Origin of the sequence: Lentihominibacter sp. (assembly GCF_046951855.1) — a bacterium.
Taxonomy (GTDB): domain Bacteria; phylum Bacillota; class Clostridia; order Peptostreptococcales; family Anaerovoracaceae; genus Lentihominibacter; species Lentihominibacter hominis.
Genome location: NZ_JBKTXS010000006.1, coordinates 1 through 57,671 on the forward strand (window position 1 = coordinate 1; position 57,671 = coordinate 57,671).

Consider the following 57,671-nt stretch of genomic DNA (forward strand, 5'->3'; position numbering starts at 1 on the left):
ACTGACTGCTGTTGTCAACAACGATAACACCTTTGGAAGCTGCTATGGGAGCAAATTTCTCGCTTGTGGAACCGCCTGCTGAAAAGAGAGCAATATCTATAGGCTTATCAAAGGAATGTTCTGTGAGTTCTTCGATTATGTATTCTTTACCTTTGAAGGTCAATTTTTTGCCTGCAGATTTGGCCGATGCCATCATGTAAATGTTTTCGAAAGGAAAATCTCTTTCCTCCAAAACTTTTAAAAATGTGGAACCGACTACTCCTGTAGCACCCACGACTGCAATATTTGGTTTTCTGTTCATAAATAATGACCTCCTAAATTTATTGTTAATTTTATTATATTCATAAACATTTCAGCGGTTAATCTTAAAAACGCTTTGTCATTAATTATACTACCGAAAGTGTGCAGATGTAAAGGGTTAAGACAAGATTTTGTCGCAATTTCTGTGCTGATTAAATAAAAATACATATTATTTGATATACTGTTGTGGTATAATTAACAAGTTGACTAAAATGCCTTACGGCATAATTGAATATACATGAGAAAAGGCAGGGAGGATTAAATCATGACGTACATTCAAGGGATAATTTTGGGACTGGCACAAGGACTTTCTGAGTTTTTGCCTATAAGCAGCTCAGGACATTTAGCACTTTTACAGTATTTCTTTGGAATAAGCTCTGAAAATGTGCTTCCATTTGCAGTATTGCTTCATTTAGGGACGCTTATATCGGTTTTCATCGTGTACTGGAAGGATATTGTAGCTCTTGTAAAAGAACTTGGTGCGGTGATTAAGGATATATTTACAGGAAAAGGCTTGAGAATAAATGCTAATCCTACGAGAAGACTTGGTTTCATGATAATTGTAGCAACGATACCTACAGCTATCATCGGGCTGCTTTTCAATGATCTGTTTAATGCCATGTATCTGTCACTTATTGCCATAGGTATAGGACTTCTTATAACCGGTACGATACTTGTCATAGCGGAGAGAATGGGAAGGAACAGTAAAGGTATTAAAGAGATGAAATTCAGGAATGCCTTTTTTGTAGGTCTTATGCAGGGTGTAGCTATATGTCCGGGGATTTCAAGATCAGGATCGACTCTTTTCGGAGGTTTAATTTCAGGTCTTAACAGGGAATTTGCTGTCAAATTTGCTTTTCTTATTTCTATTCCGTCTATACTTGGATCTGTAATAGTAGAAGCGCCGGATGCTTTTAAAGCAGGAATGGATATGTCGTTTATTGGACCTGTTGTGGTTGGTGTGCTGGTTTCGGCATTATCAGGGCTGTTTGCCATTAAAGCTATGATAAAGCTTGTTTCCAATAAAAATCTTATGGGTTTTTCTGTTTACACATGGGCGCTTGGTATAGCAGTGATAGTTTACGCTTTGATTTTTGTGTAGATGATAGAAGTTTATTTATTAGAGGTAAACAATGAAGGAGAAGAGAAAAAAGTCGGAAAAGCCTTCTGGCAGCAGGAATAGAAACAGCAGTAAAAATTCAGGAAGAAAAATAGCATCATCTTCATCATCCAGAGTGAAAGCTCAGTCTGTAAAACCTGAAGCAAAGAAACTCGACAGCAGTGTAAGGGATGAGATTGTAGCTATAATTTTAATTGCCATAGGTGTTTTTTTTATAATAGCGTTTCAAACTGAGGCTGCCGGAACAATAGGTTTATCTTTATCACATTTTTTTAAAGGAATGTTTGGATTTGCTGCATATATACTGCCGTATTATTTTATAATATACGGCGTTTTGTTGTTTATGAGAAAAACTATACATGTAGGAATAAAATCAGCAGTATTGCTGCTTATAATATTTTTGATGATTTCTCTGATGAATTCAGGAAGATTTATTAATGATACAGTTTTAAATCAGAGGTTTTGGAATATTCCGGTATATTATAACAATGGCATGGCTCTTGATGACGGAGGGGCCTTCGGAATGATGACTGGGAAATTAATCGTTAAACTGATTGGTATTCCGGGACTTTATATATTTTCTGTAGTAGCGGTGGTGATATGTCTTCTTATGCTGATGAATACTCCGGTATCACGTTTTCTGGAAAAAGCAAAAGAAAGAAAAGTAAAGCGTGATGAATTCAGAGAAGAACGTGCTGCGGAAAAACAGCGGCAGAGATCAATACATTCTGATGATATGAAGGAACGGACTCCTGCTCACAGTACTGCTGAGGTTTATGCGGCAGCGGAATCTAAAGGATATGGTGATACGGGGATTACTGCACGGCAGAAGAAAATTCTTGGTTATGTACAGGATGAAGATCTTGCTTCAGGAAAAGCAATGGACGGTCTTGATTTTTCACTGGGAGAGGACAGACAAAAAAGCGGTAAGAAAAATAAGAAAAAGATGAAAATTACGCCTGTGGATACTTTTGATATCACGGATCAGGAGTCATCTTATCGATGTGAAGATGATGACGTAAAATCCGAAGGTTTCGGAAGCCCTATTATAGTGGGGGGATTTTCTCCAAAGATGATGGAAGAAAAATTGACAAAGGCGGAAGCAGAGAAGAGTATGTTGCGTGAGGATGATTTCAATATAACAACATCTTCATCTGAAAGTTATAAATTTCCTTCGATAGATCTTCTGACAAAGGCTAAGAAAAAGGGAACTAATCCGGCTGAGGAAGAGAATATTCTAAGAGCTAAGGCTGTAAAACTGGAAAATACTCTTCATAGCTTTAATATAGATGCTCAGGTGACAAATGTTACTCAGGGACCGGCAGTTACAAGATATGAAGTACATCCCAACAGTGGAGTCAAGGTTAAGGGGATTAAAAATCTGGCTGATGATATAGCTCTCAATATGGAGGCCAAAAGTATAAGGATAGAAGCCCCTATACCGGGAAAACCTGCAGTTGGGATTGAAATAGAAAATGACAGGATCAATATGGTTACCATAAGAGAGATCATAGATTCCGCAGTTTTTAAAAAATCCGAATCAAAAATAACTTTTGCTGTAGGAAAGGATATAGCAGGCAAGGCTATTGTTGCTGATTTGAAATCTATGCCGCATCTTCTGATTGCAGGATCTACAGGGTCGGGAAAAAGTGTCTGTATAAATAGTATAATAACAAGTATTTTGTATAAGGCGAAACCTGAAGAGGTTAAACTTGTTCTTATCGATCCTAAGGTCGTGGAGCTGGCCAATTACAACGGAATACCTCATCTGTTAATTCCTGTAGTGACAGAACCGTCGAAAGCCGCCGCTGCTCTTAATTGGGCTGTAGCTGAAATGGATGACAGATATAAGAAGTTTGCCGAAGAAGGCGTAAGAGAATTGGCAAGTTATAATAACACCATGAGAAATAAAGGCGAGGAAGAAAAAGTGATGGCGCAGGTTGTTATTATCATAGATGAGCTGGCAGATCTTATGATGGCAGCGCCTTCGCAGGTAGAAGAGTCGATTTGCAGATTGGCGCAAAAAGCAAGAGCTGCTGGAATGCATTTGATCGTTGCTACTCAGCGACCTTCTGTAGATGTCATTACAGGTGTGATAAAAGCCAACATACCTTCACGTATAGCTTTTGCAGTGTCTTCTCAGTTTGATTCCAGAACTATATTGGATATGTCAGGGGCTGAAAAATTAGTTGGAAAAGGAGATATGCTATTCAATCCTCTTGGCAGCGGTAAGCCGACAAGGGTACAGGGAACTTTTATTTCTGACGAAGAAGTTCATGATGTGATCGAATTTGTAAAAGGACAGGTGGAGAAAGCTGAGTATTCATCTAATGTAATGGATTCTATAGAGCGAGCCAATACACCTGCTGCCGAAAAGAGTGAGCGGGATCTTGAGGATGAACTTTTGCCGGAAGCCATAGAATTGGTGGTGCAGGCACAGCAGGCATCTGTATCCATGCTGCAAAGAAGGTTTAGGATAGGATATAACAGAGCAGCCAGAATAATAGATATGATGGAAGACCGTCAGATAGTAGGTCCGTCAGACGGAAGCAGACCGAGACAGGTATTGATTTCGGAAGAAGATCTGATGAATATGCGAGATAATACAAAGGATTTGGAACAAGAATGAAGTTATATATAGCAACGATGGGATGCCCTAAGAATTTTAATGACTCTGAAGGGATAGAAGGTATATGGGAGGCTGCAGGCATGGAGCTGGCAGATTCCTTAAAGGAAGCCGATGCAATACTGGTAAATACTTGTGGTTTTATAAATGATGCTAAACAGGAATCTATAGACTGTATATTTGATATGGCACGGTTTATAGATGAAGGGGATGAAAGAGGCAAAAAAATCCTGATTGTTTCAGGCTGTCTTTCCCAGCGTTACGGAAAGGAACTTGCCGATGAACTTCCGGAGGTAGATATTTTCCTGGGAGTCAATGATTATGAGCGCCTTCCACAGATTGTGAAGGGATTTAAAAGGGGCGAAAGGCAGCAGATATTCAGTTGCCAGTCCGATGGCTTTGAAGAATTTTCTGCCAGAAAGATAAAGGAGAATCCGTATTCCATGACTTTGAGGATTGCAGAAGGTTGCAATAATTGCTGTACATACTGTGTTATACCTCAGATAAGGGGAAAATACAGAAGCAGACCTATGGAGAATATAGTGGATGAGGCGGAGATTCTGGCCTTAAAGGGGTGTAAAGAGTTAATTCTGATAGCTCAGGACGTGACAGAGTACGGACGTGATATTTACGGAAAATTGATGCTGCCAGAGCTTTTAAGAAAGCTGTGCCGGGTAGAAGGCATAAGATGGATAAGGCTTATGTACTGTTATGAGGACAAGATAACCGATGAACTTATTGATGTAATGGCTTCAGAAGAAAGAATTTGTAATTATATAGATATTCCGCTGCAGCATATCTCAAATGATGTACTTAATGCGATGAATCGATATTCCACAACAGAAAGTATTAAGGATACAATAGGAAGATTAAGGTCAGCTATTCCTGATATACATATAAGGACTACTTTCATCGTCGGATTTCCCGGAGAAAGTGAGAAAGACTTTGAGGAACTTGTAAATTTTGTTGAAGAAACAAAATTTGAGCGTCTGGGTGTATTTGCTTATTCACGTGAGGAAGGTACGGTTGCAGGGAATATGGATAATCAGATAGAAGAGGATGTGAAGTCTGTTCGAGCCGATACTGTAATGAGAAAGCAGCTTGATATTTCCCGAGAAATAAACCAAGCAAAGGTGGGAAATACTATAGAGGTCATGATTGACGAAATGGATAATGAAGGGGCTTATATTGGAAGAACTGTATATGATGCGCCTGAAATAGACAATACCGTTATTTTTAAATCAAATGATAAGCTTAGTCCCGGAGATATGGTTCGGATACATATAACGGATGCTTTTGATTATGATTTGATAGGAGAAAAGGAGGAATAATATGAATTTGCCTAATAAACTTACTATGGGGAGGATATTTGCCATACCTGTATTCATTGTAGTTTTTCTCATGGGATATAAATATGCTGCAGCTATAATTTTTATATTGGCAGCTTTGACGGATATGCTTGACGGGCATATAGCAAGAAAACATAATTTGGTGACTAATTTCGGAAAACTGATGGATCCCCTTGCCGATAAGCTTCTGGTTATGTCAGCTCTCATATGTCTTGTACAGGTTGAATATGTTCCTGGGTGGATGGTGATTTTAATACTGGGAAGAGAATTTATAATAACAGGCATGAGACAAGTAGCAGCGGCTCAGGGAATAGTAATAGCAGCAGGTACTACAGGAAAGATCAAAACTATAACTCAGATGATAGCAATACCTCTTCTTATATTGGAAAACTGGCCTTTTAGCCTTTTGAACTTTAATTTACCTATGGATACTATATTTCTTTGGATAGCTTTGATAATGACTATTGTTTCAGGTATTGAATACATAGCTAAAAATAAAAAATTATTTTCTATGTAGAAATTAGGAAAATTTTTTAGCAGAAAAGAGGTAGTAAAGATGAAAACGGCTATTTTAAGTGTAGGAACAGAGCTGCTTTTCGGCCAGATAACCAATACTAATACAGTATATCTTTCAAATAAACTTAATATGCTGGGATATGATGTCATGTATCATTATACTGTAGGTGATAATCCGGAAAGAGTATTTGATATGATAAACTTAGCTTTTGAGGATTGTGATTTGGTATTGACCACGGGAGGTCTGGGGCCTACACAGGATGATTTGACTAAAGAGGTGGCCTGTGAAGTAATGGGTGATGAACTGGTCCTTGACGATGATGTAATGGAAGAGCTTGTCTCATACTTTAAGAATCTTGGAAGAGAAATGACGGAAAACAACAAGAAACAGGCGATACTGCCGTCCAGAGCTAAAGTGTTCCATAATGATGCAGGAACGGCTCCCGGTTTCGCTTTAGAAAAAGACGGCAAGTATATAATATGTATGCCCGGGCCTCCGAGAGAGATGACAAGGATGTTTGAAAAAAGTGTTATGCCGTTTTTAGAATCGATGTCTGATGATGTCATTTATTATAGGATGATAAGAGCATTTGGTATAGGAGAGTCTCAGCTGGAAACAGAACTTATGGATCTTATAGACGATCAGACTGATCCGACACTTGCAACATATGCAAAAGAGGGAGAATGCTCTCTTAGGATAGCGTCAAAGAAGAAATCACGTCATGAAGCAAAAGAAGCTGTTGATCGTATGCTTGAAACAGTGATAGAAAGGATCGGAGATTATATTTACAGCTGTGATGATGAAGAGCTGGTTGAGGTAGTATGTCAAAAACTTATGAAAAAAGGACTTACATTGTCATCGGCTGAATCATGTACAGGCGGCATGTTTGCTGCGGCAGTCACAGATATACCGGGGATTTCCAGGGTATTTCAGCGGGGCCTTGTAACTTACAGCAATGAAGCTAAAATGGATGAACTTGGAGTCAGAGCTGAGACTTTAGATGAATTTGGTGCTGTAAGTGAAGAAACTGCTGTTGAAATGGCAGAAGGACTGAAGAGGGTAAGCGGTAGTGACATCTGCATATCTGTTACCGGAATAGCAGGCCCTGACGGAGGAAGCAGGGAAAAACCGGTAGGACTTGTGTATATAGGTTTTATTTATGGAGATAAGAAGCTTTGTAAAAAAGTTCTTATGAGAGATGTCAATAGGAAATGGAACAGGCATTATACACTGCTCAGTATGTTAGACATGATAAATAAGAATATATAATAGGGTATGGCTACGATTTTTTTCGCAGCCATGTCTATAGTAAATATACTTAATATATTGACAAAACGCATAATAAAATGTAAAATTATTCCATAAAAATTCGAGATAATTTTCTTGACCTCATGGTAAAAATAGGGTATTATAATTAAAGAACAAACGTTCTTGATTTGGAGGTAATTATATGGCAGCTAAAAATGAAACTAAAAATATGAAGTCGGCCAGTAAGGAAGACAGAGATAAAGCGTTGAATGAAGCTCTTGCACAGATACAGAAACAATTTGGCAAAGGTGCTGTAATGAAACTCGGTGATGACGGTGCCAGAATGAATATAGAGGCTATATCCACAGGCTCAATGAGTCTTGATTTGGCAACTGGAATAGGTGGAGTTCCGAAGGGAAGGATCATTGAAGTATTTGGTCCTGAATCATCAGGTAAAACTACTCTTACGCTTCATATAATTGCCGAGGCGCAGAAACAGGGCGGAAGAGCGGCTTTTATAGATGCTGAGCACGCGCTTGATCCTGAGTATGCGAAAAATCTGGGGGTGGATGTTGATGAACTTCTCGTCTCTCAACCTGATTACGGAGAACAAGCTTTGGAGATAGCTGAAATGCTTGTTAGGAGCGGAGCTGTTGAAATAGTAGTGGTTGACTCCGTTGCAGCGCTTGTTCCAAAACATGAGATAGACGGAGCTATGGGAGATGCTACAGTGGGTATGCAGGCGCGTCTTATGTCACAGGCCCTGAGAAAGTTGGCAGGAGTTATAAATAAAACTAATACTACTATTATATTTATAAACCAGCTTAGGGAGAAAATAGGAGTGATGTTTGGAAATCCGGAGACAACTACAGGCGGTAGAGCTCTCAAATTCTTTTCTTCTATGCGAATAGATGTGAGAAAAGAAGAAAGTATAAAGTCTGGAGATCAGATATTGGGAAACAAGACGAGAGTTAAGATCGTCAAGAATAAAGTTGCCCCGCCTTTTAAACAGGCAGAATTCGATATCATGTACGGTCAGGGCATTTCAAAATCCGGAGATGTTTTGGATTGTGCCGTAGATGCGAAGATCATAGAAAAAGCCGGTTCATGGTATAGTTTCGAAGGAAATCGGATCGGACAGGGAAGAGAAAATGTGAAAAAATATCTTGAAGATAATCCCGATATTATGGATAAAGTTGAAGGAATTCTTCTTGATAATCTCAGAAATGATAGGGATAAAGACACAGATAATGTTGAACAGGATATCCCGGGAATCGATACAGATGATATAATAATCGATGAAGATGGAGTTATCATAGAATAGTAATTACAATAAAGGAGCTGTTGAATGAATTTTCCAAACAGCTCCTTTATTTATATGGTTTTTTACAGTCAGTCTGATCTAACAGATAGTCTATGCTGACATTATAAATCTTCGACAAACGTATCAATATTTCCGTTGGAATGTCATTTTCTCCTGTCTCGTATTTAGAATATCCTGTTTGTGACATGCCTAAGATTTTAGATAATTCCTTTTGTGTCATATCATGATCAGTTCTTAAATCACGGATCCTTCTGTACATTACGTTGTATATCACCTCCATAAAGTCGACATTTTTATCCAAAATTTTACTTTATGATTTTGATTATAGAACATATGATTGTTTCTATAGCGTTTTTAACCTGAAACAGATTAAAAACGATGCAGAATATGTTTCTTCTTTAAAAAATTTATTTGAATTTTTTGCTATTTTTTGAGGGGGGGGGGGTGATTGACTATTGGGTCAAAATACTGTATAGTAATAAATGAATTAACCTGTTTCAGGTTAAAATTTTTATCAATTGTTAACCTGAAACAGGTTAAAATGAGAGTGGGAAATGATTGAATATACGCCCTTTTGGGAGACCATAAAAAAGAAGAATATAAGTACATATAAACTTATAAAAAAATACAGCGTAAGAAGTTCAACTATACACAGGATTCGTCATAACGAACCCTTGAGTACAGTAACGATTGATTTATTATGTGAAATTTTAGATTGTAATGTTGAAGATATTCTTGTATTTAGAAAATAATAGGCGTTTTGATAGGAAGAAAAAGTGAAAACATTATTTGAAATAATAAAAGAACATATTATGTGGCGCGAGCAGATATTGAAATTGGCTAAGGCTGATATAGTAAAAACCTATTCCGGTGCTGCATTGGGATGGGCATGGGCTATTATAAAGCCGACAGTCATGGTTTTAGTATTGTGGTTCGCGTTTTCAATAGGGCTTAGGGCAAACAGAGATATAAACGGATGCCCGTATATCCTTTGGATATTGGCAGGAATGGTACCGTGGTTTTATATGAGTGAAATGATAAGTCAGGGTACGGGGGCGATATTAAAATACAGATATCTTGTTACAAAGATGAAATTTCCTGTATCTACAATACCTACATTCGTAGGGTTGTCTAAGCTGATGATACATTTTTTCATTATCGGCATTATGCTTATTATTTTCATAATTCTGGGACATTTCCCGGGCAAATACATATTGCAATTGCCCATATATTTGTTGCTTATGGTAATATTTTTTACATTCTGGAGTCTGTTTGCTTCTATGCTTTCTGCCATGAGTAAGGATTTTAAAAATCTGGTTCGTTCTTTTGTAACCCCTATATTTTGGCTTTCGGGGATAATGTACGATGTCAACAGTATAGAAGTGGGCTGGATAAAAATCTTAATGCTGTTTAATCCTGTGAGCTATTTTGCATCCGGATACAGAAACACATTCATATATGAGACTTGGATATGGCAAGAAAGGATACCGTTCATATGTTTTATGATAATGCTGCTCGTCATGATCGTCGCAGCTACATGGGCGTACAACAGAACCGTAAAAGAGATACCAGATATTTTGTGAGGCAGAAAAATAAGATGACTGATAAAAATAATGTTATAGTATTGGATCATGTTACAAAAATATATAAATTATTCAAAAATGACAAGAAAAGATTCTTGGCTACATTTATAAAATCTGTGACATATAGAGAAAAACGAGCAATAAATGATGTATCTTTTTCTGTAAAAAAAGGTGAGTCTGTTGCTTTGTTTGGCCGAAACGGCGCAGGAAAATCCACAATACTTAAAATGATAACAGGAGTCTCTTTCCCAACTTACGGAAAGATACATGTGAAAGGAAGGGTAGGAGCACTTTTAGAGCTGACAGCAGGATTTGACCCTGAGTTTTCAGGAAGAGAGAACATCTATCTCAAAGGGCAGCTTACCGGCATGACCAATAAAGAAATAGAAGAAGTTGAAGAGGATATTGTAGAGTTTGCCGAAATAGGTGAATATATAGATCAGCCGCTTCGAACATATTCCAGCGGGATGAAAGCAAGGCTGGGATTTGCAATAAATGTCTGTATAAGGCCTGATATTTTGATAGTAGATGAAGCATTGAGTGTAGGAGATTCAAAATTTCAGAAGAAATGTGTCGATAGGATCAAGAAAATGATAAAAGATTATGGAACGACACTGCTTCTTGTTACGCATTCTACAGCTACAGCAAAGCAGTTCTGTGACAGGGGTATTGTACTCAGGTCAGGGAGAGTACTTTATGACGGAGATATAAGTGATGCCATATACTTGTATAACGAAAGCCTTAAACGGAAGGAAGCAACTAATCTTACAAGGGTAACAAGCGAGAGTGATAACCGCATCAAGCATCCGGTGGAAATGTCACATAAGCATATGATAATTTTGATAATGATATTGACAGTTGTTGTTGTAGGGATGGGGATTGGATTAAGCTTTATGAGGATGTAATTATTAAGTTAAACTGCTGTACAGACGGAGATATGGATAATGGTTAGAGTTTTAACATATGGAACATTTGATTTACTTCATTATGGGCATATTAATTTGTTGAAACGTGCAAAGGAATTAGGTGACTATTTGATAGTTGCGTTATCAACAGATGATTTTAATGAATTAAAAGGAAAAAGGGCATTTCATGATTATGAAACCAGAAAAATCATGTTGGAAGCTGTGAGGTATGTAGACCTTGTAATTCCGGAAAAAAAATGGGAGCAGAAAATAGATGATATCAATACATATAAAGTTGATATATGTGTAATGGGAAGTGATTGGAAAAACAGTGATAAATTTGATTATTTGAAAGATTACTGTGAATTGAAGTTTTTAGATAGAACAGAGGGTATTTCAACGACTAAGATAAAAGAGGAATTAGGATCTGATTGATTCTATAAATAAAAATGAAAATTATCATTATGAGAATAGCGGTAGCCATATTGAATTTAGTCTATTTAGCATTTAAATCATTTAATCTGAAAAAGAAAATAACTATTTTGAGTAGGCAGTCAAATAAAAAGACTATAGATATACGTCTTCTTGAGGAGGCTTTAAAAGAAAGAGATATAGAAACAGTAGTACTTACTAAAAGATTGACAAAGAGTTTTTCTGGTGGAATAAAATATGGATTTCACATGTTGAGACAGATGTATCATATAGCAACCTCTAAAGTAGTAGTAGTGGACGGATATTGCATACTTATATCCATTATAAAGAAAAAAGAAGGTCAGAGAGTGGTTCAAATATGGCATTCACTTGGTGCTATAAAAAAGTTTGGATATCAAACTGTGGGAAAACCAGGAGGAAATAGAGAAGATATAGTAAAGGTTATGAGGCTTTACAGGAACTATGATTATGTTATAGCGCCTAGCCGGGCAACAGCTACCTTTTATAGTGAGGCTTTTGATATAAAAAGGGAAAAAATAAAGTTGCTTGGCTTGCCGAGGATAGATTACATAAACAATAGCGATAAACGCATACAAATGAAAATACTGGAGGATTATCCGAAGCTAAAGGAAAAGGAAAATGTTCTATATGCTCCGACATTCAGGAAGAACAGTAGTTTAGATATAGAAGGATTTTTAGAAAGATTTGATTTCGAAAACTATAATTTAATTATTAGGAAACATTGGCTTGATAGAACCAATTATGAAAATGTATTAAGCAAAGGAGTTGTGATTGCTAAAAATCACGATATTCTTGATTGGATAAAAATATCGGACAAGGTAATAACGGATTATTCAGCGGCAGCATTTGAAGCCTTGCTGATGGATAAGGAGCTATATTTCTATATTCCTGATGTTTATGAATATGAGGAAAATGTAGGCCTTAATGTGGATTTTGTAAAAGAAAGAATCGGAGAATATGTATTTTGCCGTGAAGAACATCTTTTTAGAGCAATGTCAGAGCCATACTGTAGTGAGAATATGAAGCTCTTTTTCAGAAAATACATATCCATAGACTGCAGTAATGTTACAAATAGACTATCAGATTTTTTGGTTTCATTGACGAATGATTTTAAAGGAGAGCATCGTTAGAAATGGGAGTATATAGGATAATCAGAAAAAAAATAAAAAAATGGCTGATAAATTTATCTAAAAAAAACAGTGTTGTACGTACGTTTTTTAGAAGTCTCAGATACATAAAAAATCGATGCAGATATTTGTTATATCACTTTGCTCATGTAAATGATAAGAAAATTATATTTGAATCGTTTATGGGGAGGAGGTATTCTGATAATCCAAGAGCGGTGTATGAGCACATGCTGCAAAATGAAAAATTTAAAGATTTTGAATTTGTATGGGCATTTAAAAATATAGATAAGCATAAAGAATTTGATGTTTTGTATAATAGCCGCACACAAATAGTAAAGTATGGTTCAAGATCTTATTACAGAGCTTATGGAACAAGCAAATATTGGGTAAGTAATTCGCGTATTCCCGAGGCAATATATAGAAAAGCAAGTCAGGTATATTTGCAGTGTTGGCACGGTACTCCTCTTAAAAAACTGGGATATGATATAAATGTAGAAGGAAAAAATGCACTTAACTCAAACAAGGATATAAGAAAAAAATATAAAGCGGATGCAGAAAGATATTCATATATGACATCGTCATCAAGGTTCTGTACAGAGAAATTTATATCCGCTTTTAATCTTGAAGCTTGGGGAAAACAAAATGTGATTATTGAAGAAGGGTTTCCACGTAATGATGTTTTGTCAAATTACAGGCAGGAAGACATAAGAAAAATAAAAGAAAAGCTCGGAATAGCGGAAGATAAAAAAGTTATTTTATATGCTCCCACATGGAGAGATAATCAGCATGACAGCAGTAAGGGATATGTATATACAAATGAGCTTGATTTTGGCGTAATGCAAAGAGAATTATCTGAATCATATGTCGTGTTGTTTAGGGCGCATTATTTTGTAGCTAATAATTTCGATTTTGAAAAATATTCTGGATTTGTTTACGATGCTTCATATTACGAAGATATAAATGATTTGTATATAGTATCGGACATGCTTGTTACAGATTATTCAAGTGTGTTCTTTGATTATGCAGTACTCAGAAAACCGATAATTTTCTTTATGTATGATCTGGAAGAATATGCTGAACAAATAAGAGGATTTTATTTGTCACTGGATGAACTACCAGGGAATATATGTACAAATGAAGAGCAGCTCTTAGATGAAATTAAAAGTGGAGGGAGTATCCTTCATTCCAGATATGATAATTTTAATAAGGAATATAACTATCTGGATGACGGACAGGCAACAAAGAGAGTTGTGGAGAAAGTGTTTTTGTAAGCTAAGAGAACACAGCTTTAATGATAAATGAATTGGCGTGTAAGACGTTAAAGTTATGAAGGAAGAGGAGAATGCTATGCAAGCAATAATTTTAGCCGCTGGAATGGGGAAACGATTAAAGAATTTAACTCAGAATAATACTAAGTGTATGGTAGAAGTTAATGGAGTTACACTAATTGATCGAATGTTGCATCAAATTGAAAAATGTAATGTTTCGCGTATAGTTATCGTGGTTGGGTATGAACGTAAAAAACTTATTGACTACATAGACACGTTAAATATATCTATTCCCATTATATATGTTAAAAATGAAATATATAATAAAACCAACAACATATATTCATTAGCATTGGCGAAGAAATATTTGTGTGAAGAAGATACTCTATTATTTGAGTCAGATCTTATATTTGAAGACTCAGTATTGGAAAAGCTGTTACAAGACCCGCGAGAATCATTAGCTTTAGTTGATAAATATGAAAGCTGGATGGATGGCACATGTGTAAAGTTAGCAGAGGATGATACTATTGAGGCCTTTGTACCAGGTACAAAGCACAAGTTTGAAGATAGAAATGAATATTATAAAACTGTTAATATATATAAATTTGGAAGAGAATTTTCAAGAAACTATTATGTACCGTTTCTTGATGCCTATTCCAAAGCTTTAGGAAATAATGAGTATTACGAACAAGTTCTCAGGGTCATTACTATGTTAGATGAGCCTGTAATTAAGGCAAAACGGTTAGATGGTGAAGCATGGTATGAGATTGATGATATTCAAGATTTAGATATTGCATCCTCTATTTTTATGCCGGATGCAGAGGAGAAAGTAGGTCTTTTGCAAAGCAGATATGGTGGGTATTGGCGATATCCTAAGCTTATTGATTTTTCATATCTGGTAAATCCATATTTTCCACCACAAAAGATGATGGATGAGTTGAAAGTAAACTTTGAAAAACTATTAACACAATATCCATCAGGAATGCGTGTTAATTCGTTGTTAGCCTCTAAAAATTTTGATGTACCACAGAAAAATATAGTAGTAGGCAATGGAGCAGCTGAACTTATAAAAGCTTTAATGGAAAAATTAGAAGGTGTAACCGGAATAATAAAGCCTACGTTTGAGGAATACCCCAATAGATACAATGAAAACGATACGGTTGTTTTTGAACCTTCCACTGATGACTTTTCATATAGTGCAGATGATATTATAAGTTACTTTGACTCTGCAAAAATTGACAATTTAATTTTAATAAATCCCGATAATCCATCGGGAAATTATATCCCTAAAATGGATGTTGTGAGATTGATAGGATGGGCTAAGAATAAGGGTGTTAAATTTATTTTAGATGAATCCTTTGTTGATTTTACAGACGAAGAAGATAGTTCATTAATAAAAACAGAAATACTTTTGAATAATCCCCATTTATTTATTATGAAAAGTATTTCCAAGTCATATGGCGTGCCTGGACTTAGATTGGGAATACTGGCATCCGGCAACAGTCAATATATAGATGAAATAAAAAAACAGGTTGCTATTTGGAACATAAATTCATTTGCTGAGTTTTATATGCAAATTGAAGAAAAATATAAGAAAGATTATTCTTTGGGACTTATAAAGTTTAAGAAAGAACGTAAACGATTTGAAAAAGAATTAGCTAAAATACCTGATATTAGAATTATACCATCACAAGCTAATTATGTAATGGTAGAGTTTTTAGGTGAATATTCCGCAAAAAAAATTACAGAAGTATTGTTATTTAAATATGGGTTATTCATAAAGGATTTAACTTCAAAATTAGAAAAAAGCGGTAGGGAATTTGTAAGAATAGCAATAAGAAATACTGATGATAATAATAAGATTATAGAATCATTAAAACAAGAAATTCAATAATATGAAAATTGAAGAAGTAATCAAAAAATTAAAAAACGAAATAGACGATATATGTACAAAGAATGAAATAGAGTATTTGCTGCCGGAAGAAGTGGATTTGAAAATTAACAATAGTGCAAATATATTTATGACAGCAATGAATTTGAAAAAATTCATTCAATATTTCAATAAGTCTGAACGAGAAAATAGGATTCTTGAGTGGATGGGAAATAGTGAAAATTTCCCAGGGCTATTTGTAAGATATATAGATACTACAACTGTACTCTATACTCCAGATAGACTTATTTATGAAAAACATTTAGGTATCTGTGTTACTATACAGCTTTTAAGACCTAAAAACATAAAAATTATATATTATAAAACTTTTGAGAATACATATGAGAATATAATAAGAGGCAAAAATACAAGAGGAAAAAAGCTGGAACCGCTTTTAAGAAAAAAGTTTTTGAAGCAAATTGAGACCAGGGGTAAAGCAAAAGCGATTAAAGAGACAGCATATAAGTTGATTGAAAAATATGCAAAGGATGACAAATGTAAAGAATATTGGATTAAAAATGATAGTTTAGCAAATCTTGAAATCACTGAGTTTAGAGAAAACAGTGAATATTATTTCTGTGATACTGCTCTTTCATATAAAGAGTTAAAGCTTGAACGGTATTCTGCATTGTTGGGGCGTATTTCTCAAGACGAGGAAAAATTAAAAAAAAGAATGAAGAAATATAGGGAGAAGAAAAAAGAACTGGTCAATAGTATTTTCCGATTATATTACAGATATTATTTTTGTCTTGAGCTTGATGAAAATTTTGAAAAAATAGAACAGCTGTATGACGAAAATAAATTAGATGAATTAAATAATATTATACAGCCATATATCTTCGCATCTAAAAAATACGGATATATATATATAAGCGAGAGGGTAAATTCGTTGATTCAAAGAATTTATGGAAAAAATCTTGAAAAGAATCGTGGGAATTTTTCCGAAAATGAAAATAATGAAATTGCAATATACAGCTATAAAGGTGACTATATAAAAACATTGGGAGGTCAAAATAATGAATAGCCTCCAGAAAAATTTATTTGAGTTACTCTGTGAGTTTGATAGTATATGCAGAAGAAACGATATTGTGTACTATCTAAGCGGAGGAACACTCCTTGGGGCATTAAGACATGAGGGGTTTATTCCGTGGGACGATGATATAGATATTAATATTACTTACAGTGAATATAAGAAACTGGAAAAAGTTATTGATGGGGAGATTCAAGAAGGAAGAGCTTTGGTTAGTAAAGAGCGATATAAAGAATATTGTTCTCCTATACCAAGATATATGAGGTTGGATGCATCTCTTATAAGAAGAAATCATTTAGGTGACGGAACACCACATGGAGTGTTTTTAGATATCATTATTTTGGATAATATGCCAAAGGATAAGGAGCTTTGGTATATGTGGCGTAAGAAACACTATGTATATTGTGAATTGTTGGAACCGTATTATATTATTGCAGCAAGACACAGTAACTGGAAAGATATAGATATAGATTTATATAGGGAATACCAGAAAAAATGTAAAGAAAAAGGAAAAGGAACAGTATTAAAAGAGCTTGAAGAGGAGCTATTTGAAAACGTTGAAAGTAATGCAGATTATTATTGTATGAGATTTGGAACTGTGTGGCTTGGAATAACACCGACAGAATGGTATGGCAGAGGCAGAACTGCGATATTTGAGGAGAAAAAGTTTCCGATTCCTAAGAAAGCTGAAATGGAGATGTATTCTTTTTATGGACAAGAATGGAAGTATATACCTGATAAGAAAACAGAACATACAACTTTAAAACTTACAGAGATAGAATGTGGCAATTTCGAAAGAGAGTTTTTTAGAAATATATCAAAACAGGAGTTTAATGAGATTTTCTTTAAATACAATGATATGGCAATAGATAAATACTGGTTGAAGATAAATACTTACTTCGATAAGCATCGACCATATATGTCATATATTATTTGTAAGATAAAAAAGCAGATAAACATATATGGTTATGATGATATTTACAACAATCTAAACTTGTGTTTGGAAATATTTGATGAATACATCAAATTACAATTTAGTTGCGAATTTATTTTTAATGAATATTATATAGCTTTAGAAGATGATTTAATGATTTTACTGGCTGAGGCACTGTTAAAGATTGGTAAGGTAGACAATCTAAAAGCTCTTTTGGAGGTTAAGAAAAAAGCAGAAGGTGGACTTTCTCGGGAGCTTGAGAAAAAGCTTGTTGTTGCAGATGAGTTTATTCGTATGTTAAATCTGATTAATTTGAAAGAGTACAGGTCTGCTGAGGAGATAGCTAATAGATATTTTCCTCAGTATGAAGATAATTTGATTTTGATAAAAGCAAAATTAGAAATAGATATCGTTAATGCCCAGATAATGTCACAATATGAAGAGATTTTAAAATATGCACAAAAAGCTCTGAACAAAAATCCTGATGATGGGGAAATTATGAAATATACAGCAGATGCCTATTATGGATATGGTGAAATAGAGAAAGCAAGACAGTTATATGAAAGAGCCAGGGAGAATACCAATAATGGTATGTTGCTTCTTGAATTGTCAAAGATAGAACAGTTAATTAATAAATAATGAAGTTAAAGGAGAGCGTTAGAAGAACTATGTATACCAGTATTGTTGATTACTTAGATAAAACAGCAGATTTATATCCTGAAAAAAGTGCGGTTGTTGATGGGAATGAACGTTATACATTTGCTGAATTGAGAGAACAGGCAAAAAAAGTTGCAGCTGGAATAGTTGACATCGTTAGAGAAATGCGTAATGTTCCTATTGCAGTGTATTTAGACAAATCAAAAGAAACTGTTGTTGCAGATATAGGAATTTCTTACAGCAGTTGTTTTTTTATGAATTTAGATATTAAAACACCTGAGGATAGAATAAAAGCTATTTTGGAGCATATAGAGCCAAAAGCAATAATAGTTGATAAAAATAATAGCAAACAGATAGAAGAAATATTGCGTGATTTAAATTGCAATATTAATATATTGCTTCTGGAGTCTATACAGGAACGAGATGTATATCCTGAAGAAGAAAGAAATATATATAACCGACTTGAGATGCAGATTGATACAGATCCTTCATGCATTATAAATACTTCAGGGTCAACGGGGGTGCCTAAGGGCGTCATTTTAAATCATAAAAGCTTCTTTGATTTTCTGGATTGGTCTACTGAAACTTTCAAACTTGATGAGAAAACTATAATGGGAAGCTTATCGCCAAGTGTTTTTGATATTTTTGTTTATGAATTATGGCTTATGGCAGCAAAAGGAGCAGAAATAGTTGTTCTGAACAGCAATATGGCCATGTTTCCGGCAAAGTTATTGCAACAGATGAAAATGGAAAAAGTGAATTTTATTTTCTGGGTGCCATCGATAATGGTGAATATTGCGAATATGGATTTACTGACAAAGATTCAGTTAACGGACTTAAGGTTAGTATGGTTTGCAGGAGAGGTTTTCCCGACAAAGCAGTTTAATTATTGGAGAAGGAACTTACCAAATACAGAATTTGCAAATCTCTACGGTCCTATAGAGATTACGTTGGATTGTACGTATTATATTGTAAAGCGTAATTTTGATGATAGTGAACCGCTTCCCATAGGATATCCTTGCAAGAATACCGATATTCTGATATTAAATGAAGACGATAAGCTGTGTAGGCAGGGTGAAGAAGGCGAGTTGTGTGTAAGAGGTACCTCACTGGCGATGGGATATTATAAAAACCTGGATAAAACATCGCAGGTATTCGTACAGAATCCATTAAATACAAATTATCCGGAGATTATATATCGTACAGGAGATATGGTTTATATAAATGAGTTGGGGGAAATTGTTTTTAAAGGAAGAAAAGATAGTTTAATAAAGCACATGGGATATCGTATAGAATTAGGAGAAATTGAACATGCAGTAATAAATAAATTAAAGTTAGTTGAGTATTGTTGTGTTGTATATAACAAAAAGAAGAAAGAAATTACAATGTTTTATGAATCACCTGAAAAAATAGAACCAGGTGAATTCAGAAGAAAACTTATTGCATTGTTCCCTAAATACATGATACCCGTTATTTATATACAGAAGGAACTTTTGCCCCGTAATACAAATGGGAAAATAGACCGCCAAAGACTTAGTGAAGAAGTAAATAATTAAAATATTTAAAATGCAGATTATGAGGAGGATAGAATATGGAACAGATTAAGAAAATGCTCAATGAGCTTAGACCAGAGTTTAACTTTGATGAGAGCAAGGATTTTATAGGAGACGGCTATTTGGATTCTTTTGATGTTGTGTCATTAATTACAATGATTGAGGAAAGTTTTAAGATTTCTATAGATGGTCTCGATATAGTTCCTGAAAATTTTATGAGCTACGATGCTATATATGGATTAGTTAAAAGAAATGGAGCCAAAATATGAAAACTGTATTTAAAGGAAAAAAAATATCTTCCATTGTAGGCATTTTACCTGAAACTATTTCATATTTCGATGATGAAGTGAGTAATTATACCTTTCCTGTTAAGCAGACTATGAGATTAAAAAAGATAATGGGTTTTGAATCTCACAGACTTGCAAAAAAAGATAGCTTTGCATCGGATTTCTGTATATATGGAATAAGGCATTTGCTTGAAAAGGGTGTTATAAAACGAGAAGAAATAGGTGCAATAATTGTTGTAACGCTGTCTCCGGATTATTTTGTGCCGCAGATAAGCAATATTGTACAAGGTGAATTGGATTTTGGTGAAGATGTGATTTGTCTTGATATTGCACAGGGCTGTTGTGGATTTTTAATAGGTTTAATGCAGTCGTTTATGCTACTTGATAAAATACAAGGCAAGAAAGTAGTTCTTTGTAATGTAGATGTATTGAGTAAAAAAGTTTCGCATAAAGACAGAAACGATTTCCCTTTGTCAGGGGATGGTGCGGCAGTAACAATCGTGGAAAACAGCAAAGACTTTTCAAATATTTATTATTCGATGTATATGGATGGTAAACGTAGAAATGCCCTGCAAATACCTGCAGGTGGTTTTAGAATGCCTAATAATGCTGATACAGCAGAATTGAAAGATGTAGGAGACGGGAATCTTAGAGCTTTGGATCATATACATATGAATGGAAGTGATGTTTTTTCTTTTGTTCAAAAAGAGGTTCCGCCGTGTATAGAAGAAATTTTAAATTATTCTATGGTTCAAAAGGAGGATGTTGATTATTTTTTATTCCATCAACCCAATAAATTTATGCTACAGAAATTACGGGAGAAGATTGATGTTCCTAAAGAAAAATTACCGGATGATTTGGTAGTAAAATACGGTAATCCAAGTGGGGTATCTATCCCGATGGTTATTTGTGATAATATAGCGGAACAGTTAAAAGAACATAAATATCAAGTATGTTTATCAGCTTTTGGTTCAGGATTATCATGGGGTGCAATTATTATGGAGCTGGGATTGTTAGATTACTGTGAATTGATAGAATCTAATTTGTAGCATTTAAGGAGCAGCGTATGCAGGATAAAAAAAGATACATATTAGATAAGATTACCGAAATTAGAAAAAACAAAGCTGATTTTTATATGTCGAATGTGTTTAAGGTACCGGATAGCATTGTTGATTTTTACGAAGATGAAAACGGGATTGCGTTTTTGATTAATGATAAAGATGTTTACAGAGCTTACTTTGCATGTAACAAAGCATCTTCTTTACAAAAGCTATTATCTAAAATGCCGACAAATACCGGTGTGGAAATAATAGGCAAATCACTTGATTCTATCACAAAGGAAGCTTTGGAAAAATCTGGATATAGTAATTTTACTACATATTTACGCGCATGTAATACTAATCTAAAGGAGACTTTTGATAAAAATATACCCGATAAATTCAAAAATGTTGATTATAGGGCATATGTACAAAATGCAACATTAAAAGAAATGGAGCAGATATATGAACTTTTATATGGAACTTTCACTCCATTGACGAGTCATTTACAAAATGAAGAGGAATTGAAAGAAGATATAAAAAACAATAAAGTGCGGATTTCAATTGAAGATACCAAGGTAATTGCAATATTAACATATGACCAGAAAGGGAAAAAACTGTATATGGAACACGCAATAAATCAGGGACGAAGCATATTGATGCATTCATTGTATTTTTCTGTTCTTGAAGATGCGGTTATTGATGGAGTAAATTTTGTTTACACTTGGATGCGAGAAGACAATGATAGAGTGTTAGCTTTTGCTAAAAGATATGGCATAGTTCCCGATGGTATAAAAAATTACGTGTATATAAAAGATGAAAATTAAAAAATTTATTTATAAGCTTATTGATTCCAATATGTACATTATACTGGAGAAAAACAGAGCTATTGTTATCGATCCGTGTATATGTAGTGAAAGTATAGAGTATTTAAAAGGAAATGATGTAAAAGACATTATTATCATCCCTACACATGAGCATTATGATCATATATCGGGAATAGAAAATCTTCGTAGTGAATTTTATTGTAAGGTATACTGTTCGGAAAAATGTAATCAAAATATGAAATCGCCAATAAAAAACGGTTCAAAGTATTTTAAAGCTCTTTTTATAGACAAGGAAGAGGACAAGCTAGTGGAGGCAGAAAAAATCATACCGATTGTAAGCCATGGAGATGTGATGTTTGAGTTGCAAACAGAGCTTATCTGGGAAGCTCATAAAATAGTTCTAACTGAGACTCCCGGACATTCATCCGGAAGTATATGCGTACAGATAGATGATAAATATCTTTTTACAGGGGATTCTTTATTAAAGGATGTTGATGTAATTACAAGACTGCCAGGTGGAAGTAAAATAGAATATGAAAGTATAACGTTGCCGTATTTACAAAGCTTGAGTAAAGATTTATACATATATCCTGGACATGGTGAAAGTGGGTATTTAAAGGATTTTAATATATTAACTGCATATAGTAGAGATGTTTTTATAAATAAAAATTGAAGGTGATTTAAAATGACAGAGAATAAAAAAATGGAACTTATAGCGGAAGTTTTAGAAGTTGAAGTAGAAGGGTTAACTCCTGAGACTAAATTAGGTGATTTAGATGAATGGGATAGTATTGCATTAATTTCATTTATTGCGATGATGGATGATGAGTTTGATAAAATTATTAAAGGGTCTGTAGTAAAGGAACAGAAAACAGTTGCTGACCTCATGGCAATGATGGAGGAATAGAAAGATGATAAATCCAATGTCATTGGAGGGTAAAAAAATACTTATAACAGGAGCTTCTTCCGGGATAGGGCGAGCAACTGCGATATATTGTTCTGAGTTAGGAGCAAGGGTAGTTTTATTGGGTAGAAACAGAGAGCAACTGGATAGTACCATTAGTAAAATGCATTCATCAAATCATATAGTTTTAGTACACGATCTTTATAAAGATGAAGCGTTTGATGAGTTGTTTTTACAAATGATAACTGATGGAGTGAAGCTAGATGGATTTGTTCATTGTGCAGGCATCCCATGTATTATGAACGTTAAATCATTAACAAGAAATAGGTTGAAAAATGTAATGAATTTAAATTTTCATGCCTTTATTGATTTGGCAAGATGTTTTGTGAAGCGTAAATATAGTAATGATAATGCAAGTATTATAGGAATATCTTCAAGTGCAACAGTGCATCCACGAATGTATGAGATGGGATACATTGCCTCAAAAGCAGCAATGGAAGCCTCAGTAAAAGTAATGGCGCAAGAATTCTGGAAGCGTAAAATTCGTGTTAATTGTGTTTCTCCTGGAGCGGTAATGACAGAAATGGTTGTAGAGACCATTCGAGAGCACAATAATAAGGAACTCATGGATAGTATTGCTTCTAAAACTGTGATGGGATGGCAGCAGCCTGAAGATATTTCGAAAGTTTGTGCGTTTATACTTAGTGATGCATCCTGTAGCATTACAGGGCAAATTCTTCGAGCGGATGGTGGATACATTTAGAGATAATGCTTATCTACAAAAAATAGGAAGGAAAAAATAGTGGATTTAAAAGAAAAGCATTTGTGTTTACAAAAAAAGTTAATGGAACTTATGCTGGAAGTGGATAATATTTGTAAAAAGAATGATATTATATATTATTTGCATGCAGGTAATGTAATAGGTGCTATTAGACATCGTGGATTTATACCTTGGGATGATGATGTTGATATTATTATGACTCCTGAAAATTGGAGGAAGTTTTATGCAGCTTGCCAAAAAGAAAAAGTAAAGAATCGTGCGTTAGTATGTAGAGAAAATAACCCGGAGCATACATATTTATTTGCACGTTATGTTGATACCACAACTACGTATACATTTAGATGGAAGGCTTTTAATACAGGGCAAGAAGGAATTGGTATTGACATTGCTATTTTTGACAAAGTTTCTAATAGCATATATAAGCAACAAAAATATAGAAAATGGATGATTCTTTTAGGTGAATTTATTGGAAGAAGAACTTTTGTAAATGATGAAGGTAATATTAGGCTTTATCAAGGTGCAAAATTTCTTGCAAAGATTTTTGGTAATAAGACAGTAATTAACTTTATTGAAAAAATGAAGAATAAATACACTGATGAAAATGGTGGAAGTTATATTCCGCAAGGGCCACATAAAGGTTTTAATTGGTCTTGTTCTGCGGAATATTTAGGTCAACCGGAAGTGGTTGAAGTGGAAGGTCATAAATTATATGCCCCAACAAATGCAAGAGGGTTTGTAAGAAAAGTTTATGGTGATGATTGGATGATATTGCCTGACCCGGAGCAAAGACGAATCCATATGGGTAAAATATCTGCTTATAGCAGTGTTAATGTTTCGGATGGAGAGGCCGAGAGAGATGCCGCCAATTGGGTAGATTCATCAAAATATGATGATTGTTATGTGAAACAAAAACCATTAGTTATCAAGAGGACACTACTTAGGAAAAAACAGGATTTAATAGATTCTAAAATTAAGTGTTACGCATATTATATTGAATTAGAATCCAAATTAGAGTTTTTGGATTACAATTTATCACATCTTTTGGATAATAATAATTATGTAACTATTAATAGTATTTTTTCAGAATATGTAAATCAACAGTTAAAGGAATATAAAAAAATAGATTTTATTTCAAATACTCCAACTGTAGAACAGATGAGTCAACATACTATTCCGATTTCATATGAACATTTATATATTGTTTGCATGTCATTAACTGTTTCGGGAAAATATTATGTAGCACAAAAAATTTTAGATTTACATTTTGGTGTTGATGGAGATAGACCATTACAAATAAAAAGACTGCAAGAGCTTATTGATGCGAATCGGGAATGGTCTGTTGCTAGATATGATAATAAAGATTGGGGAGAAATAGAAAGAATATCCAATAAATGGCTGCCTAAATATCCATATCATGTCGACTTTCTGTATGGTGATTTATTTATTAAGTTGAAAAGAGCTAAAAATAAGGAAAATGTTTTTAATATAATTAAACAAGCTGAGGATGTATTGAAAATCCATCCTAATTCTGTGGAATTGCTTCGTATAGTTGCTGATGCAAAGTTGAAGCTTGATTATGTTTCAGAAGCCAGAAAGCTGTATAAAGAAATCTTAAAGACTTCATGCAATGGTGCATTAAATTTAGAGATAAAAGATTCCTTAAAAAAAATGAGGCTGGATGTTTGTGAAAACATACAAGAAGAATTTAATTACAGCAAAATGGTTGAAAGAAATTCCGTTGCTCATAATAAATTGCTTCAACTTCTGAGTGAAGTTGATTTGATATGTAAAGAGAGGGAGATATCGTATTTTTTGGAGCCTATTTTAGCGTGGGAGTCAATTAATAAAGGTGAATTTGTAGAAAAGCGTTTTTCAAATCGTATAATAATGCAGGCAAAAAGCAGGAAGCGTTTTATTGAGGCTGTATTAGATATGAAAAAAAGTAACAGAGTTTTAGAATGTTTTGAAACAAATGAAGATTATGCAGAATTTTCATTACGTTATTGCGATACTTCAAGTATTTTGCTTAATTGTGATGAATTAGGGCTTTATAATAATAATAATATTAGTGTGGAAATTGTTTTTATTAAGCCTCATTGTCAAAATCGTTTCGAGAAAAAGATAAAAGCATTAGCACTTACTTCAATAAAGAATGCTTCAAGACCAAGTATTTTTTTAAAAAGGGGACTAAAGCATTTTATTTCTGGGACAATAGGCGTGATAGTAACGCATATATTTGGAAAGTCAAGAGTTAAAGAGAAATGTTGGAAATGGGTATATCAACCAGAGCAGGATAGAAATAAAATAAAAGGCGAAGTTAGAACCTTTAATTCAAAGTGGTTAAAGTTACCAGTGTTGGATTTCGACGAAAAAGAAATAACCTATATAAAAAATAGACCTTTCCCCGTTCCTAAAAATTATATAGAATATGTTAAAAGTTTAAATAAAAAGCCAACGGGATTTTCTTATTTTCTTTTGAACTCTGAACAAATTATTTTAATCCCAGAGTGTAATGGACAAATTCTTTCTAAAGGAATATCGAAAAAAGATATAAAAGAAAGAATAAAACTTGAATTTAAGATAAGAAGTTTGAGTAAAAAAATCAAGATTTATTCTCCGTATATTATACGCGGATGGGAGCATGTTCAACGTGGATTTATACGTACGGAAATGATTAGGAAGTATATGCCTCAAAAGAAAAAAATAATGGCGTTATATAATGCATATCAATATGAAGAGTTAGAAAAAATTTTGAAAGAATATATTGACAATATTAAAATTTTTTCAAATAAAAAGTTGGCATTGTATTTTGATAAGGACATATTTAGAGTTACATGGGAAATAATGGAGAAACAGGGGTGTGGCAGTGCTATTACTAATGTGCTTTCACATATCCCAATTGAACATATTAAAAGAGAAAGAGGGAAAAGAGCAGTAATGTTAAAGCCAGTTTGTATGCAGAAAGAGTTAGAGCAAATACTAAATTATTTGAAACATGATCAAAAAAACTGTTTATATTTGTATGCGGATTTATCTATCTATGGTCTAAATAATTCTAATATTAAAGTTTGGTATGATAAAGATAAGCAAGGAATCCGTATGGTTGTGATGCAATATCATGAAAGTTTTCAGGTTTATTCTAATCGGTCCTTTGAAGATGTTAATGGATTGATAGAGCTTATTAGGAAGAAAAGTCCACATTGTATTTCTGCACGTAGGGAGATTATAGAGATTATAGAAGAAAAATTACCGCAATACTTTTCTGAATATGGCGTGATTATGGAAAATCCACAAATAAACTTAAAAAATGATTATAATGTAAATAGTATGTATAGAACAAAAATAAGAGAAGCCGATATAATCGATTGTGAAAAAATTACAGATTTAATTTTTACTTCACCAGAGATTAGTGCACCATATACCAAAGAAGTTTTATTAGAGGAACTTAAAGAAAGAATTCAAACAGGAATGGGACGAAGTTTTATTATAGAAAATGCGGATGAAGTCGTTGCACATGTAGCTACATATGCAGAAACGGAAAGTTTTGTGATTGTAGGAGGCTTTGTTGTTCATCCTGACTTTAGAGATTCCGAATATGCATATCATTTAGAAAAATTTATAGCGGATATTATAAATAGAGAAGGGAAAAAACATGTTGGAATGATAACTAGTAGGCGTTTGCAGAGAATGTTTGAACGTAAAGGTAGTGTAAGCATTGCAAAATATGGGAAATTATCTTTGAAAGATAAATAGTAGAGGAAGTTTGCAGATGATATAATCGAAAAGGTTTTTTAATAATAAATTGTAATATTTTTAGTATAGAAAATTTAGGAGGAGAATTAAGTGAGAAAACACAGTAGTGACCCGGTAAAAGCCGGTAAAACGAAATCAAAAATAAAAATACTCCCGGGCACACCGGGATTGATTGTATTGCTTGTAGCATTTTTATTAATTGAAGTGACATTCATGTCCATGCTCACAATCCTAAATATCCTGCCAACGCTTTACAACATCATAATTCTGATTGTTTTAATAGCTCTGGCGGTACTTGTTTTTAAGCTTCTGGCATGCAGAAAAGAAGTGACAAAACAACGAAAGGTCGGCGTTATTATTTCCGCACTGATGATTGTATTGCTTGGTATAGGCTGTTTCTATTTATTTAATACATATTCGGCCTTTAGCAAAATGAGTGATGAGGACAAGCAGTACGAGGATTTTCATGTGGTGGCGTTAAAAGACGGCAGTTACAAAAATGTAAAGGACATAGACGGCAAAACTATATTTACCAATGTCAGCACTTCAGCGACTTATGACAAAGCTCAGGAAAAGTTGAAAGAAGAAGCTGATGTAAAATATAAAGAAGCCGGCGGATATATGCAGCTTAAATCTGTATTGATAGACGAGAAAAACAAAGAACACGACGAACTCATATTTATAAGCGGCAATAATTATGAGATGATATGTGAGGACGTAGAAGGTTTTGAAAAAAGAACAAGAATTGTTCATACCGTTTCAGTGGAAATTGAAAACAAGGATATAGCCAAGCGTGTAGGCATTACTCAAGAGCCGTTTAATATATATATAAGCGGCATCGATACCTTTGGAGGTATAAGCAAGGTATCCAGAAGCGATGTCAATATGATAATGACTGTTGATCCTGTTGATAAGAAGATTTTGCTTACATCTATCCCGAGAGATATGTATGTTGATTTGCATTCATACAAAGCAAAGGATAAGCTTACCCATTCGGGAATATATGGTGTGGGAGAAACAGTAGAGACAGTAGAGGACTGGATGGGTATTGATATCAATTATTATATACGAGTGAATTTCACATCTCTTGAGGATATTGTTGATGCCATCGGCGGCGTTGATGTGGAGTCGCCATATGCGTTTAAATCATCGGTATCCAAGTACAGCTACAGTGAAGGTATAAATCACCTTGACGGAGAAGCGGCCCTGTTCTTTGCAAGGGAAAGAAAATCTTTTGAGGAAGGAGATCAGGAACGAATAAAGAATCAACAACGAGTTTTAAAAGGTATTATTAACAAAATTACCGGAAGTACTGCAATTTTGACAGGGTACACAAAGATACTTGATACTGTGGGAGATCAAATTCAGACGAATATGAGCCAAAGTGACATAGGTTCGCTGGTTAAAATGCAGCTTGAGGATATAGGTGGTTGGAGCATAGAAACTACGGAAATAAAAGGCACCGGCACCAACGCTTCCACGTACAGCATGGGAAGCAGACAGCTCTATGTGGTTATCCCTGATGAATCTTCGGTAAAAGATGCTCAGATGAAAATAAATGAAATGACAGGGAAATAAAGTGGAGTAATTATATGCTTCTTTCAAATAAAGGCGAAGTGAAGTTTACAGGAGCCGTATTTAGGGATGCTTAGTTAGTTTCTGATGGCAAACAAAATTAAAACCGAGGATACAATTTAATTGCACAAGCGATGTTGCGTCAATGACATGTATGAAAGCGATTGAAGCGGGCTGTAATGTAATAGATTAAATTTTAATTAAGTTTTTCCTTTACAATACCTCCTGAATGTAGTACCATATATAAATGTAAGCCGCTCGAAATGGGTTCATAAATCCGGCTTCAGAGTTGATAACAATCTTTGGATAAAACAAGCCGGTACCTTGGTTAGGCGAGACTGGATAGAGGAGGTAAAGATTTAAATGTATGCGATTATTGAAACAGGCGGAAAGCAGTACAGAGTTCAGAACGGCGATCAGATTGCTGTTGAGAAGCTTAACGTAGCAGATGGAGAAAAGGTAGTATTTGACAAGGTTTTAGTTGTAGGTGAAGGTGCCGATACTAAAGTGGGAGCTCCTTATGTTGAAGGTTCTGTTGTTGAAGGAAAAGCTGTTGAGACAGGCAAAGGTAAGAAAGTAATTATCTTCAAGTACAAAGCAAAGAAAGACTACAGAAAGAAGCAGGGACACAGACAGCCTTATACTTTGGTAGAGATCACTTCCATTGACGGCGACGGCACAGTAGCTGTTAAAGAAGAAGCTGCCGGGGAAGAAGCAAAGGCTGCTAAAAAGCCATCCTTAAAATCTATGAGAAAAGCAGAACTTATAGAATTTGCGAAGGAAAATAACATCGAAATTGATGAAAAAGCTACAAATGCAGTAATGATTGAAACTATCGAAGCTGCATTAAAGTAATTGTTGTTTGTAAAAAGAAACTGTAATTTTAATTGATATAGCGAGGAGGTGTCTGGTCGATGGCAAGTAAAAAAGGTGTAGGTAGTTCAAAGAACGGTCGTGACAGTGAGTCGAAACGTTTAGGCGTAAAGACAGGAGACGGTCAGTTTGTAAGTGCCGGAAGCATTTTAGTTAGACAGAGAGGAACTAAGTTCCATCCTGGTAACAATGTGGGAATCGGCGGAGATGATACTTTATTTGCAAAGATTGACGGAGCTGTTAAGTTTGAGAGATACGACAAGACGAGAAAGCAAGTAAGCGTATATCCGAAAGAAGCGTAAGCGAAATGTTTTTTGAGCCCCTATTTTATAGGGGCTTTACTTTTTGGTATATTTGATTTAAGGAGGACTCATGTTTGTAGATCGAGCCAAAATTTTTATTAAATCAGGAAAAGGGGGAGATGGTGCAGTTTCTTTCAGGAGAGAACCATTTGTGCCGGAAGGTGGTCCTGATGGCGGAGACGGCGGAAAGGGCGGAGATGTTATTTTTCAGGCTGACGAAAATCTGAGAACTCTTATGGATTTTCGATATAAAAGGAAATATGAAGCTGAAAACGGCCAGAACGGGATGAAGAAAAAACGATATGGCAAAAATGGACAGGATTTAGTAATAAAAGTTCCTGTAGGAACTGTTGTAATAGATGAGGAATCAGGCCTTATAATGCAGGATCTTACTGAAAACGGCCAGTCATTCGTTGCTGCAAAAGGAGGTAAAGGCGGAAAAGGTAATGTGAAGTACACCACGTCAACACGTCAGGCTCCTAATTTTGCAGAAGCAGGGGGATTTGCAAAGGAAAGAAACGTTATTCTTGAAATGAAGCTTATTGCTGATGTGGGGCTTGTAGGTTTTCCTAATGTAGGAAAATCAACACTTTTGTCCATGTCTACCAGTGCTAAGCCTAAGATAGCTAATTACCATTTTACTACTATAGCTCCTAATTTAGGAGTTGTTAAGATTTTTGATACCAGTTTTGTCATGGCTGATATAGCAGGCATTATAGAAGGGGCTCATGAGGGTGCAGGTTTGGGACATAAGTTCTTGAAACATATAGAGAGAACTAAGGTGCTTATTCATGTTGTAGACGTTTCCGGAAGTGAGGGAAGAGACCCTATAGAGGATTTTGATAAAATAAACAGGGAATTAGAGCAGTACAGCCCTGCGCTTATAAAAAAACCTCAGATAGTAGCGGCTAATAAAATAGATATTATAAGCGAGGATGATCCTAAATTTTTGGATTTTAAAAAATATGTAGAATCGAAAGGATATAAAGTATTTCCTATGTCAGCGCCTATAAATATAGGTGTTAAAGAGGTTTTGGCTGAGGCGGCAGAGTGTTTACAGAAATTACTTTTAGAGCCTCAGGAGGAGAACGAATATCAGTTGTTTGATTTTGAGGCTGAGGATAATGATCCTGATTACAGAACGGTTACCGTTGAATTTAACGGAAGAGATTATGTTCTCAGAGGAAAACAGCTTAATAAAATATTTAATTCTACTAATTTTACCGATGCAGGATCCATGAGGTATCTATATAAGTATATAGAAAAGAGCGGAGCTATAGACAAAATGAAGGAAATGGGTATTGAAGACGGTGATATTATAAAAATACAGGATTTTGAATTTGAATATTTTGATGAGGATTATATTTGATAACATTGGAAAATAAAAAAATTCTTTTGAAGGCGTAAAAGTATCAAAACGCCTTCTTTTTTTTATACTGTCGCAATATAGATTATAAGAGGAGGTAAGTCGATGATAAACAAAATGTTAAAACAATCTGCTGCTATGGCTCTTATCGTATTGGCTCTGCTGATATCTAAAAACTCGCACATCGGTATACTGGAGAATGGAGCTGCTGCAGTCTTGAATTATATGGAGGTAAATTATACAGCTAGCGATGTAAAGACTATGGCAAAAAAAAGTAAAGATATGGCTGTTTCGGTAACTTCAAAAGTAAATGAATCAGTAGGAGTAATAGCAGGTAAGCCTTCATATGGTCAGGCTATAGATGAGGAATTTACAGGAAAGCAGACTTCCGTATATGCTGTTGGCGGAGGGGAAGTGACTGCTGTGGGAGAAAATGAAGAAATTGGTAAGTATATAAAGATAACTCATGGAGATTCAGGGGAAAGTTTATATGGCAATCTTAAATCTATAAATGTAACAGTGCCGGGGCGTGTTAAAAAAGGAGATATCATAGGAGTGTATGAAAAATCAGAAGATAAGGAATTTTATTATTCGTTTAGGGAATTTGAATGATATGTGGTATACTTAAAAAGTTAGGAGGGCATTTTAGATGAAACATCCAACAAGGGAAGAATGTGAACGACTTTTAAGTGAATATAAAACTCCAGAGCATGTAAGAGGTCATTGCAGGGCAGTAGCTCGTACAGCTCTTACAATATCAAAAGCTTTAAATGAAAAGGGCTATAATCTTGATATCGGGTTAATACAGGCTGCAGGATTGCTTCATGATATAGCCAGAGTAGAGGACAGGCATTGGGAAGTAGGCGCTGATTTAATGGTGAAGCTGGGTTATGAGCAAGAGAGCCGGATAATAAGGGTGCATATGAATTATTCACCTTTTTCCCATATAAACGAGGTGACGGAAACTGATATGGTATGTCTGGGAGATCGTCTGGTTAAAGAGGACAAGTATGTGGGACTTGATGCCAGAATAGAGTATATCATAAATAAAGCGGCGAAGAACGGACATCCTGAAGCCAAAACTGTGATATTGGAAAAGAAAAAAGATACAAAACGGTTTATGGATGAAATAGAAGAAGTAATAGGAGTTTCTATTGATCGCCTTATGGCAGATAGTGAGGAAGAATAAGCGTGGGAGAAATAATTATATGAATATAGACAAAGAACTGCAGAAGCTTCTGAACCGTGTTGAAAAGCCTGCGAGGTATATAGGAGGAGAGGTAAACTCTGTAAGTAAGGCTCCTGATAGTGTATCTATAAGGTTTGGTTTTGCATTTCCCGATACTTATGAAATAGGGATGTCATATATGGGAATGCAGATATTATATAACATTCTGAATAAGAACGCAGATATTTACTGTGAAAGAATATTTGCTCCGGCAGAAGATATGGAAAATCTTATGAGGAAAAGTGGAAGAAAGCTTTTTACACTGGAAACGTTTACTCCTGTAAAAGATTTGGATATGTTGGGTTTTACGCTTCAGTATGAGCTTTCATACACTAATATATTAAATATTTTGGAGCTTAGCGGGATACCTGCAAGGCGTACTGAACGGGGCGAAGAGTATCCCATAATAATAGCGGGAGGGCCATGTGCGTATAACCCTGAGCCGCTGGCATATTTTATAGATGCATTTTTGATAGGTGATGGAGAGGAACTTCTTGAGCAAGTCTGTATCATGAAAAAAGACTGTTCTTCAAAAGAGGAATTTCTTAAAAAAATCTGTAAATTGGATGGCGTATATGTCCCGGCTTTTTATGAGCCGGAATATAATGAAGATGGGACTATAAAAAGAGTATCGAAATTGTATGATGATGCTCCTGACAGAGTAAAACGAGCACTTATACAAGATTTGGACAAAGCGGAATTTCCTGTAGAAAATATAGTACCGTTTATAGAGACTGTCCATGATCGCTCTGTGGTTGAAACTTTTAGAGGCTGTACAAGAGGATGCAGATTTTGCCAGGCTGGTATGATATATAGGCCAGTGAGAGAGAGAAAGAAAGATACTATAAAAAATCTTGCAGAAAAACAGCTGGCCAATACAGGCCACGACGAGCTGTCACTTTTGTCTCTTTCCACAAGTGATTATTCAAGATTTGAGGAGCTGGCCATGGAGCTTATGGAAATGTGTGCCGGACAGAATGTGTCTCTGTCTCTTCCGTCTCTCAGGCTGGATTCATTTTCTTTTAAAGTATTGCAGGAAATACAAGAGTACAGGAAATCCGGACTGACTTTTGCGCCTGAAGCGGGGAGCCAGCGTCTCAGAGATGTCATAAACAAAAATATTACTGAGGATAATATTTTCGGTGCTGTTGAAAAAGCTATAGAATTAGGATGGGAACATATAAAGCTGTATTTTATGGCAGGGCTTCCGGGCGAAACATATGAGGATCTTGATGGCATAAGAGAGATTGCTGAGAAAATAATGGAAATAAATTTTAGAATAAAAGGGAAAAAAGGAGGCAGGTTCAGAGTTACTATCAGTGTTTCTAACTTTGTGCCAAAACCTCATACTCCTTTTCAGTGGGCTGCTCAGGATACTCCTGATATGTTCATAGATAAACATAATTTTCTTACTAAAAGACTTCGCATAAAAGGAGTCACATTTAATTATCATGAAACCGGTACGAGCAATCTTGAAGCTGTATTTGCAAGGGGGGACAGAAGAGTGGGCGCAGTGTTGGAAGCTGCTCATAGGCTCGGATGTAAGTTTGACGGATGGACAGAACATTTTAAGCCTGAACTTTGGGACAAGGCTTTTGAGGAGACAGGTATAGACCCGGCATTTTACAGTTATCGTGAGAGAAATTATGATGAAATACTTCCGTGGGATATAATAGATTCTTTTATAACAAAAGAATTTCTGATAAGAGAAAATGAAAAGGCTAAAAATGCTCAGGTAACTCCTGATTGTAGACTGGGATGTGTCGGTTGCGGTATTAATCGAGTTGCCGAATGTTTTAAGGATGCTGAATTCAAGGAGGTGTCTGATGTTTAAATATGTCCTTACCTTTTCGAAGACAGGGATAATTTGTTATACATCTCATTTGGATATTATGAGGATGTTTAATAGAGTTATAAAAAGAGCAGGAATACGATTGTCTTATTCACAAGGGTTTAATCCACATCCTAAAATGGGATTTGCTCAGCCTTTATCCTTAGGTTACAGTGGGCTTAATGAATTGATGGAGCTTGAGACTGAAGAAGAATATGAACCTGAAGATATTAAGGACAAGCTGACCGAGCTGATGCCCAAAGGAATTGATATATTGAAGTGTGAAAAAAAGAACAGAGCAAGTAAAAAAACACTTGCTGCACAGACTGTTGCAGCTGCATATAAGATATATATACCTATTTCCGATACTATAGGCATTTCAGGGGAGGAAATAAAGAATTCTTATATGAGCCAGAATCATATAACAGCACTAAAACGTCAGAAAAAGAAAAAAGAGCCTGTGGAAATAGATATAAAACCGATGATAAGAGAGCTTGAGATAATTAATCAAGACCACGAACTTATAGTGGAAGCTGTTTTAGACTCTGGCAGCATTTCAAATCTGAGTCCGGAGCTTTTGATAAAGACATTACAGAAACACTTGAGTCTTGATATTGACAGAGGTGAGATAGAAATAACACGGGAAAAAATTTATTTCCAATAATTAACATATTATATTGACAATTACTTCCATAAAATGTAATATTGTGTAAAGAAAGGAGGTTTTTGTCATGAGGAAATTGATGGAGTATATCAAAAATAACCGAAAACTTATTGGGTTTATCGAAGATAACAAAGATATGCTGATAAAGGTTGCGGCAGTTGCAGCTGTAGTTGTCGTTGCCTTTTTTGTTTTTGCATCTAAGGCGGATAAGGAGGATCAGATAGTGGTAAAGGACAGCGTAACTGCGGCTGAGGCTGATGATTCTGCCGGTGAAAGTATCTTTGTAGATATAGGAGGTGAGGTGAATACTCCTATGGTTGCTGAGCTTAAAGCGGGGAGCAGAGTGGGTGATGTTATAGAAGCGGCGGGAGGGCTGACGGAAAAAGCGGATATAAGTGAGATAAATCGAGCGGCTTTTGTTGAAGACGGAGAAAAGATTTTTGTTCCTGCATTGATATCTACAGAAGAAAATGGCATTTCCGAGAGCAGAGAAACACCTGTATATTCGGATGGGAAGATAAACATTAATACAGCTGATTCCCAGGAACTTCAGGAGCTGAACGGAGTCGGGCCGGCTACTGCGGAAAAGATAATAGATTACAGAGAAGAAAACGGCCGATTTGCTTCTATAGATGATCTGAAAGATGTATCGGGGATAGGAGATAAGAGTTTTGAAAAAATAAAAGATAAGATCAAAGTGTGATTATGTTGTTATGAAAAAGGGGATATTGTAATGTTAGTTATTGCTGAATTAGCTGCGGGAATAGACAGTGTGATAAGCAGAGCTGTATTGACTTTTGTTTCGGTGCTGATATTTGTTGCGGTGATGTCTTTAATATTTGCACTGAAAAGAGATGAATAAAAACAGCACGGGGCAACCGTGCTGTTTTTTTACTGAATATTGAGCTACATTTCTTCAAAATATTTTTTTATGCATTCAAAGGTTTCTTGACTGATGTGATGTTCAACTTTGCATGCGTCTTCTCTTGCTGTGTTTTCGCTTACTCCTATTTTTATGAACAGTTTGCTCAGTAGTTGGTGACGTTCATATATACAGTCTGCGATTTCTTTACCGGATTCAGTAAGAAATATATGATTATCTTTATCTCTTGTAATGAATCCATTAGTCTCTAACTGCTTGAGAGCTATGCTCACACTTGGTTTTGAGAACCCCAGGTAATTGACAATATCAATAGCTCTTACGGTTCCTTTTTCGTTTTTTATAATAAGTATAGATTCAAGATAATTTTCTGCGGATTCTAATATTTTCACTTTTTCCTCCTATTTTATAGCGGTTTCAAGAGCGAGTTTCATCATATCGGTAAAGGATGTTTCTCTTTCTTTCGCTGTTGCTTTTTCACCTGTAACAAAATGATCGCTTATGGTCATTATAGCCAGAGCATTTACATTATTGTAAGCTGCATTCATATATAATGCAGCAGCTTCCATTTCAACTGCCATAATGCCCATTGAGGCCCATTTTTTCCACCAGTTTTCTTTTAATTCATAAAATACGTCACAGGATACGATATTACCGGCTTTGAAAGGAATTTTCAGATTTTCTGATGATTGGCTGAGTTTGGATAAAAGTTCAAAACTGGCGCACGGTGAATATGATCCCGGTACATCAAAAGCGTGAATATAATTTGAATCAGTAGATGCAGCCATACCTACAACTATGTCTTTTATTTTCACATTTTCATGAAAAGAGCCGGCAGTTCCTATTCTGATGAGATTCTCGACACGATATTCAGTTATAAGCTCCCATGAATATATTCCCATAGACGGCATTCCCATACCTGTCCCCTGTACTGAAACCGGAACGCCTTTATACGTTCCGGTATAGCCTAACATCCCTCGAATTTCATTATAGCATTTTGGATTATTAAGGAAATTCTCTGCTATGAATTTTGCTCTGAGAGGATCACCCGGCAGAAGTATTGACGGAGCAATATCGTTTTTACTTGCAGCGTTTATATGTGTGCTCATATGGATGTTCTCCTTTAATTATCGGTTTTGTTTATTAAAATTAGTATACCATATTTATCGATTTTATAAAACAAATATATTAGAAGACATTTCTTTGCTGACTTTTATTATGATGTCAGATCCCATAGGAAGGGTAATCTGAGGATAGACGTGTCCAGCTCTCAAATTGAGAATGGAGGGCTTTTTATAGGGTAATATGATTTCGTTGATTATAGTTTCGAGAGTCAATGAATCAGAGGACTCATTACAGTCTTTGAATGTTCCGAGTATTATGCCGTTACAGTTTTTAAATTTACCGGCAAGAGCCAGGGATGTAAGGGCCCTGTCCAGTCTGTACATCGGCTCGCAGACGTCTTCAATAAAGAGTATTTTGTTTTCTGTGTCTATTTCATAAGGAGTTCCCAAAGTTGCGGCCAAAACTGTAAGGTTGCCGCCTGTAAGAGGGCCGGTGGCTGTGCCCGGATAAATAGTTTTAAGTACTTCGCCTTTAGGATTATTTAGTTGTCTTGGTATATTTTGATGGAAAATACATTTCTTTAAAGATGATAACGTAAATCTGTCAAGCCTTGTGTAATCTTCAGCCGCCATAGGACCGTGAAAAGTTATAAATCCACACCGCTGGTTCAAGGCTGTGTGAAGAACTGTTATATCACTGTAGCCGACAAAAATCTTAGGATGTTTTTTTATAGTATCAAAATCTATCATGGGAAGAATCCTCATAGCGCCGTAACCGCCTCTCATGGAAAAAACCCCTTTAATTTCCTTCGAAGCAAAAGCCTCGTTAAAATCCTCTGCTCGCTGAACATCACTGCCCGAAAGATACCCGTGTCTCATTTTACAGCTGTCCATTATTACAGGTTTAAGATCAAGTAATTTTATGGAATCTGTTATCTTTTGAAGATCAGCGTCATTGACAGGAGAGGAAGGAGCGATTACAGCTACTTTATCTCCGGGACTTAAGGGCTCAGGGCTGAAAGTTCTCTGCATATATCTACCTCACTTTTCATATTGATAGTGTTTATAATAAAGGATATATGGAAGAGCTGGGAATATGAGCTGCTTTTTTGGCTTTAGGAGGAATATAAAAAAAGATGGGAGACACATTCCATCTTTTTCTTTAAATTGCTCATTTCTGTGCATTTAACTTATGCACTGGTGGGGACGGGTGAGACTTAGGCGTTAGCCTTATTGAATCTTTTTGTTAATCTTGATACTTTTCTCGAAGCAGCATTTTTATGAATGGTATGCTTAGCAGCAGCCTGCATGAGCTTTTTTTCTGCTAAAGCAAGTTTTTCTTTAGCTGTTTCCATATCTCCGGCTTCAATAGCTGCGTCAAATGCTTTTAAAACTGCTTTGAGATGTCCTTTGACACGTCTGTTTCTTGCCGTTTTTTTATCGATAACACGGATTCTTTTCTTTGCGGATTTAATATTTGCCATTTTAAATTACCCCACTTTCTTTATTAAATATAGCTAAAAATTCGCAATTAAAAGTATAAATGAATAAAACACAATTTGCAAGGGAAAAATCATAGAAAATGATAAAAGGAGCCTGCAAAATGAATTATAGGACTGATTTGGCCATAGAGAGAAAAGAAATGCTTGATGAAGACGGCAAAATGCCGAATCTTACAGAAGGTATTATTATGAAGAAGATTGATTATGGAGATGATATAACGGTTACCAGAATAGAAATAACAGATCCCATAGGCGAAGTCAAGATGGAAAAACCTATGGGTAACTATATAACTATAGAAGCAGAAGGAATACTGGAAGAAGCAGATGGCATAAAAGATAAAGTTGAAAAAGTTGTGGCTCAAGAATTGAAAGAATTAATAAAGTTTCATTATTATCTTAATGTCCTAGTAGCAGGCCTTGGAAATCCTATGGTTACTCCTGATGCTCTGGGACCTTCGACAGCTTCCAAGATAAAAGTTACTAATCATTTGTTTGAACTTTTTAGAGCCGATGGAGACGATGAAATGTCGCGAGTAAGCTGTATAGTGCCAGGTGTAACCGCAACGACAGGCATGGAGACTGCGGAAATAATAAAAAAAACCTCAGAACTTGTAAAACCTGAAGTTATAATAGTAATTGATTCTCTGGCTGCAAGAAATATTGAACGTGTAAGCACTACTATACAGATAACTGATACGGGAATTTCACCAGGTGCCGGAATGGGAAATAACAGAACCGGAATAAATGAGGAAACTATGGGAATAAAGGTTATAGCTATCGGTGTGCCTACTGTGATAGATGCTACGACCATAATAAGAGATGCACTTATAGAAAATATAGAAAGTATTGAAAAAGTAGAAAAATATATAGAAGAATATGATCGTCAAATGATAGTGACTTCAACAGATATAGATATGCTTATAAAAGATTTTTCCGATATAATAGCAAATGGTATAAATAAAACTCTGCATCCCGGCATATATTCGTAAAAGAAACTTTTGGAGGACAACTATGGAAAAGAAAAGTAAAGTACTTCTTATTGCCGCTGCTCTGATGTTTATATGTTCGACCTTATTCTTTCTTAAAGCCAACCCGGCTTCAGCCCTTTCATCTGCATGGATAGATGAGAAAGGTTTGGGAGAGATATGTATAGGTCAGGTGACTCGTATTACCGAGATCGCCTCTGATAATGAAACAGCTGAAACAGACGAAAACGGGGATAAAGAAAAGTCATCTGATAATAAGGTGAAAGAAGAAGCGGAGAAGAAAGAATCAAAAGAGGAAAACAAAGAGGAAAAAGTTACGGTTACAGGAGATCCTCAGGTTATAATATATCATACTCACAGTACAGAATCATATATGCCTTATGATGAGAGTAACTATCATAGAGAAGAAGAAGAGGGGACAGTAAGAGATGTAGGAAATGTACTTGAAAAAGAACTTAAGAAAAAAGGGATAAACGTTATACATGATAAGACACTTCATGATAGACCTTCATATAACGAATCTTACAATAGATCATTAGAGACTATTCAGACACTGACCAAAAAATATCCTACAGCCAAGTACGTTATAGATCTTCACAGGGATGCAGCGGCAGCCTCTGCGACAGAGGGAAAATACATAGAAATAGACGGAAAACGTGTAGCAAAATTCAGTATGGTGGTAGGAAAGCAAAATGATAACTATACTGAACTATATGCTTTCGCAAAGAAAATAAGTGAAAAATCCGAGAAGCTTTATAAAGGGTATGGAGGAGCTATTATAGAACAGAATTATAAATATAATGAATTCGTAAGTGACAGGGCTCTTCTTCTTGAAATAGGAAACAACAAGAATACTATAGAAGAAACGAGATTATGCGCCGTCTATTTCGCAGAAGTTTTAGCAGAGATTATAAAAGAGGAACAATAATGTGAGGAGAAACAAATGAAAAAAACAATCATAAAGATGATTATAGTGTCTATAGTGTTTTTCATCGGAACCGTCAGCATAATAAGTCTTGACAATATCTGCCTGGAAACGACAGGACAGGGAGGAAAATTAGTTTTGGATGTTGATAATTAAAGCTTTTTCCAGTAAAATACGAAGTATAGAATTTTAGTTTGAGAGGCAGAAATGAAAGATTATCAAAAATATATCAGAAACTTTAGCATAATAGCTCATATAGATCATGGCAAATCTACATTGGCAGACAGAATAATCGAGAAGACCGGACTGGTTTCAGAGAGAGAAATGAGAGAACAGTTCCTTGATAATATGGAGCTTGAACGAGAACGTGGGATTACTATTAAGCTTCAGACAACACGTCTCATATTCAATTCAAAAGATGGCAATGAATATGTGTTTAATCTTATAGATACTCCGGGACATGTGGATTTTACTTATGAAGTTTCAAGAAGCTTGGCAGCATGTGAAGGAGCGGTTCTTGTAGTTGACGCCACACAGGGTGTAGAAGCTCAGACTCTTGCAAACGTATATCTTGCAATGGATGAGGATCTGGAGATTATGCCGATCCTTAACAAGATAGACTTGCCTTCAGCAAGGCCTGATGAGATAAAACAGGAAATAGAAGATGTTATAGGCGTTGATGCGGAAAACGCTCCCCTTGTTTCGGCCAAAGAAGGAATAGGAATAGAAGAACTTCTTGAAAAGATAGTTACGGATATACCGGCTCCTCAAGGAGATGAACACGGAAAGCTGAAAGCGCTGATATTTGACTCATATTATGACAATTATAAAGGTGTAGTGATATATACAAGGGTCTTTGACGGTACTGTCAAAGAGGGTGATACTATACTTTTGATGAATGCCGGCAAAGAATATGAGGTTACGGAGGTGGGAGTGTATTCTCCGGGACCTGTGGAATGCAAGGCCCTCAAAGCCGGAGAGGTAGGATATATTTGTGCCAGTATAAAGCAGGTAGCAGATGCCAGAGTGGGAGATACTATAACACTGGCTGATGAGCCTACTGAACAGCCGCTTCCGGGATATAAAAAAGTGCAGCCTATGGTTTACTGTGGCATTTATCCTGCGGAAGGAGAAAAGTATGAAAACGTGAAAGACGCTCTTGAAAAGTTGCAGGTAAACGATGCGGCATTTCATTTTGAACCTGAAACATCAACGGCACTGGGATTTGGATTCAGATGCGGATTTCTGGGACTTCTTCATATGGAAATCATAGTGGAAAGGCTTGAGCGTGAATTTGATCTTGGAGTGGTGACAACATCTCCGAGTGTTATATATAAAGTAGTTATGACTGACGGCAGTGTGCAGATGGTGCAGAATCCGTCAAATCTTCCTGATCCCGCGCTGATAGATCATATAGAAGAGCCTATGGTAAAAGCTGACATTATGGTTCCGAAAGAATATGTGGGAAATATAATGGAGATATGTCAAGATCGCAGAGGAAAGCTTCTCCATATGGAGTATATCACTGAAAATAGAGTGAATCTTCACTATGATATGCCTTTGAATGAAGTCATATATGATTTTTTCGATGCGCTTAAGTCAAAGACAAGAGGCTATGGTTCTCTGGATTACGAATTCTCAAGATATGAGCCTTCGAAGGTAGTAAAACTTGATATATTGCTCAACAAAGATCTTGTGGATGCTTTCTCAATGATAGTGCATGAATCGAAAGCTTATTCAAGAGGCAGATTTGTTTGTTCCAAGCTTAAAGAAATCATTCCTATGCATCAGTTTGAGGTTCCGATTCAGGCATCGATAGGTCAGAAGGTCATTGCCAGAGAGACTGTGAGGGCATATAGGAAGGATGTTATAGCCAAGTGCTATGGCGGTGATATTTCAAGAAAGAAAAAGCTGTTGGAAAAGCAAAAGGAAGGAAAAAAGCGAATGCGGCAGTTCGGTACTGTAGAAGTACCGCAAGAAGCGTTTACTGCGGTACTCAAGTATGACGATAACAAATAAACTGGGGTTATATCTTCACATACCGTTTTGTACGAGGAAATGCAGATACTGTGATTTCCTCTCTTTTAGTTGTAATGACAATAAGATTTTTTCGGAATATGCTAATGCACTGATGCAGGAAATCAGGATAAAATCCGAAAACTGGCATTATCGTGAAGTGGACAGTGTGTATATAGGAGGGGGAACACCGTCGCTTCTATCAGAATGGGATATAGGAAAGATTGTAGATTGTCTTAAGGATAATTTTAATATTACAGAAGATGCAGAGATAACCATAGAAGCTAATCCGGCTACATTGAGTGATGAAAAAATGGAACGGTATCTCAGAAAGGGTATTAACAGACTCAGTATAGGGATACAGTCTTTTGACAATAATATGCTTGGCATTTTGGGACGAATACATAATAAAAATGATGCTTTCTACTCTCTTCAGAGAGCAAAGAAAGCAGGGTTTGAAAATATAAATCTTGATATAATGTTTGGTATACCCGGACAGACCATGAAGATGTGGAAAGACACTGTAAGGCAATGCATATTTTTGAGGCCTTCTCATATATCTCTTTACAGTTTGCAGATAGAAGAAGGAACTGAATTTTATAAAATGATATATGAAGATGGACAGTTGGAACCAATCCCGGAGGCAGCAGACCGGGAGATGTATCATGCGGCACTTAAAATGATGAAACATGCAGGATATGAACATTATGAGATATCCAACGGGGCTCTGCCCGGTTACAGGAGCCGGCATAATATAAAATACTGGTCTTATGAGGAATATATCGGAATGGGACTTGGAGCCAGTTCTTTTGTAGATGGCAGCAGGTTTAAAAATTGTGAAAAAATGTATGACTATATCAGTGCAATAAAGGAGAATACCGCACCTATAGATGCTGGCAGTGTCGAGAGCTATACGGAGCGGGAGGAGATGGGAATTTTTGTTTTCACAGGTCTCAGAAAGACTGATGGAATAAATCTCAGTGATTTCAGAAAGACCTTTAAAGAGGATTTTTTTTCTGTTTATGATAATACTATATTGAATAAATATAAAGGAATGCTTATTCTTGACGGAGACAGACTTTATCTTTCGGAAAGAGGCATGGATATTTCAAACAAGATAATGATGGAGTTTATTTGATGAAAAGAAAATACGTAATGGCATTAGATCAGGGAACCAGTAGCGCCAGATGTATATTATACGACAGGAGAGGAAGGCAGATCAGTGTAGCCCAGAAGGAGTTTAGACAGATATATCCCAAAGAAGGATGGGTAGAACATGATCCCATGGATATATGGTCTACTCAGATCGGGGTGGCTCAGGAAGCTATGCTGAAAATAAATGCTACATATAATGATATTGATTCCATAGGAATAACGAATCAGAGAGAAACCACTGTTGTTTGGAATAGGCATACGGGTGAACCGGTATATAACGCTATAGTGTGGCAGTGCAGAAGGACTGCGGATTTCTGTGGCGAGCTTAAGGAAAAGGGGTTGGAATCTCTTTTCCGGGAGAAGACAGGGCTTTTGATAGATCCCTATTTTTCGGCTACAAAGCTTAAATGGATATTGGAGAATGTAGAAGGAGCATATGAAAGCGCTGCAGCAGGAGATCTTCTTTTTGGCACTATAGAAACATGGCTGATATGGAAACTCACAGATGGAAAGGTGCATATTACTGATTATTCCAATGCGTCAAGGACCATGATGTTCAATATTAGAAACCTTCAATGGGACAGTGAGATATTGGATATCTTGGATATACCAAAATGTATGCTTCCCAAGCCGTGCCCCTCAAGTATGATCTTTGGCGAGAGTCATTCAAGAATATTCGGAGGACCGATAGTTATCTCAGGTGCGGCAGGAGATCAGCAGGCAGCTTTATTTGGACAAACATGCTTTTCTGAAGGTGAAGCTAAAAACACTTACGGGACAGGTGGTTTTATGTTGGTTAATACAGGTCAGAAGCTTGTGGAGTCAAAACATGGACTGCTTACCACAATAGCGTGGGGATTGGGAGAAGACGTGTATTATGCTCTTGAGGGTTCTGTCTTCGTTTCAGGAGCAACGATACAATGGCTTCGGGATGAGTTACGACTTCTTGATGATGCGGCGCAGTCAGAGAAAATGGCAAGAGCTGTTCCTGATACAGCCGGAGCTTATATAGTCCCCGCATTCGCAGGACTTGGAGCGCCTTATTGGGATCCTTATGCCAGAGGAGCCATTATGGGTCTTACGCGGGGAGTAAATAAAAATCATATAGTGAGAGCTGCTCTTGAATCTATGGCATATCAGACTTATGATTTGATGAATTCAATGGCAGAGGATATAGGAGATGCTATAAGAACATTTAAAGTTGACGGTGGTGCATGTGCAAATGACTTTCTTCTTGAATTTCAGTCAGATATAATTGGTATGTCCTTATGCAGACCGAAATGTATAGAAACCACATCTCTTGGAGCAGCGTATCTTGCAGGTCTTGCTACAGGTTATTGGGAGAATACTGATGATATTATCTCCAATTGGCAGATAGACCGTGCATTTGAACCTGGTATGGATGAAGAAAGGAGAAAAGAGCTCATAGAAGGATGGCACAAAGCTGTAAAGCGTACATTGGAATGGGCGGAATAATAGTTTTATGAATTTACAGGATTTTTTTGACTCTACAGGAGGTCAGGCGACAGTAGTAGTGGTAATTCTGCTTCTGTTTGCAGCTATAATGTATTCTGGAAAAGGAAAAGCCACAGATATGAAGGCACTTGCAGTTTCTGCAGTATTTGTAGCTCTTTCTATTATACTCAATCAAATTGTTATTTTCAGAATGCCACAGGGCGGAAGTATAACGGCGTTTTCCATGGTGCCGATAGTGTTGTGCGCTTATTTTTTCGGTGTCAGAAGAGGGCTCCTGGCTGGAATGTGTGTAGGACTAATATCACTTATATTCAATCCCTATGTAATACATCCTGTACAGTTACTTCTTGATTATCCGTTGGCATTTGGTTCTCTTGCATTCGGAGGTATTTTTACACAAAAGAAAAATGGCCTTGTTAAAGGCTACATTTTTGGTGTTTTCTGCAGATATATCTGCGCGGTGCTTTCAGGAGTGATTTTCTTTGGAGAATATGCACCGGAAGGGTTTAATGCCATAACGTGGTCTGTTTGGTATAATTTTACATATTTGGCGGTGGAGGGGGTAGTATCTGTAATACTGCTGAGCATTCCTCAGGTAAAAAATATGTTTCAGAGACTCAAGGCTACATTTTAGATATAACGATAAGCAGTATACCGTCTTTTATAGAAATGACGGTATTTTTTTGCTTAAATTCATTGCTTACACCAAGAGGAAAGTTTCTTGTAAGAGTATGATTCTGAAGCGGGTATTTTGCTCCGCTTATTGATACACCTACAGATTCTTCCGAAAGAGAGAAAACAGAAAGGTAACTATTTTTTTCTCTGGGAATTACAAAGTTGCTGAGTTTTTTTGAGTCCAGTATGAAACATTTATTCATCCCATCAAGCATAATAAGCTTTTCAAAAAAATCATTGTAGTGATAAATCAGTTGCAGATTTGCAACAGTATGATCTAAGCGGCCGCCAATTCCTCCAAAAATTTCCAATTCTGAAAACCCTGATTCAACAGCTGTTCTCATTGCCAGATCAAGATCTGTATAATCTTTTTCAGGCTGAAAGCTTTTAATTTCAATGTTTTCAGGCAATTCACATTTTATTGAATCAAAATCACCAAGAAGAATATCCGGTGAAATATTCTGTGATAATGCGATATCATATCCTCCGTCGGTACATATTACGTAATCTTCCGGGTGAAGATATTCTTTTATATTTATTTCATTTTCTATATATGAAGTGATAATAACAGCTCTGCTCATTTTCAAAAATTACCTCCTGTTTTTATGATTATTGATAATTATAACCTCTTGAAAAACCTTAAAGCAAGATATATAATAACGTTGTACAGAAAATAATGAGGTGAAGCTATGGAAGAGCAAATCAAGAAAGTATTAAAAGATAAGGTTGATCCTGTACTTGCTGCCCATTACGGAGGGGCTGTTCTCACCAAATATGAAGATGGTGTGGCAGTGGTGAGACTTACCGGGTCATGTGCTTCCTGCCCATCGGCTCAGTCAACGATTGAGGATGTGGTCAAGAGCATATTGATGGAGAATATAGATGGGATCAAAGATGTGGTCTTGGATACTTCTGTAAGCGAAGATCTTCTCGATATGGCAAGAAAGATATTGAGAAAGGAAAACAATTAGTTATTTCTGTTACATTAAAACTTGTTTATAATTTCTTATTTCGCAATCAAGCGTTATAAGAAATAAATATAATAAAGGAGTGATTTTAATATGTTAATGACAGGAGCACAGTATATTGAAAGCTTGAGAAAAATGAAGACGAGAGTCTACATGTTTGGAGAAGAGGTTAAAGATTGGGTAGATCATCCTATTATTAGACCTTCAATCAACTGCGTAGCAATTACTTATGATCTTGCTCATGATCCTGAGTATGCTGACCTCATGACTGCGAAGTCAAATCTTACTGGTGAAACAGTAAACAGATTTTCACACCTTCACCAGAGTACTGAAGACTTAAAGAAAAAAGTAAAAATGCAGAGACTTTGCGGACAGAAGACAGCTTCATGCTTCCAGAGATGCGTAGGTATGGATGCTTTTAATGCTGTATTCTCCACGACATATGAAACTGATAAGAAGTATGGTACTAACTATCATGAAAACTTCAAGAACTTTCTTAAGATGGTTCAGGAGAAAGACTATGTAGTTGACGGTGCCATGACTGACCCTAAGGGTGACAGAGGACTCGCTCCAAGCGCTCAGAGAGATCCTGATCTGTTTATGCATATCGTTGAAAGAAGAGAAGACGGTATCGTAGTAAGAGGAGCTAAGGCTCACCAGACAGGTACTATTAACTCACACTGGCATATAGTTATGCCTACACAGGCAATGAAAGAAGCTGACAAGGATTACGCAGTATCGTTCGCATGTCCTTCAGATGCTGAAGGTATGTACATGATCTACGGAAGACAGTCATGCGATACAAGAAAATTAGAGGAAGGTGCTGATGTTGATCTTGGTAATAAGCAGTTTGGCGGTCAGGAAGCATTAGTAGTATTTGATAATGTATTTATTCCTAATGAATACATATTCTTAGCAGGAGAATATGACTTTGCAGGAATGATGGTAGAAAGATTCGCAGGATATCACAGACAGTCATATGGCGGATGTAAAGTAGGTGTTGGTGACGTTCTTATCGGCGCTGCTGCTTTAGCTGCTGAATATAACGGTGCACAGAAAGCTTCTCATATTAAGGATAAGCTCATTGAGATGATTCATCTGAATGAAACACTGTACTGCTGCGGAATTGCATGCTCATCCGAAGGTCATCCTACACTGGCAGGAAACTATGAAATCGACTTGCTTCTCGCTAACGTTTGTAAGCAGAATGTAACGAGATTCCCTTACGATATTACAAGATTAGCTGAAGATATCGCAGGCGGACTTATGGTTACAATGCCGTCGGAAAAAGACTTCAAGTCTGATTTAAAGGTAGGCAGAAATGGTGAAACTATTGGAGATATCTGCAATAAGTACTTTGCGGCTGCACCTTCATGCACTACAGAGGAAAGAATGAGAATATTGAGATTTATTGAAAATATCTGTTTAGGCTCATCCGCTGTAGGATACAGAACAGAATCACTGCATGGAGCAGGTTCACCTCAGGCTCAGAGAATTATGATCTCAAGACAGGGAAACCTCGAAGGAAAGAAAGAATTAGCTAAGGCTATCGTAGGAATTAAATAGTTAAGTCTCGCATTTAACAGTTAATAAGTACTAAAAAATTTGAGGCCGCTTTGTAGCCCAGAGCGGTCTCTTTTTAAAATTTATTAAGACTTTAAGGCCATAGATATGAGGACAAATATGAAATGCGGAGTTAGATTTTGCGGGGGATGCAACCCCCGATTTGATCGAGGCAAAGCATTAAGAGAAATAGAACGTGATGTGAATAATATGGATTTTACTCATGCTGTTGAAGGTGAAACATATGATAGACTGTTGGTGATCGGAGGATGTGCCAACTGTTGTGCTTCATATGATCATTTTGACGTAAAGGGTAAGATATATAAGCTTTGGGATTACAGTCAAATAGACGATTTAAAAAAAGAGCTTAACAAAGATTAAGCGCGAAAATGGAGGAGTGATAACGTATGGATTGGAAAAAAACTTATGAAAGCAAAAAAATGAGTGCCGATGAAGCCGTGAAGCTGATAAAGTCAGGCGATACTGTAGTTCTGGCGCATGCTGTTGCAGAACCTGTTGCTCTTGTTGATGCTATGGTTGCCAATAAGAACTTATACAAGGATATAACGGTATCTCACATGGTAACGCTGGGAAAAGGTGAATATGCCAAAAAAGAAAACAGCGATACGTTCAGATATGAAGGATGGTTTACATCTCCTTCTGTAAGAGGCTCCATTTCAGAAGGACATGGTGATTTCGTACCTGTATTCTTCCATGAGATTCCAAGCCTTATCAGAAATGATAGATTACACGTTGACGTAGCTATGGTTACGGTAACTCCGCCAGATGAACATGGATACTGTAATGTAGGTGTATCATCAGACTATACTATGCAGGCTGTGAAATCGGCAAGAGTAGTTCTTGTTGAAGTAAACGATCAAGTTCCTACAGTATTCGGCAATACTTACATACATGTAAATGAAATAGATGCTTTTGTTGAATATAACAGGCCGCTTCCTGAGAGCAAACCTGCAGTTATTGGTCCTGTAGAAGAGGCAATAGGTAAAAATTGTGCTTCATTGATAAACGATGGAGATACACTGCAGCTTGGTATTGGAGCTATACCTGATGCAGTGCTGGCTCAATTGGGAGAAAAGAAGCATCTCGGTATTCATTCTGAAATGATCGCTGACGGTGTTGTGGACCTCTTCGAAAAAGGAGCCATTGATTGCAGCCAGAAGGGAATAGACGAAGGAAAGATGGTAGTAACATTTCTTATGGGTACAAAGAAGCTGTATGATTGGTGTGATAAAAACCCTATGGTAGAACTAAGGGAAGTAGATTATGTAAATCACCCTATGACAGTATGCAACCTAAAGAATCTTGTCTGCATTAATGCATGTGTGCAGATAGATTTCATGGGTCAGATCGTATCGGAATGTATTGGAACTAAGCAGATTTCAGGTGTAGGCGGCCAGGTTGATTTTATCCGAGGAGCTTCAATGGCTAAAGATGGAAATGCGAGGGCTATCATCGCAATGCCTTCGGTAACTGTCAAGAAAGATGGTTCAATGATATCAAAGGTAGTTCCTTTTATCGATCATGGCGCAGCGGTAACAACTTCGAGATGTGACGCAGATTATGTTGTAACTGAATATGGTATTGCTAAATTAAAGGGAGCTAACTTGAAAGACAGAGCGAGACAGCTCATCAACATAGCTCATCCTGATTTCAGAGAAGAACTGAAAGTTCAGTTCAAAGAGAGATTCAATGCAGAATTTTAATTCATAAAAAATGAATCGGTAAATTATTGCTAAGTTTAAGAAAAGAGGTAAAATTATGCAAGCATTAAGAGTAGTTCCTGCAATTTATTACTTTGACACATTTAAAGAGTTCAATGATGAATTCAAACTGGGCAAGGGAGATATCCTTGTAACTAACCAGTGGATGTATGATCCGTATGTAAAACCGCTCGGTATTGATATGCCTGTAGTATATCAGGAAAAATATGGTGCAGGTGAACCTACAGATGAGATGATGGATGCCATGAAGGCTGAAATGGATAAATATGAGTATGACAGGATTATTGCTTTTGGCGGCGGTACTATTGTAGACTGCTGTAAAGTTCTGGCATGTGAGATTCCTGACAAGGTGGCTGATCTTTATACAGGAAAGGTAGCACCTAAGAGAGTAAAGGAGCTTATTGTTGTTCCTACCACTTGTGGAACAGGTTCAGAAGTGACTAATGTAGCTGTAGCTTCAATACCTTCCTTAAATCTTAAGAAGGGTATCGCTGATGAACAGACTTATGCTGACACTGCTGTTCTCATCCCTGAATCACTCCAGGGACTTCCTGATAAGGTGTTTGCCACTTCATCGGTAGATGCTCTGATTCATGCTGTAGAATCGTTCCTTTCACCTAAGGCTTCTCCTTTCACAGAAATGTACTCTGTAAAAGCTATTGACATGATAATGAATGGATATAAGGAAATCATAGCTGCAGGAGGAAATACTGCTGAGAACAGAAAAGCTCATCTTAAAGATTTCTGTCTGGCTGCCAATTATGCCGGAATTGCGTTTGGCAATGCAGGCTGCGGCGCGGTTCATGCTCTGTCATATGCTCATGGGGGCGCTTTCCATATTGCTCACGGTGAAGCTAACTTCATCTGTTTTACAGAAGTATTCAAGATGTATATGAAAAAACAGCCTAAGGGCAAAATTGAGCTTGCCAATAAGCTCTTTGCTGATGTATTAGGATGTGATCCCGCAGATGTATATCCTGCTTTGGATGAGTTTTTAGGAAAAATTCTTGAAAAGAAACCGCTTAGCGAATACGGTATGACAAAAGATCAGGTTGCTGAATTTGCTAAATCAACTGTTGATAATCAGCAGAGACTGTTGGCAAATAATTATGTGCCTCTTACGGAAGCAGAGATTGCTGAGATATTTGAAAATCTGTATTAATATCAGAACAGGTTCTGTATAAATAAAAACCTATATCGGCAAGCGGAAAACTCCGCTTGCCGTTTTCATGCGATTTATGGTATTATTAGTTGGATTATTAAATTGGATTTTTTAAAGGAGAGGTTATAATATGCAACAGAATATGATCGGACCGAATATAATAATAACAGAGCCGAGCAGCAATCTCAGAGCTTTGGGGCGCAATGCTCTTGCAGGCAAATGGAAACTGGCAATATTGGCTGTAATAGTCTACACATTGTGTATAGACGTTCCTCCTGTTATTTTAAATTCATTATTCGGCATTAATATAGGAGATATGTATTACAACTATGGATATGATGGGATGTATTATCAATATAGCTATGTTTATGACAGTATGCCTACATATTCATCATTGAGCGGTATATACCTCATATTGGTTACCGGAGCATTTACATTGGGAATAACATTGTTTTTTCTTGCTTTGTTCAGAAGACAGATTGTTGGCATAGGTGATATTTTTCTTGGTTTTGAGCGTTTTGGCAAAGCCTTGGGACTGATGCTTTTTCAGTCATTGTTTATATTTTTATGGTCTCTTCTTTTGATTGTTCCGGGAGTGATTGCATCAATAAGATACAGCCAGGCTTTCTTTATTTTGGCTGATGATCCGAATAAAGGTATAAGGGAATGTATGGATGAAAGCAAGAGGATGATGGCCGGCAACAAATGGAAATATTTCTGTCTGGATATATCCTTCATAGGCTGGTTTTGTCTAGCTATTATACCTGCCAGTATATTGTCGGCTATAGCTTCGGTTTTATATTTTTCTGCATTTGTAACAGTTCTTATATCCATATTGGGATCTTTGTTTCTTGTTCCTGTGATAGCATATCGCTATGCTACTATGGCTGGATTTTATGAAATTCTTGCTGGGCATCTTATTAAAGAAACAGAACCTGCACCTATAGAGCCGGAAGCAATTCCTGTTGAAAGTATGGCACAAACGGCGGATAATATCTCAGCTGATGAAGAAGTGCATGACAATAAGGATGATGGATACGACGTGACTGAGGAAACGGTTTTCGAAGCTTCTAATGATACATCGCAGGGAAAAAGTGATTTAAAAACGGTTGATGTGGCTACGGTTTTTGCTGAAGTTGACAAAGAGGGAAGTATTGATAGTGAAAAAAGCAATTCTTCTTCAGATAAAAAGGACGGGGATGATGATTCTTTACCGAAGCAGGTAGATTGATGCAGTGTAATTAAAATAGTTTAAAAAGCTCTCTTAGCGGAGACAATGAATGTCTCTTGGGCAAGAGAGCTTTTTATATGTTTAACGAGCTATTTATCTTCGAAAATATCTTTTAGCCATGAATCTGACATTATTTTAGCGTGGACATTATCATTGTCCCAATGAGTAGCCTCTGTGTCTCTGCTTTCAGACTTTTCAGTGTGTAATGGTTTTTTTGTGTCGTTTTCATCTGAATCTGACAATATGTGATCTTCTGGATGAAGAGTGTCTGTTTCTGAAATAGTGTTTTCGGGGGATGAAGGCTCAGGAGTATCAGATTTCTGAAATAAATTAGAGCTATGTATTTCATCAGGAGTTGTTTCAATCTCTTTCATTTCATTAGGAATTGATTCTGTAGAAGCAATAAAATAGGGATTGTTTTCAGGATGAAGATCCTCGTCTGTTTCATTTGTAATGATCATATTATCGGGCTGAATTTTACAGGAAGTTTTTCTTAGTGAAAATATGAGGAATCCTCCAATAAATATGAGAACAGCGAAACCTATATATGTATAAGAGGAGGATATAACGTACTGAGTCGCATTATCCAACGCAATAGAGGATATTTCCTTATAGGTGCGGACATAATCGATAGAATAATCTATCATATATATACCATAACCTAAAAAAAACGCAGAAATGACAAATAGAATGATGGATATAACCAGATTTGATTTTTTATATTTGTGTTTCATTATCAGTTCCTCTTTTCATAAGTTAGATAGTATGCACATAATCGACCGTTGTGTTAACAATTGTGATGTCATGAAGCATATTATGATAAGTAACGAAAAGGAGGTCAATTATGGAAGGCAAAATAAGAAATCTGTATCCGGGAGGAAATACTCCTGATGGATTCTATTCCTATTATAACTATATTTTACCACAAAGAAAAGCAGAAAAAATTTTTTGCTTAAAAGGTGGTCCCGGAACAGGAAAATCGACACTTATGAGAAAAGTTGGGCAGCATTTTATTGATAAGGGAGAAGATGTAGATTTTTTATGGTGCTCGTCAGATCCCGGTTCTCTTGACGGAATATTAGTAAAAAAGAGAAATGCTGCGATATTGGATGGTACATCTCCTCATATTGTGGATCCCAAGAATCCGGGAGCAGTAGATGAAATAATAAATCTTGGAGAATTCTGGAATGAAGAACTTATAAGAAAAAACAGAAGCCGAGTAATAAGCTGCAATGAGAAGACTGCAAAACTTTTTGGATATGTTTACGGATATCTCAAATGCGCGCAGCAGCAATATGAATTCCTGTCACACGTACTTGACGAATCTATTTCATATGAGAAGATGAGAGAGTATAAAAGTCAGGTATGCCTTAAGTTAGATGGCATTTCGGTACTTAGAAGATCTGAGAGTAAAATAAAACGCGATAGTGTTCTGGGAAAAGATATCTATACAGGAGAAAAAAGAAAATTTTTTGCAGGAGCAATAACTCCTGGGGGCATTAAGAATAATATAATTTCAATAATAGATAATATAGAAAGAATAATAATTATAGATGTTCCGATAGGGTTCAGATCTGAAAAGCTTCTTTCTCAAGTTTCTGAACGTTTTACAGATGCAGGATTTGATATAGAAGAGTATTATTGCCCTATGTTTCCGGAAGACAAACTTGAGCATGTAGTGTGTCCGGATGCTGATACGGCAGTAGTATGCAGTAACGAATATCATGTGATAGATACTGAAAATGTAAGCGGCAAAGTTATAAGAATAAAAGTAGAAGACGATTTGGACAGTGCTGAAAGCGAACTTCTGAAAAAAATATATGAGGATATTAAAGAATCAAGCAGAGACTGTATTTTGAAAGCCATAGAGATATTAAAAGAAGCAAAGGCAAATCATGATATCCTTGAAGACTATTATGTTCCTAATATGGATTTTGATGCTATGGACGACCTTAGGGAATATATTATAGAAAAAATAGAAGAAAAATAGAGGATCATAAAAGAGTCACATAAAGTGATTAAAATCTTTGTGTGACTCTTTTTAAATAATGATTTATTGTCAAAAGTGAATAAAGGAGGAAAAAAAGACCATAATACACTTGAGGTGAAGTGAATTATGTTTAGAGATACCAGAAGAAAAAAATTGAAAAACAGGGTTATTTTTACCGCTATCGGAGTATTTGTCCTTGGTTTTGGCATATGGCTGAATTTTCAGGGAAATGATAAGGATGAACAGCCTGCAGAGGATACTGTCAAAAAGGTAGAGGTACAGCAAACCGAATCAGATAAGGTTTCGGAAACAAAAGATAAAAACGGAAAAGACGGGACAGACACAGAAAACCGGCCTGAAACATATCTAATAAAAGAAGTGGAGGGAGTAGTCAAAGTCTTCGTATGTGATGAAGACGGCAATAAGGAACTGTATCTCATAACGTCCATTCCTTTTGATCTGCTTTCGGAAAGTGATCAGCAGCTGTTTGTAGACGGTGTGACTATAGAGACGGAAGAAGACTTAGGTGAATTCCTGCAAAACTTTGATAGCTAGGGGGCTTTTAATGAAACGTTTTATAAAAAAGAGTGCGTTTATTTTATGCGGACTTCTTCTTTCTATTATTATCATAGGTCAAGTTTTTCCTCAAAATGAAAGCACAGTGACCGCACCTGTAGTGGCGGAAAAGGTTCTGGTACCCGGAGGGCAGTCTGTAGGGGTCAAAATGGACGTCAGAGGTGTTTTAATAGTAGGTCTTGAGGAAATAGAAGGCAAAGACGGGAAAAAGGTCAATCCGGGTCTTTTAAGCGGTTTGCAGATCGGTGATATAATAATGGAAATAAACGGTACCGAAGTTTACAGAGCAGATGAAGTTCAGGCTCTTGTTAATGAGATAAAAGATACTGTGAAGCTCAAGATAAAACGCAATGATAATATTATGAACGTTGAAATAAATCCTGTGGAATCCGGAGAAGATGGCCTTTATAAGCTTGGAGTGTGGGTTAAGGATAAGACAGCGGGAATAGGGACACTGACATATTATGACCCTACAAACTCTACTTTTGGAGCATTAGGGCATGGTATAGTGGATCCGGAGACTAGTTCTATCCTTTCTGTAGAGACAGGTTTGCTTTTGGAGTCACAGGTTCAGGAAGTACAGGAGGGCAAAAGCGGTCAGCCGGGAGAAATAAGAGGAATATTTTATCATTCAGACAATCCGCTTGGAAGCCTTGAAAGAAACAGTAATTTCGGAGTTTTCGGCATTGCATATCATCCAATTGAAAATCCTTTATATGAACAGCCTATTGCGGTGGGTACCAAAGATCAGGTAGAATTAGGAAAAGCGTATATACTGTCAACGCTTTCCAATAATGAAATAAAGCGTTTTGAAATAGAGATTGAGAAAATAGAGAATCAGGATTCTCCTGCTGATAAGAGTATGGTCATAAAGGTAACTGATGAGGAGCTTTTGGAGGAAAGCGGAGGAATAATCCAGGGAATGAGCGGAAGCCCCATCATACAGAACGACAGGATCATCGGCGCCGTTACCCATGTGTTTGTGAACGATCCACAGCGAGGATACGGGATTTTTATCGAATGGATGCTGGAAGAGTCGAATCTTGTCGAAAAATAAAGCAAAATGTATTTAGTAAATTATTGATAATAATCTGAATCTATTTAAAATTAAGTATGTAACAATTGTCGAACAGAGTGTCTTAGGGCAAAAACAGGAGGAAAATGAAAATGAAAACAATTAAAATCGGTATCGCTGACGATAATAAGGAATTTTGTGAGATCCTTGTTGATTACTTCCAAGATAAAGAAGATATTGATTTGGCTTTCGTTTCTCATGATGGAATAAAAACAATAGAAAACATCAAATTACATCAACCTGAAATTTTAATACTGGACATGGTCATGCCCCATCTTGACGGATTGGGTGTTTTGGAAACTATAAATAATATAGAGCTTGAAAAGTATCCGAGAACTATCGTTTTATCAGCAGTGGGACAGGAGCCTATAACTCAGAAAGCAATAAGTCTGGGAGCGGAATATTACATAGTAAAGCCTTTCAATCTCGATATACTTATGAAGCGGATCAATCAGTTGTCAGGTGTCGATGATAAAAGTGAGAACAAAATGCAGTATGCCAGAGCCATACTGACAGGGCAGAAGGATGATGAAGAGAAAAGTCTGGAAATAGACATAACGAATATAATACATGAGATAGGAGTGCCTGCTCATATTAAGGGGTATCATTATCTTCGAGATGCTATCATCATGGTAGTGGAAGACATAGATCTTCTCGGGGCCGTCACTAAAGAACTCTATCCTGCTATTGCCAAAGCCAATAATACTACACCGAGCCGTGTAGAACGTGCTATAAGACATGCAATAGAAGTGGCATGGAACAGAGGCAAACTTGAGACCATTGATTCTTTGTTCGGTTACACAGTGCAAAACGATAAAGGAAAGCCCACCAATTCGGAATTTATCGCTATAATAGCGGATAAGTTGAGAATAGAGAGAAGGGCAAGCTGAGAGTCATCTAACATATTAATCATTTCAAAACTTGTTGTTGAAGAATCCGCAAGAAGATCTACAGAAACAAAATATAGAGATGACCATAGTAGGTTGAAAAATAATTTACAGGCAAACAATAAAAAAGAGCTGCTTAGGATAACTCAATTAGGGATTAACGAAAACAATGATTAATTTCTAAGCAAAGCCTTCCAACGGAACTCAAAAAAACAGAATGGCCACACTAGAGAGTATCGATATACTCCAGCGTGGTCATTTTCGTATTAATTAACATTCAAGTTTTATTCGATATTTAATTCAGACATAAGTCCTTTAGATGGCATAGATGCGTTTTTAAAAGCATTTCTAATTGTTTTTGCTTCCAATTCGCCTTGTGTAGCAATTTGAGAAATAATTGTCTGAGCATTTGATATCTTCTTAGATGGCACTCGCATTCTGATTGC

58 protein-coding genes and 1 pseudogene (1 of these 59 running past the window's edge) are annotated in these 57,671 nt (G+C 36.2%); 50 read left to right on the plus strand and 9 right to left on the minus strand.

Annotated features, from left to right (window positions below):
• A pseudogene (locus ACLR96_RS02615) lies at positions 1-301 on the minus strand (aspartate-semialdehyde dehydrogenase); the annotation flags it as partial.
• 264 nt (positions 302-565) lie between these two features.
• On the opposite strand from ACLR96_RS02615, the gene ACLR96_RS02620 reads away from it, so the two are divergent.
• The 6 genes from ACLR96_RS02620 to recA all read left to right on the plus strand — a co-directional run bounded on the left by ACLR96_RS02620 (position 566) and on the right by recA (position 8,484).
• Positions 566-1,402, plus strand: a complete 837-nt coding sequence (locus ACLR96_RS02620; RefSeq protein ID WP_177270737.1) for an undecaprenyl-diphosphate phosphatase — start codon at positions 566-568, stop codon at positions 1,400-1,402.
• A 31-nt stretch (positions 1,403-1,433) separates the two neighbouring features.
• Positions 1,434-4,049, plus strand: coding sequence for a DNA translocase FtsK 4TM domain-containing protein (locus tag ACLR96_RS02625; protein WP_412265107.1), 2,616 nt, complete (start codon positions 1,434-1,436; stop codon positions 4,047-4,049).
• Positions 4,046-5,377 carry a 30S ribosomal protein S12 methylthiotransferase RimO gene (gene rimO, locus ACLR96_RS02630; RefSeq protein WP_177270738.1) on the plus strand — a complete coding sequence of 444 codons (1,332 nt, stop codon included), beginning with the start codon at positions 4,046-4,048 and terminating at the stop codon, positions 5,375-5,377. The genes ACLR96_RS02625 and rimO overlap by 4 nt, the downstream gene beginning before the upstream one ends.
• A 1-nt stretch (position 5,378) precedes the next feature.
• Positions 5,379-5,912 carry a CDP-diacylglycerol--glycerol-3-phosphate 3-phosphatidyltransferase gene (gene pgsA, locus ACLR96_RS02635; RefSeq protein ID WP_177270739.1) on the plus strand — a complete coding sequence of 178 codons (534 nt, stop codon included), beginning with the start codon at positions 5,379-5,381 and terminating at the stop codon, positions 5,910-5,912.
• A 39-nt stretch (positions 5,913-5,951) separates the two neighbouring features.
• Entirely contained in the window at positions 5,952-7,181 is a 1,230-nt protein-coding gene (locus tag ACLR96_RS02640; RefSeq protein ID WP_177270740.1) for a competence/damage-inducible protein A, read from the plus strand.
• Between the two features lie 181 nt (positions 7,182-7,362).
• On the plus strand, positions 7,363-8,484 hold the full coding sequence (gene recA, locus ACLR96_RS02645) for a recombinase RecA (RefSeq protein WP_412265108.1): 1,122 nt from the start codon (positions 7,363-7,365) through the stop codon (positions 8,482-8,484).
• A 46-nt stretch (positions 8,485-8,530) separates the two neighbouring features.
• On the opposite strand, the gene ACLR96_RS02650 is transcribed toward recA, so the two are convergent.
• Complete coding sequence (locus ACLR96_RS02650) at positions 8,531-8,743, minus strand: helix-turn-helix domain-containing protein (protein WP_177270742.1); 213 nt, start codon at positions 8,741-8,743, stop codon at positions 8,531-8,533.
• 295 nt (positions 8,744-9,038) lie between these two features.
• On the opposite strand from ACLR96_RS02650, the gene ACLR96_RS02655 reads away from it, so the two are divergent.
• The 27 genes from ACLR96_RS02655 (at position 9,039) to ACLR96_RS02785 (ending at position 36,214) form a co-directional block, all read left to right on the plus strand.
• Complete coding sequence (locus ACLR96_RS02655) at positions 9,039-9,236, plus strand: helix-turn-helix domain-containing protein (protein WP_177270743.1); 198 nt, start codon at positions 9,039-9,041, stop codon at positions 9,234-9,236.
• Positions 9,237-9,260: 24 nt separating this feature from the next.
• The gene (locus ACLR96_RS02660; RefSeq protein WP_177270744.1) at positions 9,261-10,067 is read left to right on the plus strand and encodes an ABC transporter permease; all 807 of its coding nucleotides are present in this window, start codon (positions 9,261-9,263) and stop codon (positions 10,065-10,067) included.
• Entirely contained in the window at positions 9,956-10,972 is a 1,017-nt protein-coding gene (locus tag ACLR96_RS02665; RefSeq protein WP_412265109.1) for an ABC transporter ATP-binding protein, read from the plus strand. Before ACLR96_RS02660 ends, ACLR96_RS02665 begins: the two co-directional genes overlap by 112 nt.
• A gap of 39 nt (positions 10,973-11,011) precedes the next feature.
• Complete coding sequence (gene tagD, locus ACLR96_RS02670) at positions 11,012-11,407, plus strand: glycerol-3-phosphate cytidylyltransferase (protein ID WP_177270745.1); 396 nt, start codon at positions 11,012-11,014, stop codon at positions 11,405-11,407.
• A gap of 29 nt (positions 11,408-11,436) precedes the next feature.
• A complete protein-coding gene (locus ACLR96_RS02675; protein WP_412265110.1) occupies positions 11,437-12,555 on the plus strand; it encodes a CDP-glycerol glycerophosphotransferase family protein in 1,119 nt (372 codons plus the stop codon).
• Positions 12,556-12,557: 2 nt separating this feature from the next.
• On the plus strand, positions 12,558-13,823 hold the full coding sequence (locus ACLR96_RS02680) for a CDP-glycerol glycerophosphotransferase family protein (RefSeq protein WP_177269085.1): 1,266 nt from the start codon (positions 12,558-12,560) through the stop codon (positions 13,821-13,823).
• 76 nt (positions 13,824-13,899) lie between these two features.
• A complete protein-coding gene (locus tag ACLR96_RS02685; RefSeq protein WP_177269083.1) occupies positions 13,900-15,714 on the plus strand; it encodes an aminotransferase class I/II-fold pyridoxal phosphate-dependent enzyme in 1,815 nt (604 codons plus the stop codon).
• Position 15,715: 1 nt separating this feature from the next.
• Positions 15,716-16,774 carry a hypothetical protein gene (locus tag ACLR96_RS02690; protein WP_177269081.1) on the plus strand — a complete coding sequence of 353 codons (1,059 nt, stop codon included), beginning with the start codon at positions 15,716-15,718 and terminating at the stop codon, positions 16,772-16,774.
• Entirely contained in the window at positions 16,767-18,353 is a 1,587-nt protein-coding gene (locus tag ACLR96_RS02695; RefSeq protein WP_177269079.1) for a LicD family protein, read from the plus strand. Before ACLR96_RS02690 ends, ACLR96_RS02695 begins: the two co-directional genes overlap by 8 nt.
• Positions 18,354-18,382: 29 nt before the next feature.
• A complete protein-coding gene (locus ACLR96_RS02700) occupies positions 18,383-19,927 on the plus strand; it encodes an AMP-binding protein (RefSeq protein ID WP_177269077.1) in 1,545 nt (514 codons plus the stop codon).
• 35 nt (positions 19,928-19,962) lie between these two features.
• The gene (locus ACLR96_RS02705; RefSeq protein ID WP_177269075.1) at positions 19,963-20,193 is read left to right on the plus strand and encodes an acyl carrier protein; all 231 of its coding nucleotides are present in this window, start codon (positions 19,963-19,965) and stop codon (positions 20,191-20,193) included.
• Positions 20,190-21,260: a ketoacyl-ACP synthase III gene (locus ACLR96_RS02710; RefSeq protein WP_177269073.1), complete on the plus strand. Its 1,071-nt coding sequence runs from the start codon at positions 20,190-20,192 to the stop codon at positions 21,258-21,260. Before ACLR96_RS02705 ends, ACLR96_RS02710 begins: the two co-directional genes overlap by 4 nt.
• A 17-nt stretch (positions 21,261-21,277) precedes the next feature.
• The gene (locus ACLR96_RS02715) at positions 21,278-22,075 is read left to right on the plus strand and encodes a hypothetical protein (RefSeq protein ID WP_177269071.1); all 798 of its coding nucleotides are present in this window, start codon (positions 21,278-21,280) and stop codon (positions 22,073-22,075) included.
• Entirely contained in the window at positions 22,065-22,748 is a 684-nt protein-coding gene (locus tag ACLR96_RS02720; protein WP_177269069.1) for an MBL fold metallo-hydrolase, read from the plus strand. Before ACLR96_RS02715 ends, ACLR96_RS02720 begins: the two co-directional genes overlap by 11 nt.
• Positions 22,749-22,760: 12 nt before the next feature.
• Positions 22,761-22,982, plus strand: a complete 222-nt coding sequence (locus ACLR96_RS02725; protein ID WP_177269067.1) for a phosphopantetheine-binding protein — start codon at positions 22,761-22,763, stop codon at positions 22,980-22,982.
• 4 nt (positions 22,983-22,986) lie between these two features.
• Complete coding sequence (locus ACLR96_RS02730; protein ID WP_177269065.1) at positions 22,987-23,742, plus strand: SDR family oxidoreductase; 756 nt, start codon at positions 22,987-22,989, stop codon at positions 23,740-23,742.
• Between the two features lie 39 nt (positions 23,743-23,781).
• A complete protein-coding gene (locus tag ACLR96_RS02735; RefSeq protein WP_177269063.1) occupies positions 23,782-27,513 on the plus strand; it encodes a LicD family protein in 3,732 nt (1,243 codons plus the stop codon).
• 90 nt (positions 27,514-27,603) lie between these two features.
• Entirely contained in the window at positions 27,604-29,091 is a 1,488-nt protein-coding gene (locus ACLR96_RS02740) for an LCP family protein (protein ID WP_177269061.1), read from the plus strand.
• Between the two features lie 360 nt (positions 29,092-29,451).
• Positions 29,452-29,943: a 50S ribosomal protein L21 gene (rplU, locus tag ACLR96_RS02745; protein ID WP_177269059.1), complete on the plus strand. Its 492-nt coding sequence runs from the start codon at positions 29,452-29,454 to the stop codon at positions 29,941-29,943.
• 59 nt (positions 29,944-30,002) lie between these two features.
• On the plus strand, positions 30,003-30,263 hold the full coding sequence (gene rpmA / locus ACLR96_RS02750; RefSeq protein WP_177269058.1) for a 50S ribosomal protein L27: 261 nt from the start codon (positions 30,003-30,005) through the stop codon (positions 30,261-30,263).
• Positions 30,264-30,333: 70 nt separating this feature from the next.
• Positions 30,334-31,632 carry a GTPase ObgE gene (obgE, locus tag ACLR96_RS02755; protein WP_177269056.1) on the plus strand — a complete coding sequence of 433 codons (1,299 nt, stop codon included), beginning with the start codon at positions 30,334-30,336 and terminating at the stop codon, positions 31,630-31,632.
• Between the two features lie 102 nt (positions 31,633-31,734).
• Positions 31,735-32,241 carry a peptidoglycan DD-metalloendopeptidase family protein gene (locus tag ACLR96_RS02760; protein WP_177269054.1) on the plus strand — a complete coding sequence of 169 codons (507 nt, stop codon included), beginning with the start codon at positions 31,735-31,737 and terminating at the stop codon, positions 32,239-32,241.
• Positions 32,242-32,278: 37 nt separating this feature from the next.
• Complete coding sequence (locus tag ACLR96_RS02765) at positions 32,279-32,818, plus strand: HD domain-containing protein (RefSeq protein ID WP_177269052.1); 540 nt, start codon at positions 32,279-32,281, stop codon at positions 32,816-32,818.
• Between the two features lie 25 nt (positions 32,819-32,843).
• Complete coding sequence (locus ACLR96_RS02770; RefSeq protein ID WP_412265128.1) at positions 32,844-34,691, plus strand: TIGR03960 family B12-binding radical SAM protein; 1,848 nt, start codon at positions 32,844-32,846, stop codon at positions 34,689-34,691.
• Positions 34,684-35,352: a TIGR03936 family radical SAM-associated protein gene (locus tag ACLR96_RS02775; protein ID WP_177269048.1), complete on the plus strand. Its 669-nt coding sequence runs from the start codon at positions 34,684-34,686 to the stop codon at positions 35,350-35,352. The genes ACLR96_RS02770 and ACLR96_RS02775 overlap by 8 nt, the downstream gene beginning before the upstream one ends.
• 67 nt (positions 35,353-35,419) lie before the next feature.
• Positions 35,420-36,055, plus strand: coding sequence for a helix-hairpin-helix domain-containing protein (locus tag ACLR96_RS02780; RefSeq protein ID WP_177269046.1), 636 nt, complete (start codon positions 35,420-35,422; stop codon positions 36,053-36,055).
• A 30-nt stretch (positions 36,056-36,085) separates the two neighbouring features.
• A complete protein-coding gene (locus ACLR96_RS02785; protein WP_412265111.1) occupies positions 36,086-36,214 on the plus strand; it encodes a hypothetical protein in 129 nt (42 codons plus the stop codon).
• 44 nt (positions 36,215-36,258) lie between these two features.
• On the opposite strand, the gene ACLR96_RS02790 is transcribed toward ACLR96_RS02785, so the two are convergent.
• From ACLR96_RS02790 to rpsT, 4 genes are all read right to left on the minus strand, one after another.
• A complete protein-coding gene (locus tag ACLR96_RS02790) occupies positions 36,259-36,624 on the minus strand; it encodes an iron dependent repressor, metal binding and dimerization domain protein (RefSeq protein WP_177269044.1) in 366 nt (121 codons plus the stop codon).
• A gap of 9 nt (positions 36,625-36,633) precedes the next feature.
• Complete coding sequence (gene deoD / locus ACLR96_RS02795; protein WP_177269042.1) at positions 36,634-37,341, minus strand: purine-nucleoside phosphorylase; 708 nt, start codon at positions 37,339-37,341, stop codon at positions 36,634-36,636.
• 63 nt (positions 37,342-37,404) lie between these two features.
• Positions 37,405-38,328 (minus strand): S66 peptidase family protein, encoded by a 924-nt coding sequence (locus tag ACLR96_RS02800; protein WP_177269040.1) that lies wholly within the window; start codon positions 38,326-38,328, stop codon positions 37,405-37,407.
• 185 nt (positions 38,329-38,513) lie between these two features.
• Positions 38,514-38,780, minus strand: a complete 267-nt coding sequence (rpsT, locus tag ACLR96_RS02805; protein ID WP_177269038.1) for a 30S ribosomal protein S20 — start codon at positions 38,778-38,780, stop codon at positions 38,514-38,516.
• 119 nt (positions 38,781-38,899) lie between these two features.
• Here rpsT and gpr point away from each other — a divergent pair, with 119 nt between their 5' ends.
• From gpr to thiT, 7 genes are read left to right on the plus strand one after another with little or no spacing between them, the layout of a single operon-like run.
• Entirely contained in the window at positions 38,900-39,787 is an 888-nt protein-coding gene (gene gpr / locus ACLR96_RS02810; RefSeq protein ID WP_177269036.1) for a GPR endopeptidase, read from the plus strand.
• A gap of 22 nt (positions 39,788-39,809) precedes the next feature.
• On the plus strand, positions 39,810-40,712 hold the full coding sequence (spoIIP, locus tag ACLR96_RS02815; protein ID WP_177269034.1) for a stage II sporulation protein P: 903 nt from the start codon (positions 39,810-39,812) through the stop codon (positions 40,710-40,712).
• A gap of 15 nt (positions 40,713-40,727) precedes the next feature.
• Positions 40,728-40,865, plus strand: a complete 138-nt coding sequence (locus tag ACLR96_RS02820; RefSeq protein ID WP_177269032.1) for a hypothetical protein — start codon at positions 40,728-40,730, stop codon at positions 40,863-40,865.
• A 51-nt stretch (positions 40,866-40,916) separates the two neighbouring features.
• Entirely contained in the window at positions 40,917-42,728 is a 1,812-nt protein-coding gene (lepA, locus tag ACLR96_RS02825; protein WP_177269030.1) for a translation elongation factor 4, read from the plus strand.
• Positions 42,712-43,863, plus strand: coding sequence for a radical SAM family heme chaperone HemW (gene hemW / locus ACLR96_RS02830; RefSeq protein WP_177269028.1), 1,152 nt, complete (start codon positions 42,712-42,714; stop codon positions 43,861-43,863). The genes lepA and hemW overlap by 17 nt, the downstream gene beginning before the upstream one ends.
• Positions 43,863-45,356, plus strand: coding sequence for a glycerol kinase GlpK (glpK, locus tag ACLR96_RS02835; RefSeq protein WP_177269026.1), 1,494 nt, complete (start codon positions 43,863-43,865; stop codon positions 45,354-45,356). Before hemW ends, glpK begins: the two co-directional genes overlap by 1 nt.
• 7 nt (positions 45,357-45,363) lie before the next feature.
• Positions 45,364-45,990, plus strand: a complete 627-nt coding sequence (gene thiT / locus ACLR96_RS02840) for an energy-coupled thiamine transporter ThiT (protein ID WP_177269024.1) — start codon at positions 45,364-45,366, stop codon at positions 45,988-45,990.
• On the opposite strand, the gene ACLR96_RS02845 is transcribed toward thiT, so the two are convergent.
• The gene (locus ACLR96_RS02845; RefSeq protein ID WP_412265129.1) at positions 45,980-46,612 is read right to left on the minus strand and encodes a thiamine diphosphokinase; all 633 of its coding nucleotides are present in this window, start codon (positions 46,610-46,612) and stop codon (positions 45,980-45,982) included. The genes thiT and ACLR96_RS02845 overlap by 11 nt on opposite strands.
• Positions 46,613-46,720: 108 nt before the next feature.
• Here ACLR96_RS02845 and ACLR96_RS02850 point away from each other — a divergent pair, with 108 nt between their 5' ends.
• From ACLR96_RS02850 to ACLR96_RS02875, 6 genes are all read left to right on the plus strand, one after another.
• A complete protein-coding gene (locus ACLR96_RS02850; RefSeq protein ID WP_177269020.1) occupies positions 46,721-47,002 on the plus strand; it encodes a NifU family protein in 282 nt (93 codons plus the stop codon).
• A gap of 90 nt (positions 47,003-47,092) precedes the next feature.
• A complete protein-coding gene (locus ACLR96_RS02855; RefSeq protein ID WP_177269018.1) occupies positions 47,093-48,565 on the plus strand; it encodes a 4-hydroxyphenylacetate 3-hydroxylase family protein in 1,473 nt (490 codons plus the stop codon).
• A 117-nt stretch (positions 48,566-48,682) separates the two neighbouring features.
• Positions 48,683-48,943, plus strand: coding sequence for a hypothetical protein (locus tag ACLR96_RS02860; RefSeq protein WP_177269016.1), 261 nt, complete (start codon positions 48,683-48,685; stop codon positions 48,941-48,943).
• A 26-nt stretch (positions 48,944-48,969) separates the two neighbouring features.
• Positions 48,970-50,286 carry an acetyl-CoA hydrolase/transferase family protein gene (locus tag ACLR96_RS02865; RefSeq protein WP_177269014.1) on the plus strand — a complete coding sequence of 439 codons (1,317 nt, stop codon included), beginning with the start codon at positions 48,970-48,972 and terminating at the stop codon, positions 50,284-50,286.
• Positions 50,287-50,341: 55 nt separating this feature from the next.
• A complete protein-coding gene (locus ACLR96_RS02870) occupies positions 50,342-51,466 on the plus strand; it encodes an iron-containing alcohol dehydrogenase (protein WP_177269012.1) in 1,125 nt (374 codons plus the stop codon).
• Between the two features lie 130 nt (positions 51,467-51,596).
• Entirely contained in the window at positions 51,597-52,697 is a 1,101-nt protein-coding gene (locus ACLR96_RS02875) for a DUF975 family protein (RefSeq protein WP_412265112.1), read from the plus strand.
• 89 nt (positions 52,698-52,786) lie between these two features.
• Here ACLR96_RS02875 and ACLR96_RS02880 read toward each other — a convergent pair whose 3' ends face one another.
• The gene (locus tag ACLR96_RS02880) at positions 52,787-53,431 is read right to left on the minus strand and encodes a hypothetical protein (RefSeq protein WP_412265113.1); all 645 of its coding nucleotides are present in this window, start codon (positions 53,429-53,431) and stop codon (positions 52,787-52,789) included.
• A 110-nt stretch (positions 53,432-53,541) separates the two neighbouring features.
• Between ACLR96_RS02880 and ACLR96_RS02885 the strand changes: the two genes are divergently transcribed.
• From ACLR96_RS02885 to spo0A, 4 genes are all read left to right on the plus strand, one after another.
• Complete coding sequence (locus ACLR96_RS02885; RefSeq protein ID WP_187525591.1) at positions 53,542-54,687, plus strand: hypothetical protein; 1,146 nt, start codon at positions 53,542-53,544, stop codon at positions 54,685-54,687.
• A gap of 126 nt (positions 54,688-54,813) precedes the next feature.
• Positions 54,814-55,242 (plus strand): hypothetical protein, encoded by a 429-nt coding sequence (locus ACLR96_RS02890; protein WP_187525590.1) that lies wholly within the window; start codon positions 54,814-54,816, stop codon positions 55,240-55,242.
• A 10-nt stretch (positions 55,243-55,252) separates the two neighbouring features.
• Complete coding sequence (spoIVB, locus tag ACLR96_RS02895) at positions 55,253-56,320, plus strand: SpoIVB peptidase (protein ID WP_187525589.1); 1,068 nt, start codon at positions 55,253-55,255, stop codon at positions 56,318-56,320.
• A gap of 104 nt (positions 56,321-56,424) precedes the next feature.
• The gene (gene spo0A / locus ACLR96_RS02900; RefSeq protein ID WP_187525588.1) at positions 56,425-57,228 is read left to right on the plus strand and encodes a sporulation transcription factor Spo0A; all 804 of its coding nucleotides are present in this window, start codon (positions 56,425-56,427) and stop codon (positions 57,226-57,228) included.
• A gap of 281 nt (positions 57,229-57,509) precedes the next feature.
• On the opposite strand, the gene ACLR96_RS02905 is transcribed toward spo0A, so the two are convergent.
• Positions 57,510-57,671, minus strand: partial view of a hypothetical protein gene (locus ACLR96_RS02905; RefSeq protein WP_412265114.1) — the 3' portion only. Its footprint extends 864 nt past the window's final position; only the last 162 of its 1,026 coding nucleotides appear in the window; its start codon lies beyond the right edge, outside the window; its stop codon occupies positions 57,510-57,512.

Excerpts from the sequence above, each read along its gene's own strand:
- recA (WP_412265108.1), top strand. The coding sequence starts at position 7,363 with ATGGCAGCTAAAAATGAAACTAAAAATATGAAGTCGGCCAGTAAGGAA.
- lepA (WP_177269030.1), top strand. The coding sequence starts at position 40,917 with ATGAAAGATTATCAAAAATATATCAGAAACTTTAGCATAATAGCTCAT.
- spoIIP (WP_177269034.1), top strand. The coding sequence starts at position 39,810 with ATGGAAAAGAAAAGTAAAGTACTTCTTATTGCCGCTGCTCTGATGTTT.
- ACLR96_RS02655 (WP_177270743.1), top strand. The coding sequence starts at position 9,039 with ATGATTGAATATACGCCCTTTTGGGAGACCATAAAAAAGAAGAATATA.
- ACLR96_RS02865 (WP_177269014.1), top strand. The coding sequence starts at position 48,970 with ATGGATTGGAAAAAAACTTATGAAAGCAAAAAAATGAGTGCCGATGAA.
- ACLR96_RS02720 (WP_177269069.1), top strand. The coding sequence starts at position 22,065 with ATGAAAATTAAAAAATTTATTTATAAGCTTATTGATTCCAATATGTAC.
- ACLR96_RS02675 (WP_412265110.1), top strand. The coding sequence starts at position 11,437 with ATGAGAATAGCGGTAGCCATATTGAATTTAGTCTATTTAGCATTTAAA.
- pgsA (WP_177270739.1), top strand. The coding sequence starts at position 5,379 with ATGAATTTGCCTAATAAACTTACTATGGGGAGGATATTTGCCATACCT.
- ACLR96_RS02860 (WP_177269016.1), top strand. The coding sequence starts at position 48,683 with ATGAAATGCGGAGTTAGATTTTGCGGGGGATGCAACCCCCGATTTGAT.
- ACLR96_RS02695 (WP_177269079.1), top strand. The coding sequence starts at position 16,767 with ATGAATAGCCTCCAGAAAAATTTATTTGAGTTACTCTGTGAGTTTGAT.
- ACLR96_RS02885 (WP_187525591.1), top strand. The coding sequence starts at position 53,542 with ATGGAAGGCAAAATAAGAAATCTGTATCCGGGAGGAAATACTCCTGAT.
- ACLR96_RS02640 (WP_177270740.1), top strand. The coding sequence starts at position 5,952 with ATGAAAACGGCTATTTTAAGTGTAGGAACAGAGCTGCTTTTCGGCCAG.
- ACLR96_RS02700 (WP_177269077.1), top strand. The coding sequence starts at position 18,383 with ATGTATACCAGTATTGTTGATTACTTAGATAAAACAGCAGATTTATAT.
- ACLR96_RS02890 (WP_187525590.1), top strand. The coding sequence starts at position 54,814 with ATGTTTAGAGATACCAGAAGAAAAAAATTGAAAAACAGGGTTATTTTT.
- ACLR96_RS02785 (WP_412265111.1), top strand. The coding sequence starts at position 36,086 with ATGTTAGTTATTGCTGAATTAGCTGCGGGAATAGACAGTGTGATAAGC.
- ACLR96_RS02620 (WP_177270737.1), top strand. The coding sequence starts at position 566 with ATGACGTACATTCAAGGGATAATTTTGGGACTGGCACAAGGACTTTCT.
- ACLR96_RS02820 (WP_177269032.1), top strand. The coding sequence starts at position 40,728 with ATGAAAAAAACAATCATAAAGATGATTATAGTGTCTATAGTGTTTTTC.
- ACLR96_RS02665 (WP_412265109.1), top strand. The coding sequence starts at position 9,956 with ATGGCAAGAAAGGATACCGTTCATATGTTTTATGATAATGCTGCTCGT.
- gpr (WP_177269036.1), top strand. The coding sequence starts at position 38,900 with ATGAATTATAGGACTGATTTGGCCATAGAGAGAAAAGAAATGCTTGAT.
- ACLR96_RS02775 (WP_177269048.1), top strand. The coding sequence starts at position 34,684 with ATGTTTAAATATGTCCTTACCTTTTCGAAGACAGGGATAATTTGTTAT.
- spoIVB (WP_187525589.1), top strand. The coding sequence starts at position 55,253 with ATGAAACGTTTTATAAAAAAGAGTGCGTTTATTTTATGCGGACTTCTT.
- ACLR96_RS02855 (WP_177269018.1), top strand. The coding sequence starts at position 47,093 with ATGTTAATGACAGGAGCACAGTATATTGAAAGCTTGAGAAAAATGAAG.
- rpmA (WP_177269058.1), top strand. The coding sequence starts at position 30,003 with ATGGCAAGTAAAAAAGGTGTAGGTAGTTCAAAGAACGGTCGTGACAGT.
- ACLR96_RS02730 (WP_177269065.1), top strand. The coding sequence starts at position 22,987 with ATGATAAATCCAATGTCATTGGAGGGTAAAAAAATACTTATAACAGGA.
- ACLR96_RS02705 (WP_177269075.1), top strand. The coding sequence starts at position 19,963 with ATGGAACAGATTAAGAAAATGCTCAATGAGCTTAGACCAGAGTTTAAC.
- ACLR96_RS02715 (WP_177269071.1), top strand. The coding sequence starts at position 21,278 with ATGCAGGATAAAAAAAGATACATATTAGATAAGATTACCGAAATTAGA.
- rimO (WP_177270738.1), top strand. The coding sequence starts at position 4,046 with ATGAAGTTATATATAGCAACGATGGGATGCCCTAAGAATTTTAATGAC.
- glpK (WP_177269026.1), top strand. The coding sequence starts at position 43,863 with ATGAAAAGAAAATACGTAATGGCATTAGATCAGGGAACCAGTAGCGCC.
- ACLR96_RS02870 (WP_177269012.1), top strand. The coding sequence starts at position 50,342 with ATGCAAGCATTAAGAGTAGTTCCTGCAATTTATTACTTTGACACATTT.
- ACLR96_RS02850 (WP_177269020.1), top strand. The coding sequence starts at position 46,721 with ATGGAAGAGCAAATCAAGAAAGTATTAAAAGATAAGGTTGATCCTGTA.
- ACLR96_RS02680 (WP_177269085.1), top strand. The coding sequence starts at position 12,558 with ATGGGAGTATATAGGATAATCAGAAAAAAAATAAAAAAATGGCTGATA.
- ACLR96_RS02685 (WP_177269083.1), top strand. The coding sequence starts at position 13,900 with ATGCAAGCAATAATTTTAGCCGCTGGAATGGGGAAACGATTAAAGAAT.
- deoD (WP_177269042.1), bottom strand. The coding sequence starts at position 37,341 with ATGAGCACACATATAAACGCTGCAAGTAAAAACGATATTGCTCCGTCA.
- ACLR96_RS02765 (WP_177269052.1), top strand. The coding sequence starts at position 32,279 with ATGAAACATCCAACAAGGGAAGAATGTGAACGACTTTTAAGTGAATAT.
- rplU (WP_177269059.1), top strand. The coding sequence starts at position 29,452 with ATGTATGCGATTATTGAAACAGGCGGAAAGCAGTACAGAGTTCAGAAC.
- thiT (WP_177269024.1), top strand. The coding sequence starts at position 45,364 with ATGAATTTACAGGATTTTTTTGACTCTACAGGAGGTCAGGCGACAGTA.
- ACLR96_RS02845 (WP_412265129.1), bottom strand. The coding sequence starts at position 46,612 with ATGAGCAGAGCTGTTATTATCACTTCATATATAGAAAATGAAATAAAT.
- ACLR96_RS02710 (WP_177269073.1), top strand. The coding sequence starts at position 20,190 with ATGAAAACTGTATTTAAAGGAAAAAAAATATCTTCCATTGTAGGCATT.
- ACLR96_RS02760 (WP_177269054.1), top strand. The coding sequence starts at position 31,735 with ATGATAAACAAAATGTTAAAACAATCTGCTGCTATGGCTCTTATCGTA.
- ACLR96_RS02625 (WP_412265107.1), top strand. The coding sequence starts at position 1,434 with ATGAAGGAGAAGAGAAAAAAGTCGGAAAAGCCTTCTGGCAGCAGGAAT.
- spo0A (WP_187525588.1), top strand. The coding sequence starts at position 56,425 with ATGAAAATGAAAACAATTAAAATCGGTATCGCTGACGATAATAAGGAA.
- ACLR96_RS02690 (WP_177269081.1), top strand. The coding sequence starts at position 15,716 with ATGAAAATTGAAGAAGTAATCAAAAAATTAAAAAACGAAATAGACGAT.
- ACLR96_RS02800 (WP_177269040.1), bottom strand. The coding sequence starts at position 38,328 with ATGCAGAGAACTTTCAGCCCTGAGCCCTTAAGTCCCGGAGATAAAGTA.
- obgE (WP_177269056.1), top strand. The coding sequence starts at position 30,334 with ATGTTTGTAGATCGAGCCAAAATTTTTATTAAATCAGGAAAAGGGGGA.
- rpsT (WP_177269038.1), bottom strand. The coding sequence starts at position 38,780 with ATGGCAAATATTAAATCCGCAAAGAAAAGAATCCGTGTTATCGATAAA.
- ACLR96_RS02650 (WP_177270742.1), bottom strand. The coding sequence starts at position 8,743 with ATGTACAGAAGGATCCGTGATTTAAGAACTGATCATGATATGACACAA.
- ACLR96_RS02875 (WP_412265112.1), top strand. The coding sequence starts at position 51,597 with ATGCAACAGAATATGATCGGACCGAATATAATAATAACAGAGCCGAGC.
- ACLR96_RS02725 (WP_177269067.1), top strand. The coding sequence starts at position 22,761 with ATGACAGAGAATAAAAAAATGGAACTTATAGCGGAAGTTTTAGAAGTT.
- hemW (WP_177269028.1), top strand. The coding sequence starts at position 42,712 with ATGACGATAACAAATAAACTGGGGTTATATCTTCACATACCGTTTTGT.
- tagD (WP_177270745.1), top strand. The coding sequence starts at position 11,012 with ATGGTTAGAGTTTTAACATATGGAACATTTGATTTACTTCATTATGGG.
- ACLR96_RS02880 (WP_412265113.1), bottom strand. The coding sequence starts at position 53,431 with ATGAAACACAAATATAAAAAATCAAATCTGGTTATATCCATCATTCTA.
- ACLR96_RS02780 (WP_177269046.1), top strand. The coding sequence starts at position 35,420 with ATGAGGAAATTGATGGAGTATATCAAAAATAACCGAAAACTTATTGGG.